Origin of the sequence: Clavibacter tessellarius, assembly GCF_001618005.1 — a bacterium.
GTDB lineage: Bacteria > Actinomycetota > Actinomycetes > Actinomycetales > Microbacteriaceae > Clavibacter > Clavibacter tessellarius_A.
In genome coordinates this window covers 113510-167298 of sequence record NZ_LQXA01000019.1, presented here as the reverse complement: position 1 = coordinate 167298, position 53789 = coordinate 113510, and the positions used below count along the sequence as shown (strand labels likewise).

The following is a 53789-nucleotide window of genomic DNA, read 5'->3' as shown; positions in this document are numbered from 1 at the left end:
CGCTCCCGTGCGGATCTCGACGCCCTCGGCACGGGCCACCCGTTCGATGGCGTCGATCACGGTGATGAGGCCGCCCTGCGGGTAGAGCACGCCGTCCTCGAGGTCGAGGTGGCTCATCAGGTGGTACATGCTCGGCGCGAGCTTGGGCGAGGAGCCGAGGAAGACGGCCGGGTAGCCGAGGATCTGGCGGAGACGGCGGTCCTTCACATAGCGGGCCACGTGCGTCTCGAGCGGCGTGAGCAGGAGCTTCCCGAGCGTGCCGGTGCGGGTGACGATGTCGCGCTTCAGCAGCGGGCGGTAGTCGGCGAAGGTCGTGTAGAGGAAGCGCTTCTTCGCCATCTCGTAGACCTCCTTCGCGGAGTCGAGGTAGCGGGCCATCGCGGGGCGGGATCCGGGCTCGACGCTCTCGAACAGGTCGAGGTTGGCCTCGCGGGAGTCGCGGATGTCGATGGGATCCGGGTCGCCCTCGAAGAGCACGCGGTAGCCGGGGAGGCGCACCAGGTCGAGCTGCTCGGCCGCGCTCGTGCCCATCAGCTTGAAGAAGTGGTCGAACACCTCGGGCATGAGGTACCAGCTGGGGCCGAGGTCGAAGCGGAAGCCGTCGCGCTCCCAGGAGCCGGCGCGGCCGCCGACCTCGTCGCGGCCCTCGACGAGGGTGACGCGGTAGCCGTCGCGGGCGAGGAGCGCGGCGGAGGCGAGGCCGGCGATCCCGCCGCCGATCACGATGGCGGTGGGTGCGGTCATGGCGCTCTCCTGCTGCTCGGGGTCGGACGGGGCGGGGCGGTGGTCGTGGTCGTCGTGGTCGTCGGTCTCCGCGCGGGACGCGGGCGTGGAGCGCGCGCCGTGGACGCGGGGGGCGCGCGAGCGGCGGACGAGGCGGCCGTCGACGCCCGAGGGCTCGGCGCCCGTGGCGGCGGCGAGCGCGATGCGGGCCTTCACGGGATCCGGCACCCGCACGCGCGTGCGCGCCAGCTCGGCCGCCGGGGTGTCGCGGAGCCGCACGGCGAGCTCGGCGAACAGGCCCTGCGCGAGCGCGACGGCGCGGCGGCTGGAGGCGGGGAGGTCGGGGATCACGGCGCCGGACATGCGGAGGTCGTGGTCGATGTCGTCGAGGATGCGCTCCTTGTCGGCCTCCGAGAAGGACGCGACGTCGACGCCCGGGAAGTAGCTGCGGCCGAGCGCGTCGTGGTCGGCGGCGAGGTCGCGCAGGAAGTTGACCTTCTGGAACGCGGCGCCCAGGCGCTTGGCGCCCTCCTCGAACCGGATCCGCTCGGGCCGCGTGGTGGCGTGGCCCATGAGGAACGCGCGGAGGCACATGAGGCCGACGACCTCCGCGGATCCGTAGACGTACTCCGTGAAGGAGGCGGGCGTGTGCTCCATGCGCCGCAGGTCCATGCGCATGGAGGCGAAGAACGGCGCGGTGAGCTCGGCGCCGAAGCCGGCGCGGCGGGCCGTGATGGCGAACGCGTGCACGACGAGGTTCGTGCTGTAGCCGCGCAGCATCGCGTCCTCGGTCTCCTGCTCGAGGGCGTCGAGCAGGTCCTCGACGTGCGCGGGATCCACGCCGGCACCGGCCGCCGCGCCGTCGACGATCTCGTCGGCGATGCGCACGAGCGCGTACACGTTCTCGATGTGCTGGCGCACGTCCGCGCCGAGGAGGCGCGAGGCGAGGCCGAAGGAGGTGGAGTAGCTGCGGATCACGACGGAGGCCGTGTCCTGCGCCACCCGGTCGTACTTGTCGAGGCCCGTGGGCGCCTCGGGGGCGGCGGGCCGGCGGCCGGGCAGGCGACGCGTCATCGGATGCGCCCGAGCACGGACTCGGCGACGGGCGCGAGCTCCCGGCGGAGCGCCTCCGGCACGACCGGGTCCTCGAGGCGCGCGCACGCGGCCGTCGCGAGGTCGCGCGCCACGCCCTCGGCGAACGCGCGGGCGCCGGAGCTCTCCAGCACCGAGCGCACGAGGGCCGCCTCGCCGCGGGAGAGGTCGTCCTTGCCGATGAGCGCGCTGATCTCCCGCCACTCCGAGGAGCGGACGGCGTGGGCGATGAGCACGGTGCGCTTGCCCTCGCGGAGGTCGCCGAGGTTCGTCTTGCCGGTCTCCTCCTCATCGCCGAAGACGCCGAGCACGTCGTCGACCACCTGGTAGGCGATGCCGATGTCCCGGCCGAAGTCGCCGAGCGCGGCCACGACCTCGGGGCGCGCGCCCGCGAGCACGGCGCCGGCCTGCAGCGGCGCCTCGAACGAGTAGACGGCGGTCTTGAGGCGCTCCATGCGGAGGATCTCCTCGACGCTCGGCACGTCCGCCGTGAGCGAGAACTCGACGTCGATGAGCTCGCCCGCGGCGGACGCGAACACGGCGTCGTCGAGGATCTCGAGCAGGTGCGACCGGGTGAGGTCGCGCACGCCGCTCGCGTCGATGAGGCGGTACGCGTTGACGAGCGCGAGGTCGCCCGCGATGACGGCGGCCGACATGCCGCGGTGCTCGGCGAGCGGCTGGGGCAGGCCCTGCGTGGTGGCGATGTCGCGGTAGGCACCGGAGACGTTGGGGCCGCCGCGCCGGGTGAAGTCGCGGTCGATGACGTCGTCGTGCACGATGAGCGCGGTGTGGAGCATCTCGAACGCGGCGCCGACGTGGGCCGCGGCCTGCACGTCCTGGCCGCCGAGGCCGTCGTACGCGGCCATGACCATGCGGGGACGGAAGCGCTTGCCGCCGGCCGTGTTGGACTCCAGCGTGCGCCACAGCTTCACGTACTCGTCGCCCATGGCCTCGGCGCGGACGAGGGAGCGGGCGAAGAACGCATCCAGCACGTTGTTCACGTGGGCCTGCCTCGATGTGGAGACGGCAGCGAGGTTGGTGGCGTCCACGGATGAAACCTAACATCGAGGCGGTAACGGAAAGCAGGGAGCGCATGTCACAGCACACCGAGCTCGTCGTCCTCCTGGACGACGACGGCGAGACCATCGGGACGGCGCCGAAGGCGACGGTCCACACCCGCGACACCGCGCTGCACCTCGCGTTCTCGTGCCACGTGTTCGATGCGGAGGGCAGGATCCTCGTCACGCGCCGCGCGATCGGCAAGCTCACCTGGCCCGGCGTCTGGACGAACTCGTTCTGCGGGCACCCCGCACCGGGCGAGGACATGCTCGAGGCCGTGCACCGCCGCGCCGAGCAGGAGCTCGGGCTCACCCTCGCCTCGGTCGAGCTCGTGCTGCCCGACTTCCGCTACCGCGCGACCGACGCCGCGGGCATCGTCGAGAACGAGATCTGCCCGGTGTTCCGCGCCGTGGCGGCCACGCCGGTGGATCCGCGACCCGAGGAGGTCGGCGAGTACCGGTGGGCGGATCCGGAGGAGCTGATCCCCGCGGTCGCCCACACGCCGTGGGCCTTCAGCCCGTGGCTCACGCTGCAGCTGCCGCTGCTGTACCCGGAGCACCCGGCGCACGCCGGCTCGCCGGATGCGGCGGCCGTGCCCGCGGTCTGATCCGACGCTCCACCGACGAGGGGCCCGGCCGCTTCGCGCGGCCGGGCCCCTCGTCGCGCACCCGGCGGGCGGGCGGGCGGGATCACCCCCAGAACGCGCGGACCTCGTCGGCGACGCGCTCGGCCTGGCGTCGGCCCGCCTCGGCGGAGACCTTGCGGGTCGAGAGCAGGAGCGAGTTCTCGCCGAACGCGGCCGTGCTCTCCGCGTCGGCCTGGATCACGAGCACCTCGGCCCGGCCGCGCAGCTGCTGCACGACGGTGGAGAGCGTCGGGCCCATGCCGGAGGCGGGCGCCTCGGGGCCGCACGCGATGACGAGGATCCGCTCGTGCTCGGCGACGACGTCGGCGTTCGTGCCGGAGCGCATGCCGCCGTCCATGTAGGGGCGGCCGTCGATGGTGACGGGCGGGAACACGCCGGGGACGGCGCAGCTCGCGGCGGACGCGCGCACGAGGTCGGCGCCGGAGTCCTTGTCGAAGACGGTGAAGCGGCCGGTGCCGGCGTCGACCGCGGTGATGCGGAGGTCCTTCTCGGGCCAGTCGCGGATGGGGAGGAGCTGGCCGATGCGCTCGACGCTCGCCGCGTCGTCGACCTCGGGGTCGTACTCCTCGAGCGCGAACTCGCCGATCCTCTGCCGGGTCGGGATCTCGCCTGCCGTGCTCACGACGCCCTCGCCGATCACCTCGATCGTGCGGGAGAGGTCGCGGCTGCCCATCGGCTCGACCATGCCGGCCACGTCGACGAAGTGCTCGTCGTAGGCGGCGTCGATGGCGCTGGCGCGCAGGTTGATCGCGACGACGGATCCGGCCGACGTGCCGACGACCGCGTCGGCCGCGCCGAGGTCGACGCCCGCGGCGATGAGGCCCGAGAGGAGCCCGGTCTCCCACGCGATGCCGGCGACGCCACCGCCGCCGAGGACCAGCCCCCGCGTGGTGCCCTGCTGCTCCGATGCCTGCGCTCTGCTCACGGTCGCTCCTGTCCAGGCCCGCCCGGTGCGGGTCCCCGACCATCATCCACGAGCGCGGCGACCGCGAGGCGGACGGCAGCTGGACGCCGGCTCCGACAGGGGTCCGGAGCCGTGAGACGGTGGACGCATGAGACTCGCCGAGGCGCTGATGGAACGGTCCGACCTGCAGAGGCGCGTCGAGTCGCTGCGGAGCAGGATCCAGGCGAGCGCCCGGTACCAGGAGGGCGAGGATCCCGCGGAGGACGCGGCCGCGCTGCTCGCGGAGGCCGTCGAGACGGTCGACGTGCTGGCGGCGCTCGTGACGCGGATCAACCTCACCAACACGGCCGCCCGCCTCGACGACGGCACGCCGCTGACGTCCGCGCTCGCCCGGCGGGACGCGCTGCGGACGCGGCACGGGATCCTCACCTCGGCGGCCGACGCCGCCTCCGGCCGCGCGGGCGGGGGCATGGCCGCCGGCTACGCGCCGCGGCAGATGCGGAGCGAGCTGCGGCAGATCGCGGCGCTGCCGATCCGCGAGGTGCGCGACCGGGCCGACGACGCGGCGCGCGAGCTGCGGGAGCTCGACGCTCGGATCCAGCGCGCGAACTGGGAGGTGGAGCTGGTCGAGGAGGCAGGCGGGACGGAAGGCTAGGGGCGAGTCGGTAGTCGTCCGGAGCGGGCACACCCCGGCGGATCAGCGGGAATCCTGATCCCCTGTGGCGCGGAGGGCAGCGCACCCGGCGAGAGCCGAGCACACGTCAGCCCCGCACCTCGCACCGGGAACGGTGCACGGGAACAGCTCACCACCACGTGCCGGTCGGACGACGAGGGAGGGTTCGGGGACCTCGCCCCGTGATGCGGGCCCGGTGCGATGCGCGCCGGGCCCGTCGTCGTGCGCGGCTCAGTCGTCGAGGCCGCGGATCTCCGCGGCCGTCGCGACGCACGAGACCGCGGCCGCCTGGCCCGACGCGGACGACTCGACGACGACCCGGTCGTCCACGAGGATCCGGCAGGACAGGTCGCTCGGCTCCGTCCCGCCGACGCCCACGAGCGTCAGCCGCTGGTCGTCGAACGCGCTGCCGCCGGGGAGGACGACCTCGCGGGTGAACGGGAGGGTCTGCCCGTCGGCCTGGTCGATGCCGAAGACATCGCCGACCGCGCTCGTCCACGAGGCCGTGACCGAGGTCGCCGTGCCGGTGATCTCGTAGGTGACCTCGACGTCGTCCGGCGATCCGGTGCCCTGCGGCTCGGGCAGCGGCACCGGGCTCGCCGACGAGCGCGACTCCTCCACCGCGTCGCCGATGACCGACGCGATGCCCACCGTGTAGGCGATCGCGAGGACGATCGACAGGATCAGCGCCGCCAAGCTCACGATGAGGCCGGCGAGCGCGCTGCCCTTGGGGCGGTCGCGGAGCACCAGGCCGATGATCCCGAGCACGATGCCGGCGAACGCGAGGAACCCCGACACGTAGTTGAGGAGCGGGATGACGGCGCCGATGAGCGACACCACGCCCACGATGAGCGCGGCGACGCCGACCCCGTTCGACGTCTTCCGCTCGCGGGGCGCGGTCGGCTCGGGCTCGGGGGCGTAGCGGAAGGTCATGCATCGACCCTGCCAGGGATGCGAACGGATCCGGCCGTCGCGGGGTCACGATCCCGCGACGGCCTTGAGCGCGTGGGCTAGGCCAGCACCTCCGCGACCGGCATGAGCGGCATGTCCAGCGCCGCCGCCACGTGCGAGTTCGTCACGTGCCCGTCGTGCACGTTCAGCCCGAGGGCGAGCGCGGGATCCTCGGCGAGGGCCCGCTTCCACCCCTTCTCGGCGAGCGCGATCACGTACGGCAGCGTCGCATTGGTGAGCGCGCGCGTCGAGGTCTCCGGCACCGCGCCCGGCATGTTGGCGACGCAGTAGTAGACGCTGTCGTGCACCGGGAAGGTCGAGTCGTCGTGCGTGGTGGGGCGCGATCCCTCGAAGCAGCCGCCCTGGTCGATGGCGATGTCGACGAGCACGGAGCCCTTCTTCATCGTGGCGACCATCGCGTCGGTCACGAGCTTCGGCGCCTGCGCGCCGGGGATGAGGACGGAGCCGATCACGAGATCCGCGTCCTTCAGCTGCGCCGCGATCTCGTACGCGGAGGAGACGCGCGTCTGCACCTGCCCGCCGAAGCGGTTCTCGAGCTCGCGGAGGCGCGGGATGGAGAGGTCGATGATCGTGACGTCGGCGCCCATGCCGAGCGCGTTCGCCGCCGCGTGCTCGCCCGCGACGCCGCCGCCGATCACGACGACGCGCGCCTTCGGGGTGCCGGGCACGCCGCCGAGGAGGATGCCGCGCCCGCCGGCCGCGCGCATCAGGTGGTACGCGCCGACCTGGGTGGAGAGCCGGCCGGCGACCTCGCTCATCGGCTGGAGGAGCGGCAGCTGGCGGTTCGGCAGCTGCACGGTCTCGTAGGCGATGGCCGTGGTGCCGGAGGCGACGAGCGCATCCGTGCAGGGCCGCGACGCCGCGAGGTGCAGGTAGGTGAAGAGGGTCTGGCCGGCGCGCATGCGGGGGTACTCCTCCGCGATCGGCTCCTTGACCTTGAGCAGCAGATCCGCCGCGCCCCACACCTCGTCGGCCGTGGCGACGATGGTCGCGCCCGCCTCGACGTAGTCGGCGTCGGTGATGCTGGATCCGAGCCCCGCGCCCTCCTGCACGAGCACCTCGTGGCCGCGGCGCACGAGCTCGTGCACGCCCGCGGGGGTCGCGGCGACCCGGTTCTCGTTGTTCTTGATCTCGGTGGGGATCCCGACCTTCATGCGTGCTCCGTCTCGTCTCCCCGCGAGGTGCGGCCGGCGGCGGCGATGCGGGAGGGCGAGACTCATGGTGCCCATTGTGCGTTTCGAGCGCGTGAAATCCGTAGGATCGTCGGCGGCAGACGTACATCTGGTGCGATCCTGCGGAGCGGGAGGGCGAGCGGATCATGCGGACGAAGGAACTGCGGGCCCCCGAGCCGCTGGATGCGGTCGACCGGAAGCTCGTCGCCCTGCTCCGCGCCGACGCGCGCACCCCGAACAGCCGCCTCGCGGAGCAGGCGGGCATCGCGCCGTCGACGTGCGTGACCCGCGTGCGCGGCCTCGTCGAGCGCGGCGTGATCACGGGCTTCACCGCCACCATCGACGCGGATGCGGTGGGCGTGGGCCTGCAGGCGCTCATCAGCATCGCGATCCGTGCGGGCGCCCGGCACGAGATGGCCGCGTTCGCCGACGAGATGCGCGAGCTGGCGGATGTGGTGCAGCTCTTCTTCCTCGGCGGATCCGAGGACTTCATCCTCCACATCGCCGTCCGCGACAGCGACCACCTCCGCGACTTCGTGCTGAAGCACCTGTCGGCGCACCCGGCGGTGGCGTCGACCCGCACCAGCGTCGTGTTCGACCACCACCACTCGGGGCCGGCGGTGGGGGATCCGGGCGCCTAGCTGTACTCGGCAGCGCGCCGGATCCCCCACCGGGTTCAGCTGCCCGTGCGCACCACGTGCACGTCGAACGTGGCGCCGGCCGGGGCGTCGAACGCGATCCGCGTGGGCTGCGCGATCGGATCCGTCACCGCCGCCGGACGCTGCACCTTGACGGTGCGCTGCGTCACCCCGCCCACGACCACCGCGTAGGTGCCGGATGCGAGACCGGTGACCTCGGCCGCGCCGGAGTGCGCGGCGCCACCGCGGTTGAGCATCGCGAGGCGCAGGTCGGTGCTGTCCGAGCTCACCGTGGCGCGGGCGTACGCGTCGTCCTTCAGGTCCACCGAGAGCTGCTGCGTGACGAGGTGCAGGCGTCGCTGGAGGCCGTCCTCCGGGACGACGGTCTGCGATCCGCCGGCGGACGAGACGTCGGCGCCGTACGCGACGGTGCCGAAGATCGGGTCGTCGGTCACCACGTCGGCGCTCAGGGTCTGCATCGCACCCCAGAGCCCGAGGTCGCTCTCGCCGGTCATGCCGCGCCAGCCGTTGAGGAGCGGCACGTCGGATCCGCCGCCCACGCCCGTGGTGCCGAGGTTGCCGCGCTCGGACTGGTAGGTCCACGCGGAGGCGCCGATGTTCTCCGGGGCGGAGCTGATCTGCCCCGCGTTCACCGTGGCGAGCTCGGCCACCTTCCCGGCGTAGTTGAGCCGCTGCAATTCGGCCCGGCGGGCGGGCGAGACGGCCTGGGCGCCGGTCTCGAGGGCCGCCGTGTGGTTGATGTAGTCGTCCATCGTGTAGCCGGCGAGCGCCGCCGTGTACTGGAACTGCCAGGTGTTCTCGCCCGTGATGGTGGTGGGCACGGAGTTCCAGTACCAGACGGGCATGCGGCCGCGGTCGGCCTCGGTCTTCGACACGATGTCGCGCATGATCTTGAGCGCCTTCGTGCGATCCGCGTCGACGTTGGTGCGCGCGAGCATGTACACGGCCTCCTCGCCCGTGTTGTCGTAGGTGTACTCGGATCCGTACGGGTACTTCGCCGCGGAGACGTTGGCGTACTTCGTCGCCATCTTCTTCACGATGTCGTCGGCCTGCGCGCCCATGCCCTCGGCCCGGAGGTCGTCGATGAGGCGGGGCGTCGACTGCTCGCCCATGAGCCCGGTCGAGTAGTTGTAGAACACGTCCTTGTTGTCGTACAGCTCCTTGAAGACGCCATACGCCGCCTGGAGGTACCACTCGGCGGGGTGCTGGTACGCGACCGCCGACGGGTTCTTCTTCACGACCTCGTACATCGAGAGGAACGTGTTGTAGATGTGCGGGTACGCGTAGCCGCGCCCGATGGGGGTGTCGTTCTGGGCGCCCGGCTTCCCCTGCTCGAAGAAGTCGTGGATCACGTAGCTGGGCGCCGCGGTGGCCGAGGTGTTGCCCATGAGGTGCTCCCAGACCGCCTTCTGGAGGTACATGTCGAGCGCCTCGATCTGGTGCGCGTCGGGCCGGACGACCTGCTTCTCGGCGAGGAACTCCGCGTGCGGATATCCCCAGTCGTCGCCGAGGCCCCAGTAGCCGTCGTAGACGTTCCGGCGGCCCTCCGCGGGGTTCGCCGGGGTGGGGACGCTGCCGTCCTTGGCGTTCATCATCCAGTCGTCGAAGGTGTAGTCCCGGATGTCGGAGGCGGCGATGCCGTCCTTCGGCGTCCACTGCATCTTGTCGACCATGAACTGCGCGTGCATGTCGAGCAGGTGCGCGATGTCGTCGATCACCGAGAACTGGAGCACCGAGGTGCGCGCGGCTCCCGTCTGGTCGGTGTACGCCACCGTGACGTCGTTCGCGCCGAGCTGCGTGCGGTCGAACGCCATGTCGTAGATGCGGTAGTCGCCGTTGCCGCGTGAGAACGTGACCGTCGGATCCGTGGGGCTCGCACCGTGCAGGTCGTTGCGGTTGTGCGCCGTCACCGAGGTGATGGTGCCCTTCACGCGGAACGCCATCTCGGCCTTCCGGTCGACGGGCACGATGTAGCCGGGCACCACTGAGGTGTCGAGGAGGCCCTGGTCGTACATCGACTGCTTCAGCGCGTGATCGTCGGCGACCTTGCCGAGGTGGTACGTGTAGCTCTTCGACACACCGGGGGCGAGGGCGAGGCTGGTCGAGCCGAGGTAGCCGCGGTTCGTCTTCTGGATCGCCATGGAGTGCGCGTAGTAGACGTTGAGGCCCTTCACCATCGAGCCCTCCTTGTCCTCGTTCCAGGCCCACGGGGTGTCGCCCACCTCCTGGGTGCGCCAGCGGTCCTGGTACTCGAGGCCGGATCCGGTGGCGGTGTCCGGGGTCAGCGCGACGAACGGGCCCTGGCCGCTGGGGCGCTCGAGGGTGATGTAGGAGCCGTTCTTGCCCACGTAGGAGTGGGTGAGGACGCGGCGTTCGTAGATCCGGTCGCCGCCCTTCCACAGCTCGTTGCCGGGGACGGGCATGCCCCAGTCGCCGATGACGAGGCGCTGGCTGCCCGAGTTGGTGACGTCCTGCTTCCACGTGAGGGAGCCGTCGGCCGCGATCGAGTACGTCTCGCGCACGGTGAAGCCGGAGATGCCGCGCGGGTCCTTCGAGTCGGCGTAGGTGACCGTGACGCTCGTGGGCGTGGCCGTGACCGTGCGGGCGTCTTGCGACCGGGTGGTCCAGGCCGTCTTCCACGCGGTGGATCCGACGCCGTCCTTCGTGATCGCGCCGTCGCCCGTGGCGTAGGAGAACATCAGGTTGCCGAGCCACTGGCGGTTGCCCACGTCGGGATCCGCGGCCTGGTCGGGCGCGGTCGTGGGGTTCATGAGGTACTCGGTGTCGTGCAGGTCGCCGGCCACCTTCAGCGACTGGAGCGAGCCGTCGGAGGCGAAGCCGGCCCGGATCTTGCTCGACTTCAGCGTGTACGGGTACACGGTCGCGGCCTCGGCCTCCTCCGCGTTGGCGGAATGCGTGACCGCGACCGATCCGGTGGCGAGGACGGTGCCGACGACGAGCGTCGCCAGCCACCTCCTCCGGGTCCTGCTGCTGCTGCGTGGGCGTGACGACATGGCCTTCTCCTTCGTGGGACGGAGCCGGGCGCACGAGTGTGCGCCCGGCGGCGTGCGGACGAAGCGCCCCAGGTGGATCGCTGGCTGGTGCGTGGTGCGTGGGATGTGGTGCGGAGGGGCGCCCCTGCCGGTGTCGCGACGGGGGGATCGCAACCGGTGGCTGAGGATGGCATGCGGCCGGGGCGGGGTCGGCGGGTTCTCCACGGGGGGTGGTGTGCGCGGGCACGCCGAGTCCCGGTGCCGCGCGGGAGTCACCGCGCGACGAGTGGTCGGGCTACTCCCCCGACTGCCCCGCGTCCGTCACCGTCACGTCGGTGTGCACGAAGTTGAGGTGCGAGCGGGAGGCCGTGGGGCCGCGCTGGCCTTGGTAGCGGGAGGCGTACTCGCCGGATCCGTAGGGCTTCTCGGCGGGCGACGACAGGCGGAAGAAGCAGAGCTGGCCGATCTTCATCCCGGGCCAGAGCTTGATGGGCAGCGTCGCGACGTTCGACAGCTCCAGCGTGACGTGGCCGGAGAACCCGGGGTCGATGAAGCCGGCGGTGGAGTGCGTGAGGAGGCCGAGGCGGCCGAGCGAGCTCTTGCCCTCGAGGCGCGCGGCGACGTCGTCGGGCAGCGTGACCAGCTCGAACGTGGACCCCAGGACGAACTCGCCCGGGTGCAGGATGAACGGCTCCCCCGGCTTCGACTCGATGAGGCGCGTCAGCTCGGGCTGGTCCTCGGCGGGGTCGATGTAGGGGTACTTGTGGTTGTCGAACAGCCGGAAGAAGCGGTCGATGCGCACGTCGATGCTCGCGGGCTGCAGCATCCCGGGGTCGTAGGGGTCGAGGGCCACTCGTCCGGCGTCGAGCTCGGCGGTGATGTCACGGTCGGAGAGGAGCACGGCAGGAGCCTACCGGCGCGGGGTGGCGCCCGGCCGGACTCTTGCTAGGCTGTGGTCTCGACCCGGCTGATGGCCGGTCGCGCGAGTGTAGTTCAATGGTAGAACTTCAGCTTCCCAAGCTGATAGCGCGGGTTCGATTCCCGTCACTCGCTCCACACCAATATCAATATCAATTCGAGTTTTGATTGCCAAACTCAACCACTCAAGGCGCTTGGGCGACACCGTCAAGAGCTGGAGTTTGAAGAGATCCCAGAAACACTCTTTTGCAGTGTGCCTACATCTTTGAGCAAGCGAACAAGGTGCTCGTCAGTCATATCCAGTATGGGCTCGTACATAAACGAGTTTACATGAATATTCTCGGGCGTCATCAGCACCACTTCGTCAACAGTTCGAATTGCGTCACGATCGTCGGGGAAATTTTTCCTGTAATGCGCAAAGAGGTGGCCTGTCTGATTGGCACGTAAGCCATCAACAAACGACTGATCCGCAATTTTATCGACCATATACTTTTCTGCAGCAACACGAATCGCGATTGACAAAGTGATCTTATTCGCTAGATCCATGGTCACTGCGTCAGCGACGCATTTCTGCGCTTCCTCGCCAATCATCTCAGTTACGCTTTCATCCGGCCTCGGCCAGCAGCCAGTGGTTGAAAATAAGTCATTAAAGATAGTGTCGATATCAGCCTGGGTGACTGTGGCGGTTTCGGCTTTCCAGTGCAAGAGAGACGTCAACTTGACGTATCCAGGATCATCCTCGCCGCGTGTATACTCGAGTAGATTACGCACAAACGGAATTGCGGCAGATCGTTTGGTTGCATCCGTAAAGAAGTTTGGCTTAAAGTCCTTGATAAAAGGATTTTTAATTCCGGCTGCCCTTACTAGCTCCATCCCCGCTGGTGCCCTTTGTCCCATGAGGCACTGGCTGTAAGGTACAAAACGACTTTCAAGCGTGCGGAAGAAGTCGAAGTTATGCGTAAGGACCACAAGGCGAAAATTTGGCACCTCGGCGATATCCTTCAGGTACTGAATGATGGCATACTTGTTTTTATAGTCAAATGAGTCGGCAATATCATCAACGATAAATACGGTGTCACCCGGCACCCCCTTGCGGCGCTCGACCTCAAATAAAACATTAAGAATGTAAAGTGCCTTCTTCTCGCCCGTACTCAGGACGCCCAAGAGGTCTCCGCGGTCCACGGAAGTTCGGTCACCACCGTCCGCAAATTCAAAACCGAGCTTAGCGACCGGCTCAAGTCCAAGAACTACATTTGTGCGGTTCTCCGCAATTAAGGTGAACGGAACGAAGAAGCGACGATTGAATATTTCGATAACATCTTCCCACTGCCCCCTTTGCGCTCCGGCTTCCGCCTCAATTTCTGCTTTTCGCGATTCTGCCTTTCGAAAGCGAGATACTGCTTCCAGATAAAGGGGCTCGTTAGCCTTCAAATAAGACTTCCAGACACGCTCCTTAAAGCGCTCAACATTATCAAGCTCCAGAAGAAGCTCTTGATGGTCCGACACGAGGTCAAAAAAGCGCCGCGACTCGATATTTTTAGTGAGCTTGCTTTCGATCGCGGTGAATGTTTTGCGAAGTTGCGGGTCGTCGCTAATAGCCTCTTTCTCGGAAGCAATCAACTCCGCCAGCTGGGCCTGCGTCGACAGCGCGGTTCCATCAGCTCCGTCATTCAGAATGACGGAGTGCTTTGCTTCAAAGAAGCCGTTTCCACCCAGGCTTTTCGCGATAGTCTCGGCGTTGTAATAGCTGAAGGTTTTTCGGGAAAAATACGAGGACGAATCTAAAAGCTCATTAAAACGAGTGACATAATTGGCAAGGGATGAGGCAAAGTCTTTTGTTGCCAGAAGTGCAACAACTTTGTCGTCAAATAAAACGTCATACGGCAACCACGCGTAAGGAGACTCTTCGTCTTTAACTTCATCTTCGACACGAAGGAGGGCTTTGAAAAAGCTCTCGCGGTCACGCGTGAATGCCATCGAGAGCTCCGAAGACACGTCTTTTTTTGTTTGAGCTTGCGCCTTGAGTGCCGCAATTAGCTCCGCCTTCGACTCAATAATCTTACTCTGAATCGCCGCGTACTCCGAGCGGAGGACCTTGTCCACAAGGAGCGTTGAAGTATACTCCGTGGGCCCAATTTCCTCGTCATAAGAGACGATCACAACCACTTGGTCCGCCGTGAGGGCGGTATCATCTTCGTCAGTGATGGTCCTGGAGCTTTCGCGCTCTGGGAATACGTGATCCGTCGACTCCTCCCGTCGAGACAAATCGCTAAAGGCGCGGGCGAATGAAGTCTTCATCATTCCGTTAGGCGCGTAAATCGCAGTTGCTCTTGCATCCTTGAAGCTAAGATCTGCCTTCAAGTGACGAATACCGTGGCAATTCGTAAAGTCTATTTTTAGCTTTTTCATAAGTTATCGACCCCCGTGCTGGCACTTCGCGGAAAAGGTAAAAAGTGAGGTTGAACGTAGTCTGATTCGAAGATAACGAACGCGACGTCACGCGAACGGCGGCCTGGCTTCAGATACATTTCTCAATTGCTGGTTTACGCTTGAAACAGCGTCGTCGAGCCACCCGTCGTCGATCCAGAAACGATTTCCCGTCGGAGCCTGATTAGCGGTCTCCGCCCTACTAAGACGCTGCGACCCTGACGGATGCGTTGCCGGCCGCGCATGCAGAACATCATTGCGAATGGTGGCCACCTTAAATAGCGCCCTATATGCGGCAACCAAGTATGTTTTTGTTGGCCCGGCAGCGACTTCAGAAAGCGCAGCCTTTATCTCTATCGCGATCTGGGACGTCGTCCTGGACTCCAGCGCGGTCAGCGACAGCTGATCCGGTAAGTCGGAGGCAAGGCGGCCAAGGTCCCCCAACACCATCCACTCCACACTCGAAACCGTGTACGCAAGGGCACCTATGCGGGCGAGATATTCGGGTTCTGGGAGGAAAGCTACCGGGTGTTCCATATGACGAGTATGGCCTCGAGGCTTGAAGTAAGGACAAGCAGTTCTCAGCTGTGGCACCCCCAATAAGGGTGGCACCCGGCTTTATTGAACCTAGAGCGGCCGGGTGCACGAGAGTGAGCTGACGACCGACTCCACTCTTCTCTACCGACCAGCAAGGGCACACTATTAGCCCACGGACACAGTAAGGTGAGCAGCGCGTGTGGGAGGGTCTTCGGGGCTCGAGCGGCGGTCTTGATGAGTACGGCGATACTTTTTTTGCGGCCCACCAGTCCCGTCGTACTATCGCGAGGCTGAGATGTTACCGAGGGGTGGTCACTCTTGCGACGGGAGCTTGATTTGGCCCGGGCTTAGGCGTCGTACTACGGCCCTAAGCTCTGGTTCAGGCGGTGTTGGCTCCTCCCCACGATTACTGACGGAGCCCAAACGAGGTCGAGGACCAGATGCCCACAGGGCCTAAGCATAAGAAGTTCACCGAGCGCGATGATGATCCTGGATCGGTGTACGCTGAGGATTGTCGTTGCACTATTGGCGAGGACCATGACTCCGGGTCAGACGGCCCGTCGAGTAACATGCTGAGCGAGTCCGACGCCGAGGATATTTGGTTGTCGAGCGGCATGGACGAGGATTACGATTTTCGGTAGTCGATATACGGCGGGTCACCTCTCCGCCGGGGCGGAAGACGATAGGTCAGAAAGCTAGCGAATCTCACTGTTACCCTCCGGCAGCAACGACTCCGCCGTCGCCGCGTCGCCATCCCGGATCAAGTGCCCCATCTACTCGTCAGTGTGTAGCGCATGCGGCCGCGGCGGCCGCGGCATCAGGCCCTGGTGCGTGCGACCGCTCAGGACCTCCGTGGTCACCTCGCGGAGGGCGCAGAACACGTCGTGACCGCTGGCCTCGGGGATCAGGTGGTGGAACTCGATGTCGGCGGCGAGGAAGTCGACGAGGGCGCCGGCCTCGCAGGGGCGGCGGAGAGCGACCGCGAGATCGGCGATGCGCGTGCGCGTGCGCTGAGCAGTAGTCGCGTTAGGCGCGGCCAGTGACGCCGCGACCGGCTCGTCCGCGCGGCGCAGCTAGGTGAGGGAGCGGAACTGGTCCGAGCGGGCCGGGCCGGTGAGGCGCCAGCGGATGATGCGCGGGTCGGAGACGTTCCAACGGTCCGGGCCCTGCACCACGATGCCCGCGCGGCGCTTCGGCACGAGGAGCGCCATCGCCTCGAGGACGCGGACGCGGCTACGGGTGTTGTGTAGACGGAACGCGAGCGGCCCCGCCGCCGCCCGCCCCACGCAGGCACCGACGCCCACCTCCCCGGCCGGGCGCCGCCTCCCGCGACGCGATCCACGGATCCGCCCAGCCGAACGGAGACCCATGACCATCGAAGACTGGACGCAGACCCTCACCGCGGGGCCGCTCCTCCTGATCGCCGCGGGCGCCATCGCGGTCCTGCTGATCCTGATCATCACGCTGCGCATCCACGCGTTCGTCGCGCTGATCCTCGTGAGCCTCGTCACCGCGTTCGCCACCGGGATCCCGACCTCGCAGATCGTGACCGTGCTCGTCGGCAGCTTCGGATCCACGCTCGGCGCCGTCGCGCTGCTCGTGGGGCTCGGGGCGATGCTCGGGCGCCTGGTCGAGACCAGCGGCGGGGCGAAGGCGCTGGCCGACACCCTGATCCGCGTCTTCGGCGAGAAGCGCGCCCCCTTCGCGCTCGGCGTCGCGTCGCTGCTGTTCGGGTTCCCGATCTTCTTCGACGCCGGCCTCGTCGTGATGCTGCCCATCGTGTTCTCGGTGGCCCGGCGCCTCGGCGGCGGCGTGCTCCGCTACGGCCTCCCCGCGGCCGGCGCCTTCTCGGTGATGCACGTCTTCGTGCCGCCGCACCCCGGCCCCGTCGCGGCGAGCGAGTTCTTCGGCGCGAACGTCGGCATCGTGATCCTCGTGGGCCTCCTCGCCGCGATCCCCACCTGGTACGTCACCGCGTACCTGTTCGGCCTGTGGGTGGGGAAGAGGTTCGTGCTGCCGATCCCGACCCTGCTCGGCGAGGCCGACGCGCACGCCGAGTCGAACCCGCCGAAGTTCGGCACCGTCGTCGCCGTGCTGCTGCTCCCGCTGATCCTGATCTTCCTCAACACCGGCCTCAACGCCGCCTCCACCGGCGGGATCCTCCCCGAGGGCACGAGCGACCAGACCTGGTACCAGGTGCTCCGCACGCTCGGCGAGACGCCCGTCGCGCTCCTCATCTCGCTGCTGTTCGCGGCGTTCGTGCTCGGCCGGCGCCGCGGGATCGACAAGAGCGCCCTCGAGAAGACGCTCGAGTCGGCGCTCGGCCCGGTCTGCTCGGTGATCCTGATCACCGGCGCGGGCGGCATGTTCGGCGGTGTCCTCCGCACCAGCGGCATCGGCAACGCCCTCGCCGACGTGCTCGGCGACCTCGGCATCCCGATCATCCTGGCCGGCTTCCTCATCGCCGCGATCCTCCGCATCGCGCAAGGGTCGGCGACGGTCGCGCTCACCACGGCCGCGGGCCTCGTCTCCCCGGCGATCCTCGCGGGCGACTTCAACGCCTTCCAGGTCGCGGCGCTCGTCGTGGCGGTGGCCGGCGGATCCGTGGTCGCGAGCCACGTGAACGACTCCGGATTCTGGCTCGTCGGCCGCTTCTTCGAGATGGACGTGAAGACGACCCTCAAGACGTGGACGGTGATGGAGACGGCCATCGGCGCGATGGGCTTCGCGATCGCGGCGGCGGTGTTCGGGGTGGCGTCGGTCGTGTAGGCGACGACCCCGCCTTCCAGTAGGAGGCCAAGAAGGCTGGTCACATACCACGGCGCTCCGCCCTTCGCTGGGTATGCCGTCAAAGCCTGTGGAAAAAGAGCCGTCCGGTCGCTACCGTCTTAAGAGCTGATCAGCACGACCGTCCGACTCCGATCCGAGAGGACCCAGGAAGATGAAGCGCAAGAATCAGATATCGGCCCTCCTGCTCAGCGGTGCGGTGGGAGTGGCCGTCGCATTCGGCGGGACGAGTCCCGCCGTGGCAGCCGCATCATCGGCTCCTGCCGAATCGACCGGGCAGAGCGCGCCCTCGGAGGCCCAGCTGCGGGACTTCGAGCAGGGCCTGGCCCTCGTGGAGCAGATCCCCGATGACGTCCTCGTCCAGGGCGACGCTGCAACGCAGCAGTGGCTGGCCGCGAACGCGCCCGCGAACACCGCACCGGAGGGCATGGTGAGCACGCAGGCCAGCGTCCTCGGCTGCGGCGCGGCGATCGCGACCGTGATCGCGTCCACGGCCTTCCCCGCCGCCAAGATCCTCAAGGTCAAGGCCCTGATCAAGTCGCTCGGGGGAGTCACAGAGGCCGCGAAGATCATGTGGGGCGCGAGCTTCTCCTACGAGAAGGTGCAGGCCCTCGGGGGTGCTGCGGCCGCCCTCGCCGGTGAGCTCATCGGCGTCACCCAGATCAAGGAGCAGTGCTTCTCATGAACCGCTGGCTCCGGGCCCTCGCGCCGATCCTCCTGACCCTCCTCGCGGTCGTGACCTTCCTCACGATCGATCACGTCCTCGGGATGCTCCTCATCGTGGTCGCCCTGGCCGTCGCGTTCCTCTCCGGCCGGGCCGTGCTCGGGCGGGTGCCGGCGCGGCCGGCTGGTGACATCGACGCCCGAGCGGTGCGCGCGTACCGCGAGGACCACCCCGGCACCTCCATCGGGGATGCGGTGACCGCGGTGGGCCGAGACCGCCGCTGACGTCGCGCGGCGCGGGCGGGCGTGGCGCCTCCCGCCCGCGCCGGGTCGCCCCGGGACTGGTCCGGCTAGGTGCGGCCCTCGCCACCGGCGCCGCTCCGGATCCACGCGTCGCCGTCGCCGACGCGGTCGAACAGGATCCGCGTGTGCCGCCGGTCGGGCGAGCCCTGCCAGAACTCCACGTGCGCGGGGCGGATGCGCCACAGCACCCAGTCGCCCGGATCCACGTCCGCGCGGGCCGCGGCCGAGCGCGCGGCCAGGTCGGCGGCGCTCTCCTCGGCGGTGGCCTCCGCGACGGATCCGCGCACCCGCACCGCCCGCACGATCGGCTGCCACCAGAACGCGAGCGCCGCCACCGGGTTCGCCGCGAGCTGCGCGCCCTTGGCGGAGGAGCGCGTGCCCGCGAACGCCCAGCCGCGCGGGCCGACGTCCTTGAGGATCAGCGTGCGGGCGTCGGGCAGGCCGTCCGCGTCGACCGTCGCGAGCGTCGCCGCGTGCGGCTCGGGGACGCCCGCGTCGACGGCCGCGGTGATCCACGTGCGGAAGAGGTCGTCGGGGTCGTCCGGGAGCGCAGCGAGGTCGAGCGACGGCGCGGATCCGGTGAGCGAGGGCTGCGCGCGCAGCCAGCGGGCGAGGTCGTCGGTGGGCATGGGGCCATCCTCGCGGGCGGTCGCCCGGTACAGAACGTCGAGCCGACGGGGAGCGCCTCACTGAGGATCTCGTGGGCGTCCTCCGTGACGTTCATGGCGACGCGGGCGGGGTCGGCCCGGCACCCCGCCATAGACGCCCCGCGCGGACGCCGTGTCCGCATCCGCGGGGAGCACGGTCAGGCAGTCGATCGGGAGCGCGGCTCGGGCGGCCGGGCGGCGGGAGTGGCGGACGACGAGCGTCAGAGATCCGGGCCGAACTCCACGTACCCCGTGCCTCGGTCGTAGCGATAGCCGATCGGGAAGCGCACCGTCATCGCGCCGTTCGGGAAGCGGTCGGTCACCTCCTCCGCGAACGCGTACGCCTCCTGTCGCGTCGCGAAGACCCCGAGGATCGTGTTGTCGGGAGTCTCGTCGTGCTGGACGACCCACACCTCCGATGCCATGCCACCACCGTAGGGCGCGGCCGGGCATCCTCATCGTCGCGTCCCCGGCTGACACCTGGGGCACCACCACGCCCGCCGCCCGCGCTCGCTCGTGCCGCCCGGATCGTCCACGCCGACCACCGTCGTGCCGCAGCGCAGGCACGGCCGGCCCGCGCGGCCGGCCACCCAGTGCGTGCGGCCGCGGCGGGGATCACCCGTCGTGATCTGGTACGCCGCCGGCACCGTCGCCGAGTGGCGCAGCGAGCGAGCGGCGAGGTCGACGAGTGGCGGCAGGTCGACGTCGCGGACGCGCGTCGCGGGGTGCACGCCGCGCAGGAAGCCGACCTCGTTGACCCAGAGGTTGCCGAGGCCGGCCATCGGGCGCTGGTCGAGGAGGGCCGCGCGGATCGCGTCGTCCGGCCGGGCGGCGAGGCGGGCGACGGCGAGCGCCGGATCCCAGTCGTCACGCAGCGGGTCCGGCCCGAGATGGCCGATGGCCGCGCGCTCGTCGCGGGTGGGGATCAGCTCGACCACGGGCAGGTCGATGCCCCAGAGGGTGCGGCCGTCATCGAGGCGGAGGCGCACGCGCACCTGGTGCCGGATCCGCTCGGGGACGCGCTTGCCCGGCCCGGTGACCGTCCACGAGCCCTGCATGCGCAGGTGCGTGTGCAGGGTGGACGCGTCGTCCAGCCGCATGAGCAGGTGCTTGCCGTGCGTGTCGAACCCGGTGATGCGCCGCCCGCCGAGCCGCGCTCCCGCCCGTGCGCCGGACCGCAGCTCCCCGTCCGCGACGATCGCGCCCGCGACCTGCGCGCGGAGGCGCGCGGCGAGGACGAAGACGGAGTCACCCTCGGGCATGGGTCGACGGTAGCGGGGGCCGCCGACACGGGATCAGGCGGGCTGGGCAGGCGGGTCGGACGAGACGGGCGCGTCCGCACGCGGGAGGTCGCCGACGGTCGCGGCGTACCGCGACATGCGGCGGTGCTGCACGATCGCGAACGGCAGCGTGCCGGCGAACACGACGAGGCTGATGAGGAAGAGGACGAACAACCAGCCGTCGATGTCGCCGCGGATGAGGGTGGGGACGAAGATCCCGACTAGCAGCATGAGCGACTGCGCCAGCTGGAACGGCTGCAGCGTGCGGCTGAAGACGGCGAGCCGCGCGGCGCGCCACTCGAGCTCGGGCTCGAGCTCCTCGCCCTTGCCTAGGGCACGCTGCGCCACCGCCTTCCGGTGCTCCTTCGCCAGGCCCCCGGTGATGGCGGATCCCGAGAGCTGCGCGCCGATCGAGACGAACAGGCACGTGAGCGCCGGCGCGAGCAGCGAGAACTGGAGCACGAGCGCGATGACCGTGGCCGCATCCTGCCGCTCGAACCGGCCGAGCAGCAGCGTGCCGCCGACGGTCACGACGAGCGCGACCACGAACACCAGGCCGATGAGGCGCCACTTGCGTCGCGCCGTGTCGGCGGTCCAGTCGAGGTCGATCGAGAGGGTCGGGCTGTCGTCGGCCAGGCGCGCGCCGAGCCGGCGGACGGCGGCGGCCTGGGCACGCAGCACGAGGATCCAGCTGGCGGCGGCCGTCGCGACGGCGGCCACGACGAACCCGATGACGACGAGCGGGGAGACGCCGCCGACCAGCGACGCGACCGCGTGCACGACCACGGCGAGCGCGGTGATGCCGACCCACACGATCACCCGCACCGGGCGCCGGCGCGTCCCGACGGTGCGCTAGGGGTCCCGCCACGACTGCAGCTCCAGCAGGCCGAGGGCCGGGGCGAACGCGAGCGCGAGCAGGCCCGCGGTGACCTGCGGGAGGATCGCGGCCGCATCCGCGTCGGCGACGACGGCCACCTGGTACAGCCCGAAGCCGTAGAGCGTGCCGAGGCCGAGGATCAGGGCGACCAGGACGATCAGGAGTGCGATGCGGGAGCCGAGGCCGCCGGCGCGCGCCGTGTCGGTCGGGGTGGATCCGGGGGCCGTGCCGCGCGAGCTCATGCGCCGACCGTATCGGTCGCCGACGCTCGCTCCGATCCCTTCAGCTCGCGCGTGGACGCGGCGTAGCGGCTGCGGCGCCGGTGCGGTCCGGCCGGTGTCGAGGGGTGGTCGGATCCGTGCCGCGTGCGCTCCCCGATCGACGCCATGGACCCACGGGCGCTCCGACGGCTCCCCGGCACGGGGCAGACCGACCGCGGACGCCGCCTGCCGGATCAGCCGAGCGGCACGCCCGTCGGCGCCGACCAGCGGTCGGCCTCCACCGCTCCCGGCCGCGGGGATGCGGCCAGCGCGATCACGGCATCGCCGGCCGAGTGCACCAGCACGCTGCCGTAGGCGACCCCGAGGACGGCCGCGAGGAGCGCGCCGACGAACGCGAGGGCGATGGCGACGGACGTCAGCACGGAGGTGGCACCGGGCGGCGTCATGGACGCCGCGCCGAACACGCAAGCGGACGCGCCCATCACGATGAGCACGAGGCCCGCGGCGCTGAACGCCTCGCCGATGCGGCAGGCCCGGGCGATCCGCGCGGCCCGCCACTCGTGGTCCGGCGCGAGCGCCGCGCCCGCGCCGCGGATACGTCGGAGGACGGCCGTCCGCGTCGGCCTGTCGAGGTCGAGGAGGAGGGGACGCAGGGCCCGTCCGGCCGGACGCACCACGAGCATGCTCGCGATGCCGGCGACGATGCCCGCCGCGCCGATGCTCAGCGCCATGACGCCGTCGGCCAGCGGCGACGACGGGTCGACGGGCGGCGCCTGCACGGCGGCCCCGACCACCATCGTGAGGAACGCCAGCCCGCCGATCCCGGCGACGCGCAGGAGCACGGCGCGGCGGTCCCACGGCACGTCGGCCGGGAACGGGACACCGTCGAGGAGGCCGTCGCGGAGCTCGGCCGCGTCGGCCCCCGCCCGTCCGCCGAGGATCCGGCTGGCGGCACCGACCCCGACCGCGCCCGCCAGCGCGCCCGCGACGTGCACGAGGGGCAGGCCGATCTCGAGCGACTCGACCACCGCCGGGATCGCCGCGAGACCCGCGAGGCCCGCGACCAGCGCCGGGGCGCGGAGGCCGAGGACGGTGGTCGCGGGAGGGGCGCCGAGGGCGCGCCGGATGGCGTCCCCGCGCGCCGCGCGGCCAACCAGGGCCGGGAGCAGCACGAGCGCCGCCGACGCCGCGATCCAGGCCGGGGCGTCGTGCGCGGCGGACGGGTCCGCGAGGACGACGACGAGTCCGCGCACGAGGAGCACGACGGTGCCGAGGAGCAGGGTCCAGAAGGCGGTCGCCGCCACGGCGGTCCCGGACCTCCCGGTCGACGCGGGCGGGGCGGGGAGGGGCGAGGGCACCCGCTGAAGGTAGCGGTCGCGCGCGTCGCCGCGCGCGGAGCCTCCCGGGCCCGCCCCTCCCCACGTGAACGCCCGCTGGATCCTCCCCCGCTCCCCCGCGCGCCCACCCCCGCGGCGCCCGCGACGGGCCACACTCGATCCACGCAGCCGCGCCCCACGCGCGGCGCACGCACCGATCCCGACCCCGCCAGCCGCGCATCCGCCGCGAAGGAGCACCATGAAGATCACCGGCCGCACCGTCCTCATCACCGGAAGCACCTCGGGCATCGGCCTCGGGCTCGCCGAGCGCCTCCACGCCGCGGGCAACCGCGTGGTCGTCGCGGGGCGGCGCGCGGAGCTGCTCGACGAGATCACCGCCCGGCACGAGGGCATGGCGTCGGTCGTGCTCGACGTGGCCGACCCCGCGTCCATCACCGCCGCCCGCGACGAGCTCGCGCGCAGCCACCCCGACCTCGACGTGGTGATCACCATGGCCGGCATCATGCAGCCGGAGGACCTCCGCGACCCCGCGCACCAGGCCACCGCCGAGGCCATCGTCACCACGAACCTCCTCGGCACCATCCGCACGGTCGACGCGTTCCTGCCGGGCCTCCTCGCCAGCGACGAGGCCACGCTCATGACCGTCTCCTCCGGCCTCGCGTTCGTGCCCCTGGCCGTCACACCCACCTACAGCGCCACGAAGGCGGCGGTGCACTCGTACACGCAGAGCCTGCGCGCGCAGCTGGCCGGATCATCGGTCGAGGTCGTCGAGCTCGTGCCGCCCAAGGTGCAGACCGCGCTCATGCCCGGGCAGGCGGAGGCGGCCGACGCGATGCCGCTCGAGGACTTCCTCGACGAGGTCATGGGCATCCTGCAGGCCCGCCCGGAGGACGAGGAGATCCTCGTGCAGGACGTGCACGGCCTCCGCTTCGCCGAGCGTGACGGCCGTCACGACGAGATGCTCGCGCTGCTCAGCGGACGGTAGGCGCCTCAGCTGCTCTGCCGCACCACCAGCGTCGTCGGCACGAGGGTCAGCGGATCCACGTCCTCGCCCGCCACCAGCCGCACCAGCACCTCGGCCATGGTCCGCCCGAACTCCTGGCTGGGCTGGCGCACGGTGGTGAGCGGCGGCACGGCCGACTCCGCGAGGTAGTCGTCGTCGAAGCCCACGACGCCCACGTCCTCCGGCACCCGCAGGCCGTGCTCCCGCAGGGCCGTGTAGACGCCTGCGGCCATGCGGTCGCTCGCGGCGAACACCCCGTCGATCGGCTCGCCGCGCGCGAGCAGCGCGCGCATCGCGTCGGCACCGGACGCGGGCGAGAAGTCGCCGACCGCGACGCGCGTCGGATCCAGGCCCGCCGCCGCCATCGCCTGCCGGAAGCCGCGCAGCCGGTCGATGCCCGCGGGCATGTCCTGCCGGCCGGCCACCGTGGCGATCCGCGTGCGGCCGCGCGCGATCAGGTGCTCGGTCGCGACGCGCGCCGCCCCCACGTTGTCGACGTCGACGGTGGGCGCGTCGCGGTCGTCCTCACGCAGCGGGCGGCCGGCGAACACGACCGGCAGCCGGTCGCGCAGGCCGCTGAAGGTCGCGTCCCCGGAGTGGTGCGAGACGACGAGCACCCCGTCGACGTTGCCGCCGAGCAGGAAGCGCCGCGTCTTCTCCGCCTGCGCGGGCGAGGAGATGAGGAGCGTGAGGGTGTGCTCGGTGGCGGCGAGGTGGGTCATGGCGCCCTGGATCAGGGATGCGAAGAACGGATCCGCGAACACGCGCGCGGTCTGCTCCGGCATCACGAGCGCGAGGGCGTTCGTGCGGCGTCCCGCGAGCGAGCGCGCCGCCCGGTTGGGCACGTAGTCGAGCTGCGCGATGGCGGCCTGGACGGCGGCGACGGCACCGGGCGCGACCTTGCCCGATCCGTTCACCACCCGCGAGACCGTGGCCCGGCTGACCCCGGCGAGCGCGCCGACCATCTCGAGCGTGGGCTGCTGCTGCTCGTCGTCGGCGGCCACGGTCCCCCTCAGGTGCTGCTCGGATCAGGCGCGGCGTGGATCAGGTCGAGTGTACGGCCGCGGTCCCCGGCCTAGGCTCGTCGCATGTCGACGTCGATGCCGCCCTCGCCAGCGCCCTCCCCCGACGGCGACGGCGACGGCGACGGCGACCGCGACCGCACCGGCACCGGCACCGGCACCGGCACCGGCACCGGCACCGGCCACGACGCCGCCCACGACGCCGCCCGCCCCACCCGCTGGGCCGTCGTCGGTGCCGCCGGCATCGCCCGCTCGGTCGTGCCCGACATGCTGCTCGTGCCCGGGATCGAGGTCGTCGCCGTGCACTCGCGCACCCGCGCGAGCGCCGAGGAGCTGGCGGCGGCGTGCGGCATCGCGCGGATCCACGACACCCTCGAGGCGCTCCTCGCCGACCCCGAGGTGGACGCCGTCTACGTCGCCACCCCGCACACCCTCCACCGGTCGCAGGCCGAGGCTGCGCTCCGCGCCGGCAAGCACGTCGTCTGCGAGAAGCCCCTCACCACGACGGCCGCCGACACCCGCGCGCTCGTCGACCTCGCGCGCGCCGAGGGCCGGCTCCTCCTCGAGGCGCTGTGGATGGCGTTCTCCCCCGGCTACCTCGCCGTGCGCGCGGCGCTGGACGCGGGCCGCATCGGCGATCCCCGCGCCATCGCCGTGTCCTTCGGCTTCGTCACCGAGGAGGGCGCGGGCCGCCTCTGGGATCCCGGGGTCGGCGGCGGCACGCTGCTCGACATGGGCGTGTACCCGCTCGCCTTCGCGCACGGCCTGTTCGGCGCGCCCTCCTCGGTGTCCGCGATCGGCACCGTGCTCCCGCGCGGCGTCGACACCGAGGTCGCGATCCTGCTCGGCTGGCCCGACGGCCGCCAGGCCACGCTCGCCTGCTCGCTCGTCGCGGCACTGCCCCTGGGCGCGACCGTCAGCGGCACGGCCGGCCGCATCGAGGTGGATCCGCTCTTCCTCGCCTCCTCGGGCCTCGTGATCGTGCCCGCCGACGGCGACGCCGAGCGGCAGGAGCACGACATCGAGGGCCGCGGCTACGTGCCCATGTTCCGCGCCGCGCAGGAGGCGATCCGCGCGGGCAGCGTCGAGTGCGCCGAGATGCCGCACGCCGAGTCGGTGGCCCTCGCCGAGCTGACGGACCGGATCCTCGCGGACATCGGCGCGCGCTGACGGCACCGGGTCCACCGGCGGCGACCATCCGCGCAGGCACCCGTCCGAGGAGACGCCCGAGGAGGCCGGTTAGGGTCCCGGGAGAGGCACGCGCCTCTCACCCCGCGGCACGTCGACGGAGACGACCCGACCCGAACGACCCCGAAGGAGAACACCATGACGCACGTCCTCGTGCTCGTCGGGAGCCTGCGCACCGGCTCCACCAACCAGCAGATCGCCGAGGCGGCCCAGCGTCACGCCCCCGACGACGTCACGCTCGACATCCACACCGGCCTCGACCGGCTCCCCTTCTACAACGAGGACGTCGACGTCGAGGGATCCGTCCCCGACGAGGCCGTCCGCTTCCGCGACGCGATCGCCGCCGCGGACGCGCTCCTCGTGGTCACGCCCGAGTACAACGGCACGATGCCCGCGGTGCTCAAGAACGCGATCGACTGGGCCTCGCGCCCGTTCGGCGCCTCCGCCCTCGCGGGGAAGCCGACCGCGGTCATCGGCAGCGCGTTCGGCCAGTTCGGCGGCGTCTGGGCGCAGGACGAGGCCCGCAAGGCGCTCGGCATCGCCGGCGCGCGCGTGCTCGAGGACGTCCGGATGGCCGTCCCCGAGTCGGTGATCCGGTTCGCCGAGCGCCACCCGGCGGACGACGCCGAGGTCGTGGAGCAGCTCCGCGAGGTGCTCGACGCCGTGCGCTCCTCGGCGACCGCCGCCTGACACCACCGCGACGGGGCCGAACGCCCCGCGCACGACGACGGCCGCGCCCCTCGGGGACGCGGCCGTCGTCGTCGAAGCGCCGGAGGCTACGGCTTGAGCACCACCTTGATGCAGCCGTCCTCCTTCTTCTGGAAGATCTCGTACATGTGCGCGGCCTCGCTGAGCGGCACGGAGTGCGTGACGAGGTCCATGACGCCGAGCGGGTCGGACGGGTCCTCGACGAGGGGCAGCAGGTCCTGGATCCAGTACTGGACGTTGCACTGGCCCATGCGGATCGCGATCTGCTTGTCGAAGAGCGACTTCATGGGCAGCGGGTCGGCCTCGCCGCCGTAGACGCCGGAGATCGAGACGGTGCCGCCGCGGCGCACCGCGTCGAACGCCGTGTGCAGGGCCGCGAGGCGGTCGACGCTCGCGACGTCCATGACCTTCTTCGCGATGCCGTCGGGCAGGAGGCCGGCGGCCTTCTGGGCGAAGGACGCGGCGGGGCTGCCGTGCGCCTCCATGCCGACGGCCTCGACCATCGCGTCGGGCCCGCGGCCGTCCACCATCTCGCGCAGCTTGTCGGCCACGTCGTCGGTGAGGTCGAGGGTCTCGACGCCGTGGCGCTCGGCCATGGCGCGGCGCTCGGGGACGGGATCCACCGCGATCACGCGGTAGCCGAGGTGCTTGCCGATGCGCGCCGCGAACTGGCCGACCGGGCCGAGGCCCATGACGCCGAGCGTGCCGCCCTCGGGCACGTTCGCGTACTGCACGCCCTGCCAGGCGGTGGGGAGGATGTCGCTGAGGAAGAGGTAGCGCTCGTCCGGGAGCTCGCTGTTCACGACGATGGCGTTGGCGTCGGCGAGCGGCATGCGGAGACGCTCGGCCTGGCCGCCGGGGATGGATCCGTACATCTCGCTGAAGCCGTACAGCGCGGCGCCGCTGCCCTGGGCCTTCACCTGCGTGGTCTCGCACTGCGTGAAGAGGCCGCGGTCGCACATGAAGCAGTCGTGGCACGCGATGACGAAGGGGACGACGACGCGGTCGCCGACCTTGAGCTTCGTGACGGCGCTGCCGACCTGCTCGACGACGCCCATGTTCTCGTGCCCGAGCACGTCGTCCTTGTCGAGGAACGGGCCGAAGACCTCGTAGAGGTGGAGGTCGGATCCGCAGATCGCGGTCGACGTGATGCGGATCACCGCGTCGGTGTCCTGCTCGATCACGGGGTCGGCGACGTCCTTGACCTCGACGTCGTGGATGCCCTGCCAGGTGAGTGCCTTCATCGTGCTCCTTCGTGCTCGGGCGCCGGACCCTCGTGGGGCGGCGCTCATCCACACAACGCCCTCCGGGGCCGTCCGCCAAGGGACAGCCAGGCCGCGTCCAGGCAACCGCGACGGCCGGGCGCGGCGCGAAGGCGACGGCGGGCGGCAGCGCGCGGCGGGCGGCGCACGGCGCGCAGCGATCCGCCCCGGCCGTCGGTCGTCCACGACACGACCGCTCCGGGGCGGATCCGGAGACCATCGATCGACGGTCCGGACTGCATAGGAGGACTCTCGACAACCCTCAAGCGCCCGAGCCCGTCAGGCCTCGTGCTGAGAGTGTGCTCCGCAGGTGGGGAAATGCCCAGGGGGTTGACGTGGCTCCCGGCGGATGCACGGGAGAGCGGTCGGGTCAGACGTCCCAGCCGTGCGCGCGCTGCACCGCGCGGAGGGCGTCGGCGGCGTCGTCCTCGCCGAAGGGCAGGCGATCCCAGCGGATGCCGTCCGGCGCGATCCAGCCGAGCTCGCCGAGGGCGGCGGCGAGGTCCTCGATGTAGAGCGCGACCGCGTCGTCGGCGCCGCGGATCGTGTCGCCCGTGATGGACCAGCCGAAGTACCCGGCGACGAAGCGCGCCTGCTCGGTGGAGCTGCGGATCGGCCCGCGGGGGCGGGAGGGGAGGGCCTCGCTCGCGGAGGACTGGACCAGATCGCCCATGTCGTCGGCGCTCGTGTCCTGCATGCGTCCCTCTCCCGGGCGACGCGCCCGCGTGACCCGACACCACGATGCCAGGCGGCACGCGCGGACCCCAATGCCCCGCCGGGGGGTTGACACGGGACGGGTGCGCGGACTACCTCCCGATCGGGAGGGTCTTCGCGGGGACCCGGGCGGGCGCGGAGGGGGTCAGCGCGTCTCGTCCCGGGGCTCGTCCTCCGGGGGCTCGCGCATGATGAGGAGGCCGCCCGGGCTGTTGGCCGTGGTCATGAGCGCGTCCACCCACTTGCGGTTGATGGGCGGCACCCGGCTGCCGTGGTACTTGAAGACCAGGGGCAGCGAGTTGTGCATCCAGATGGTGGTGCGCCCGTCCCCGACCTCCACGTCGTCGCGCCAGGAGAAGTAGAAGTTCTCCCCGCGGCGCAGCTTCGCGCCGATGACGAGCTGGAGGTGAGCGAGCAGGCGGTCGTCGAACTCCGCCGTGAGCGTCGAGTCGTACTTGAAGGTGCCCATGATCGATCCCGTTGTCCCCCTCGTGAGCTCTCGTGCCCCGCGCCGACGATAGAGGGGGCCAGAGTGCGGCGCTGAGCTTCGGCCGTGCCCACCCACTATGCCAGCCCTGCCGTCGCGTGAGGCATCGTCCAGGAGGACGATCCGCGTGTGGTAATGAGCCGATCCTGGGGAGGGGACGCGGAGCGCGGATCCGGCGCGCCCGGACCGACCGGCCGACGACCTGTCAAGGGGGTAGGCGGAGGCCCCGGCGTCGGCGAACGCTCGTGGGGAGAAGAGCCGCGGCCGGAACCGGCGCGGTGCCGTCCACCAGGAGAGGTCCTCCATGTTCTTCCACAAGCAGGAGCTGCAGCACAGCGCCACCCCCGACAAGCCCGACCCCATCTACGCGCGCCACCTCCAGGAGGTGCTGGGCGGCCAGTACGGCGAGATCTCCGTCGCCATGCAGTACGGCTTCCAGTCCTGGAACTCGAAGCTCCCCGGCAAGTACCGCGACATGCTCTACGGCATCGGCGCGGAGGAGTTCGGCCACGTCGAGATGCTCGCCATCATGATCGCGAAGCTGCTCGAGACCGCACCGGTCGAGGCGACCGAGGACGCGATGAAGGACCCGACGCTCGCCGCGGTCATCGGCGGCGGCGACATCCAGCACGCCATCGTCGCGGGCGCCGGCGCGCGCCCCGTCGACAGCAACGGCAACCCGTGGCAGGGGTCGTTCATCACCGCGAGCGGCAACCTGCTCGCCGACTTCCACGCCAACGCGAACGCCGAGATGCAGGGCCGCCTCCAGGTGGCGCGGCTCTTCCACATGACCGACGACCACGGCGTGAAGGACCTCCTGTCCTTCCTGCTGGCCCGGGACACCATGCACCAGAACCAGTGGGTCGCGGCGATCGCCGAGCTCCAGGCCGAGGGCACCGAGAACCTGCCCGTGCCGAGCGACTTCCCCGTCGAGCTCGAGGACCGGGACGTCTCGTACCAGTACCTCAACTTCTCGGACGGTCCCGCGGCCTCCGAGGGCTCGTGGGCGTCCGGCCCCGCGCCCGACGGCAAGGGCACCTTCACGTACCACGACGGCCCCACGTCGTCGGTGCCGATGCCCCCGCCGCCCGTCGGCAACCCGCTCCTCCACGGCACCATCCCGCCGAAGGACCCGGGTCTGCTGAAGAAGGCGGCGAGCGCCGTGAAGGATGCCGTCACCCCCGAGTGATGAGCGACGCGCGCCCGTGCGGCCGATCCCGCGAGGGGTCGGCCGCACGGTCGCGTGCCTGGGCCCGCGTCCACCCGGACGCGGGCCGACCCCGCGAGAGGACCGCATGATCCGCACCGGCACGCCGCCGCACCCCGCCTCCCCCGTGCTCGCGCGCGACGTGGCGCCGGGCGTCCACCTGCTCTCCCACGCGCACGTGAACCTGTGCCTGATCGAGGACGACGACGGCGTCACCCTCGTCGACACGGCGTTCCCGGACACCTGGCCGCACCTGCTCCGCGCCCTCCGCGCGATCGGCCGGACGCCCGACGACGTGCGGGCCGTGGTGCTCACGCACGGGCACTTCGACCACGTCGGATCCGCCGCGCGGGCCGCCCGCGAGCTCGGCGTGCCGGTGCACGTGCACCCGGGCGACGCGCGCATCGCCCGGCACCCGTACTCCTACCGACGTGAGCGCACGCCGTTCGCCTACCCGCTCCGGTACGGCCGGGCGATCCCCGTGGTCGCCGCCATGGCCGCCGCTGGCGCGCTGCGCGTCGAGGGCGTGGACGCCGTGGCCGACCTCGCGGCCGGCCCGCTCGACGTGCCCGGCCGTCCCGTCGTGATCCCGACCCCCGGCCACACCGACGGCCACGTCGCGCTGCACCTGCCCGACCGGGACGCGCTGATCACGGGCGACGCGCTCGTGACGCTCGACCCGTACACGGGACGCACCGGCTGCCGCATCGTCGCGGGCGCCGCCACGGCGGACAGCGGGCGGGCGCTCCGGTCGCTCGCGGCGCTCGAGGAGACGGGCGCGCGCATCGTGCTGCCGGGGCACGGCGCGCCCTGGCGGAACGGGATCCGCGCCGCCGTCTCGGCCGCGCGCTCGGCGGGGCCGGCGTGACGGGCCTCACCGAGCTGTGGCTCGTGCGCCACGGCGAGAGCACGGCCAACGTCGCCGCGAGCCGGGCCGACCGCGACGGCGCCGAGGTCATCCACGTCGACCACCGGGATCCGGACGTCCCCCTCTCGGACACCGGGAAGGCGCAGGCGCGCGCTCTCGGCCGCTGGTTCGCGAGCCGCTCGGACGTGCCGACGGCCGTCTGGTCGTCGCACTACCTGCGGGCCCGGACGACCGCGGCGGTCGCGCTGGCCGAGGCGGGGATCGCCGCGGAGGTGCGCGCGGACGAGCGTCTGCGCGACCGGGAGCTCGGCATCCTCGACCTCCTCACCTCCCGCGGCGTCGCCGCCCGCCATCCCGGCGAGGACGCCCGACGGCGCTGGCTGGGCAAGCTCTCCTACCGGCCGCCGGGCGGCGAGTCGTGGGCGGACGTCGCGCTCCGCGTGCGCTCGTTCCTGCAGGATCCCGAGGTCGAGGCCGCCGACGGCCGCGCCCTGATCACGACGCACGACGCCGTGGTGATGCTCTTCCTCTACGTCGGCCTCGGCCTCTCCGAGGCCGAGCTGCTCGCCTTCCAGTCGCAGCACACCGTGGCGAACGCGTCCGTCACGGTGCTCGAGCGGTCCGCCCCGCGCGGCCCGTGGACCCTCCGGACCTTCTCGGCCACGGAGCACCTCGACGGGCACGGCGCCCCCGTCACCCAGCACGGAGGGGAACCCGATGTCCGAGGACGATGACGCCGACGCCCGCGCCGACGCACCCGCGGAGGTGGTGACGCCGGCGGCGCTCCGCGACTGGGCGCTGCCCGCGGCGACCGGATCCAAGTACGGGCGCGGTCAGGTCGTGGTCGTCGGCGGCGCCCTCCGCTCCCCCGGCGCGGCCATGATCGCCGGGCTCGCGGCCCTGCGCGTCGGCGCCGGTCGGCTCACGCTCGCGGTGGGCGCGTCCGTGGCGACCGAGGTCGCCGTCGCGGTGCCGGAGAGCGGCGTCGTGCCGCTCGAGGAGACGGACGCCGGGCACGTGCGGGGCGCGGGGATCCGCGCGGCCGAGGACGACGTCGCGTCCGCCGACGCCGTGCTGCTCGGCCCCGGGCTCGACGACGCGGACGAGGCCGAGCGGATGGTGCGCCTCCTCGCGACGCTCGTGCCCGACGACGCCGTCGTGGTGCTCGACGCCTACGCGCTCGGCGTGCTGCCCGCGTGCCGCGAGTCGGCCGCCCGCCTCGCCGGGCGTCTCGTGCTCACGCCCAACTCCTCCGAGGCCGAGCGGCTGCTCGGGCGCGACGCGGGCGACGACGCCGTGGCGGACGCGCGGGAGATCGCCCGGGAGTACGGCGCGGTCGTGTCGATGGGTGGCGTGGTCGCGGCGTCGGACGGACGGGCGTGGACGGTCGGCGCGGGCGGCAGCGGCCTCGGCACGTCCGGATCCGGCGACGTGCTCGGCGGCGCGGTCGCGGGCCTCTGCGCCCGGGGCGCGGACCCCGCCCAGGCCGCGGTCTGGGCGACCCACGCGCACGCCGCGGCGGGCGACCGGCTGGCCGTGCAGGTCGGCCCCCTCGGCTACCTCGCGAGCGAGCTGCTCCTCGAGCTGCCGCGCGTGCTCGTGGAGCTGGAGGCCTGAGCCGGCCCCTCCCCAGACGGACGCGGGCGGGCGTCGCCTGGGGATCCCCGCCGGGCCCGGTCGCCGCGCGCGGACGGTCGTAGGGTCGGAGCATGACTGATTCCACGTACACCGCACAGCTGGTCGGCCCCGAGGGCACCGAGGAGACCGAGGTCGAGTTCCTCAACGGCGAGCCCGTCAAGAGCTTCACGCGCGCCACCTCGCTCAGCGAGGAGGAGGTCGTCTGGGAGCTCGACAGCGATGAGGACGGCTACGTCTACCGGCCCGCGGGCATCCCGGGCGCCGACTACTCCTGAGCCGCCGCGCGGGCCGTCACGCGCGACCCCGGCCGTAGGATCGAGGTCCCGCACGACGTGAGGAAACCCGCATGAGCACCAGCCCGTCCACGCCCCCGGCCGACACCGCCGCGATCGCCCGCATCATCGACCACACGCTCCTCAAGCCCGAGGCCACGCGCGACGAGGTCGCCGCCCTCGTCGCCGAGGCCGTGGAGCTCGGCACCTACTCGGTGTGCGTCTCCCCGTCGATGCTGCCGCTCGCGCTGCCCGCGGGATCCGACCTGAAGGTCGCCGTGGTCTGCGGCTTCCCGAGCGGGAAGCACCACAGCGAGGTCAAGGCCGCCGAGGCCGCCCTCTCGGTCCGCCAGGGCGCGGACGAGGTCGACATGGTCATCGACGTGGGCGCCGCCCGCGAGGGCCGCTTCGCCGACGTCGAGGCCGACATCCGCGCCGTCCGCGAGGCCGTGCCCGCGCCGGCCGTGCTCAAGGTCATCATCGAGTCCGCCGCCCTCGACGACGACCAGATCGTCGCCGTCTGCCGGGCAGCCGTGGCCGCCGGAGCCGACTTCGTCAAGACCTCCACGGGCTTCCACCCCACCGGCGGCGCCACCGTGCACGCGGTCGAGCTCATGAGCCGCACCGTCGACGGCGAGGCCGGCGTGAAGGCGTCCGGCGGCATCCGCACGTACGAGACCGCCGTGCAGATGATCGAGGCCGGCGCGACCCGCCTGGGCGTCTCCGGCAGCGCCGTCGTGCTGGCGGGCCCGGTGCAGACGCCCGAGAACGGCGCGCTCGGATCGAGCGGCTACTGATGCCCGCGGACCGCCGCGCGCACCTGGCCGACCTCGGCCGCTACATCCAGGCCTCCCCCTCCTCCTTCCACGCGGTCGCGGAGGCCGCCCGCCGCCTCGACGCCGCGGGCTTCACAGCACTCGACGAGCGCGACGCGTGGCCCACCGGCCCCGGTCGCCGCTACATCGTCCGCGACGGCGCGCTCCTCGCCTGGATCCAGCCCGCGGGCGCGCACGCCACCACGCCCTTCCGCGTGCTCGGCGCGCACACCGACTCCCCCGGCTTCGCGCTCAAGCCGAAGCCCACCGTCGGATCGGACGGCTGGGTGCAGGCGGGCGTCGAGGTCTACGGCGGCCCGCTCCTCAACTCCTGGCTCGACCGCGACCTCGAGCTGGCCGGTCGTCTCGTCGCACGCGACGGCCGTCAGCACCTCGTCCGCACCGGCCCGCTGCTGCGCTTCCCGCAGCTCGCCGTGCACCTCGACCGCGGCGTGAACACCGAGGGGCTCCGACTGGATCCGCAGCGCCACATGACGCCGATCCTCGGCACGGGCTCCCCCGCCGACGCCGACGTGCTCGGCCACCTCGCGCGGCTCGCGGGGGTCGCCGCCGACGACGTGCTCGGCTACGACGTGCGCGTCGCCGACACGCAGGCGCCCGGATCCCTCGGCCTCGACGGCGAGCTGTTCGCCGCGGGCCGCATGGACAACCTCAGCTCGGTGCACGCCGGCCTCGCCGCCCTGCTCGAGCTCGCGGCCACGGTCGACGACGACGCGGAGGCGCCCATCGCGGTGCTCGCCGCCTTCGACCACGAGGAGGTCGGATCCGCGACCCCGTCGGGCGCCGCCGGCCCGATCCTCGAGGACGTGCTCGGTCGCATCTCGGCCGGCCTCGGCGCCGCATCGGAGGAGCGCCGCCGCGCGTTCGCCGCGTCCTGGTGCCTCTCGGCCGACGCCGGCCACGCCGTGCACCCCAACTACCCCGACCGCCACGACCCGGCCAACCGGCCGGTGCCGAACGGCGGCCCGCTGCTGAAGATCAACGCGAACCAGCGCTACGCGACCGACGGCGTCGGGGCCCGCGAGTGGGCGCTGGCCTGCGAGCGCGCGGGCGTGCCCACCCAGGAGTTCGTCTCCAGCAACGCGGTGCCGTGCGGCTCCACCATCGGGCCCATCACGGCGACGCGCCTCGGCATCCGCACGGTCGACGTCGGCATCCCCCTGCTCTCGATGCACTCGGCCCGCGAGCTGTGCGGCGCCGACGACCCGGGGCACCTCGCCGCCGCGGCCGCCGCGTTCCTCCGCCCGGCTGGCTGACCGGCAGGACCGGCAGGCGCCCGGCGGGCGCCCGGCAGCCGACGCCGCCCGCACGTGGAGAGGGCCCGACGCGATGCGCGTCGGGCCCTCTCCACGTTCACGGCGGATCAGCCCCCGTACGAGGCCAGCAGCGCCCGCATCTTCGTGAGCTGCCCCTCCTGCGACGAGCGCATCGCACCCGCGATGTCGAGCGCGGCGGTCGACGTGCCGACCTGCGCCTCCCCGTCGGCCATCGCGATCGCCGCCTCGTGCTGGGCGATCATGCCCTGCAGGAAGAGGCGCCCGGCGTCCATGCCGCGTGCGGACCGCACGGCCTGCTGCTGCGCGTCGGATGCGGCGGCACCCGCCTCCGCGGACTCCGCGTCGGTGCCGGTGCCGGACGCGCTGCCGCTCGCGCCCGCCGTCCCCTCCGCGCCGCCCGCGCCGCCTCCGACACCACCGGCCTCCTCGCGGTCCTCCGTGCCGTTCGAGCCGGACGCGCCGTCTTCCCCCGCCCATCCCTCGGCGAGCCGGGCGAGCTCCCGGGCCTGCGGACCCTGCTGGTCGCGGATCTGCACGGCCAGCTCCTCCGCCCCCGGCGGCAGGTCGGCGGCCTGGAGGGCGGCGACGGCGAGCGCCACCGATCGTGCGGCGTGATCGCCCATGTCCTGCGCGAACGCGAGGTCGGCGCGGTTCCAGCCCTCGGACCCCGTCTCCAGGGGCGCCGCGGCGTCGGCGTCGGCGCTCGGCGACGCCGCGTCCTCGGGCGTGCGCGGCGGTGTCGAGCAGCCGGCGAGGCCGGCGGCGAGGACGAGCGCGGTCGTGGCGGCGGCGAGGCGGTGTCGGTATCCCATGCGACGATCCTCCTCCACGGCGCGGCACCGCGCGTCCCGGAGGATAGGTTCTCCCCATGCCCGAGATCGTCGACCTGCCCCATCCGGGCACGACCCTCGAGTTCGGCGAGCCGGGCAGCCCCGTCGTCGTGCTCGTGCACGACGACCACGGCCGCCTCCCCTGGCTCGACCAGTACGCGCTCGCCCTGGCCCGCTCCGGCTTCCACGTGCTCGTGCCCGACCTGTACGACGGCCGCGCCACCCTCGACGACGGGCTGGCCGCCGGCCTCGCCGCGGAGCTCGACGTGGGCTTCGCGCTCGGCACCATCCGCGACGGCATCGACTCGGCGCGCGCCCGCGGATCCGCCCGCGTCGGCCTCGTCGGCTTCGCGCCCGGCGGCTGGCTCGCCCTCCTCGAGGCGCAGGACGGCGGGGCGGACGCGGTCGTCGCCTACTGCGCGAGCCTCGGTCCCGAGGAGCACGGCGTCATCCCCTGCGCGGTGCTGCTGCACCTGGCCGAGCACGACGAGTGGATCGACGACCAGCGCCCCGAGGCGTTCATCGGCCGGCTGCGTGAGCACGGCACCCCGATCACGGCGCACACCTACGCCGGCACCACCCCCGCGTTCCCCAACGCGAGCCTCCGCGACCGCCTGGATCCGGACGCCGCGGCGCTCGCCTACCGGCGCACGGAGGGCTTCCTGGCCGACCACCTGGGAAACCGGTCCTGATCCAGTACCGCGATCGCACCAAACCGGTCGAGTACGCGGTACGAATGTAAGGAGCCTGGGAATGTCCCGGCTCTTCCCTACCAGTGGAGGCAACATCATGACCTCGTCCCCGAACCGCCTGCTCGGCACCGCCTTCGGTGCCGTCTACGTCCTCGTCGGCCTTCTCGGCTTCCTGTTCCCGCCGAACAGCGGGGGCTTCTTCTCGTCCGACGGCGGCCTGCTGCTCGGCATCTTCATGGTGAACCCGTTCCACAACGTGGCCCACCTCCTCATCGGCGCGGCCCTCCTCATCGGCGGCCTCTCCAGCGTCGCGGCGGCCAAGGCCGTCAACTCGACCATCGGATTCGCGTACCTCGCGCTCGGCGTCGTCGGCTTCTTCCTCGTGAACACCGACTTCAACGTGCTCGCGCTCAACACCGCCGACCACTTCCTGCACCTCGGCAGCGCCGTCGTGCTGCTGATCGTGGGCCTCGGCGCCGAGAAGGGCGTCCGCAACCGCGCCGCCCGCGCCGCCTAGGCAGCACCGCACTACCGCCGCGCGCCGCTGCACCGGGCGCGTCACGCATCACCGCACGTCAGCACGACAGCACGACAGCACGACAGCACGACAGCACCACAGCACCACAGCACCACAGCACCACAGCACCACAGCACGACAGCACGCAGCACCGCACCACCGCGGCGCCCGGGACGACGAAGGGACCAGCACGTGTCACTGCTCATCCGCCACTGGCTGGCCCTCGCCGCCCTGGGCGCCGCGCTCATCCACCTGGCCGTCGGCGCGGGATCCTCGCCGGCGTCCATGGTGGCCCTCCTCGTCATCGGCGCCGCCGAGCTGGCCTGGGCCGTCGCGGTCCTCCGCTCGGACCGCCTGCCCGCCGCATCCTGGGCCGTCGTCGGCGCGCTCGTGCCGGTCGCCGGCTGGGCGCTCCTCGTCTCGGCCGCCGTGGTCCTCGCGGCCCCGGGCATCACGAGCGGCATCCCCGCGATCCCCATGCTCGCCGCGACCCTCCTCGACCTGGCGATCGCCGCCATCGTCGGCCGGCACCTCCGCTCCCGCGCGGAGTCGGAGGCCGAGGCCACCTGCACCGCCGTCGAGTCGCGGCTCCCCGCCGACATCGCGCTCGTCGGATCCGGCGCCTCGCACCCGACCGCGGCGCACCCGGCGTCCGCCGTCGTCCTCTCCGCCGCGACGCCCGCGGCCGACTCCGCTTCCGCTCCCGCTCCCGCCGAGCCGGAACCGACCGGCCGCCGCTACCTCGTGGGCGTCCTCGCCGGCGCCTTCCTCGTCGCCGGCATCGTCACCCCCGCGCTCTCGCTCACCGACGCGGGCGAGCACGCCGTCCCGCACGGCCAGCACGGCTCCGTCGACCTCACGGGCATCCAGGGCGAGCACTCGGGCCACTGATCCCGGCTCCCCGCCGCGCAGCCGCGCGAGCGACGGCTGAGGCGACGCCGCTACGGCGCCGGCGCCACCGCGGGCGTCACGCGGATCCGCGTCGCCTCGCTCATGAACCGCCGCACGTTCTCGTCGACGATGATGTCGCCCGGCCGCAGCGGCCGCGTGAGGTACAGGCCGCCGATGTCGGTGATCCGGCTGAGCGCCACATAGGTCTGCCCGGGGCTGAACACGCGCGCGCCGAGGTCGACGATGGCGCGGTCGTAGGTCTTGCCCTGCGACTTGTGGATCGTGACCGCCCACGCGAGCCGCAGCGGGAACTGCGTGAAGTCGGCCACGACGTCGCGCCGCAGCTGCTTGGTGGTGGGCGAGTACGAGTACTTGTGCTTCTCCCACGTGACCGGCTCGACCTCGTGCACGACGCCGTCGAGCTCGACGTACACGTTCGTGTCGATGCGCGTGACGACCCCGACGGATCCGTTCACCCAGCGCTGGTCGACGTCGTTGCGGAGGAACATCACCTGCGCGCCGATCTTGAGGTCGAGCTTCTCGTCGGCCGGGTAGGTGCGGCCGCCGAAGTCGCCCGTGACGTCGGCGGTGGCGGTGAGCGAGCGGCCGGGCAGGCGCTTGAGCGCCTCGGCGTTGATCCGGTTGACGGTGTCGTTGCGCGTGGCGAGCGTGATGGCGCCGTCGGTGGGCGCCGGGCGCGCGCCCGCGGCGTTCAGCACGCCCGCGATCTCCGCCGTGACCCGCCCGTGGCGCACGGCGTTGAGCATCTCCTTGAACGCCTCCTCGTGCTGCCGGTGGATCTCGGTGAGCTCGTAGATGCGGAGCTGCGCCTCCTCCCACACCTTCGCGTCGAAGAACCACATGGAGCGGTAGCGGTCGGCGAAGTAGGCGCGCTCGTCGCCGTCGCCGGGCACGGGCGCCAGCTGGTACGGATCCCCGAACAGCACGACCTGCACGCCGCCGAACGGCACGTCCTTCTTGTGGCGCGCCTGGCGGAGGCTGCGGTCGATGGCGTCGACGAGGTCGGCGTTGACCATGGAGACCTCGTCGATGACGAGCGTGTCGATGGTGTTGAGGAGCTTCCGCAGCTCGCCGGTCTGCTCGATCTCCTCGTCGGCGATGACGCCGATGGGCAGCTTGAACAGCGAGTGGATGGTCTGCCCGCCCACGTTCAGCGCGGCGACCCCGGTGGGCGCGCAGATCACGATCTGCTTCTCGGTGTTCCACGACAGGTGCGTGAGGAGGGTCGACTTGCCGGTGCCGGCGCGACCCGTGACGAAGATGTGGTCGCGCGTGCCCTCGATGGCCTGGAAGACGGCGGCCTGCTCCGGGGAGAGGGGGACCGTGCTCACGCGGGGCTCCTGGCGGTTCGGGGTGGATGCGGCGCGCATCGAGGGCGGCGGCGCGGCGCGGATGCGCACTCGAATCTACCCCGGGCCCGCCCCGGCCGGTCGCGGATCCCCCGCCCGTAGGATGATCCGCATGCCGAGCCCCGCCGTCGACGCGCGCGGCGAGCTGCGTCGGGCCGTCGTCCTCTGGTCGGTGCTCGCGGCCCTGCTCCTCGGGGCGTTCGCCGGCACGGTCGCGACGCTCAACCACACCGTCTTCAGCGCCCACGGGTTCGTGCGCTCCTACCTCGACGCGCTCGCCCGCGAGGACAGCCGCGACGCCCTCGCCACCCCCGGAGTCGTCCTGCCCGACGACGGGAGCCGCGCGCTCCTCGACGACCGCGCCCTGCCCGGCCTCGCCGACGTCGAGCTCGTCTCCGACGAGCGGGCGCCCGACGGCGCGGAGGGCGAGCGTGTGGTCACGTACGCGTACACGCTGCCCTCGGGACCCGGATCCACCGCCTTCCGCGTGCGGGAGGCGCCTGCGGCGCTCGGCCTCTTCGGCCGGTGGGAGTTCGCGACGAGCCCGGTCGCGGCCGTCGACCTCGAGCTCCGGCACGCCGCCACCTTCACCGCGAACGGGCTCGCCGTCTCCGCGACGGCGGGCGGCGACGCGGCCGCGGGCGCCGGATCCACGTACCTCGTGCTCGCGCCGAGCACCCTTGCCCTCGACCACTCGTCGTCGTTCCTCGAGGCGCAGGAGACCGACGTGGCGGTCACGGACCCCGGCAGCGTCGTGCCCGCCCGCGTCGACGCCGAGCCGACGCAGGAGCTCGTGGACTCCGTGCAGGGCGAGGTCGAGTCGTACCTCACCGCGTGCACCACGCAGGCCGTGCTCTTCCCGTCCGGCTGCCCGTTCGGGAAGGCGATCCGCGACCGCATCACCGACCCGCCGGTGTGGACGATGACGGCCATGCCCGAGATCACGCTGCGCCCCGCGAGCGACGACCCCGCCGACCTCGACTGGGTCGTGCCGTCCACGGTCGGAACCGCGCACATCCGGGTGCCCGTCCGCTCGCTGTACGACGGCAGCGTCAAGGACCTCGACGAGGACGTGCGGTTCAGCGTGAGCTGGCGCGTGACCCTCGACGGGGACGCGGGCGTGCGGATCCAGGGCCTCTAGCCGCTCACGACCCTCTCGCGCGGGCACGGTGCGCGCCGACTGCGGGAGGAGCAGGATCGGGACCCACAGGTCCCCGCGACCGCGGGGCCCGCCAGCCGAGGAGCGCCCCCATGTCCGCGATCATGAACCCGTACCTGTCCTTCCGCGACCAGGCGGCCGAGGCGCTGCGCTTCTACCAGGGGGTCTTCGGCGGCGAGCTCGCGCTGAGCACGTTCGGCGAGCAGGGCATGAGCCCGGACCCGGCGGAGGCCGACAAGATCATGCACGGCCAGCTGACCTCCGACGCGGGCTTCGTGCTGATGGCCTCGGACACCCCGGCCTCGATGGGCGTGCCGAGCGGATCCGCCATCACGCTCTCGCTCTCGGGCGACGACGCCGAGGTGCTCGGCGGCTGGTGGGACGCGCTGACGGCGGACGGCACGGTCGTGCTGCCGCTCGAGGTGGCGCCGTGGGGCGACCGGTTCGGCATGTGCACCGACCGCTTCGGGATCGACTGGATGGTGTCGATCGCGCCGGCGCCGGCCGCCGGCTGACCGCCGCCCTCGGGCCTCGGGTCCCGGATCTCAGGCCCAGCGGCCCCCGCGCGGCACGATGAGCGGCGTGTGGGACACGGGGTCGTCGATCACGAGGCAGGGCAGCCCGAAGACCTGCTCGACGAGCTCCGCGGTCACGATCTCGTGCGGGGCGCCGGACGCGACGACGCGGCCGTCGCCCATCACGATGAGGTGGTCGGCGTAGCGCGCGGCGTGGTTCAGGTCGTGGAGCACGGCGACGATCGTGCTGCCGCCGCGGTGCAGGTCGGCGAGGAGGTCGAGCAGCTCGATCTGGTGGGCGATGTCGAGGAACGTCGTCGGCTCGTCGAGGAGCAGCACGGGCGTCTGCTGCGCGAGCGCCATCGCGACCCACACCCGCTGGCGCTGGCCGCCGGAGAGCTCGTCGACGTGGCGGTCCGCGAGGTCGGCCACTCCCGTGTCCGCCATCGCCCGCTGCACGGCGTCCTCGTCGGTCGCCGTCCACTGGCGGATGAGGTTCTGGTGCGGGAAGCGGCCGCGCGCCACCAGGTCGGCGACCGTGATGCCGTCGGGCGCGATCGCGCTCTGCGGGAGGAGTCCGATGATCCGCGCCGCCTCCTTCGCCCGGTACGACGCGAGCGGCCGGTCGTCGAGGAGCACGCTGCCGGCCGTCGGCGCGAGCAGGCGCGACAGCGCGCGCAGCAGGGTGGACTTGCCGCACGCGTTCGGGCCGACGATGACCGTGAACGAGCCGTCGGGCACATCGACGTCGAGCGCCTCGGAGATCACGCGGCGGTCGTAGGCGAGCGTGACGCCCTCGGCGCGGAGGCGTGGCGCGGGGATCGGACGCTCGGTGGCAGGATGCTCGGCGGCGGGCGGCGCGGGAGCGGTGACGGCCGGGCGGGCGGATGCGGTGTCGTCCACGACGGGACCTCCCAGGGGATCGGGATCGAGGGCGGCGCGGGGCACGCCGGGCACGTCAGGCACGTCAGGCACGTCGGGCCGCCTCGCGGATCAGGAGCGCGATGAGGTAGACCCCGCCGACCACGACCGTGACGATGCCGACGGGCACCGTCCCCGGCAGCGCGTGCTGGGCGACGGAGTCGGCGGCGAGCAGCAGCAGGCCGCCGGTGAGCGCGGCCGGCACGAGCGGCAGGCCGGCGCTGCGCGTGAGGCGGCGGGCGATCTGCGGCGCGGCGAGCGCGACGAAGGCGATGGGCCCGGCGGCGGCCGTCACGATCGCGGTGAGGGCGACCCCGAGGATCAGGAGCGCCAGGCGCGTCGGCTCGGCCCGCACGCCGTGGGCCCGCGCGGCGTCGTCGCCGAGCTCGAGCTGCCGGAGCGGCGCGGAGAGCAGCAGGATCGCCGGCGCGAGCACGAGGAGCGCGGCGAACGCGGGGAGGGCGCGGTCCCAGCCGACGAGCGCGAGGGATCCGGCGCCCCAGATCGACGCGGCCATCGCCACCTCGGTGCCCGCCTTCAGCAGCAGGAACGTGTTCACCCCGTGCAGCACGGCCGTGACGGCGATGCCCGTGATGATCAGCCGGAAGCCCTGCACGCCGCCACGGTACGCGAGCAGGTAGACGACGAGCGCCGTGCCGAGCCCGCCCGCGAGCGCCCCCACCGCGGTGGGCAGGAACGTCGCGCCGGCCAGCGTCGTGACGAGGAGCGCGCCCGTGTAGGAGCCGGTCGAGAAGCCGATGACGTCGGGCGATCCGAGCGGGTTGCGCGTGAGCGACTGGAAGACGGCGCCCGCGACCCCGAGGGCCGCGCCGAACGCGAGCGCGGCGAGCACGCGCGGCAGGCGCCACTCGGTGACGATGGTGGCGGCGAACGAGCCGTCGGGCAGCACGAGGGCGCGGATCACCTCGGGCACCGTGAGCGGGTAGTCGCCCGTGCCGAGCGCCACGAGCGCGACGGCGACGATGACGACGGCGAGCGCCGCGCCCACGAGCACCTCGCGCCGGCGGAGCCGCGTGCCGACCACGGGCAGGCGGATCGTGCCCGCGGGGCGGGCGCCGGGTCGGATCGCGGCCGGGCGGCGCCCCGCGCGGGCGGGCGCGCTCACAGCCCCGACGCCCTCTGCCGGCGCACGAGCAGGATCAGCACGGGCGCGCCCAGCACGGCCGTCACGATCCCGGCCGGCAGCTCCGCGGGCCGCAGCACGACGCGCCCCACGATGTCCGCGGCGAGCAGCAGCACGGGCGCCAGCACGATCGTGTACGCGAGGATCCAGCGCTGGTCGGGCCCGACGATCCAGCGGGCGATGTGCGGGATCATCAGCCCGACGAACGCGATCGGCCCGGCCATCGCGGTCGCGCCGCCCGCGAGCAGCGTCACCGCGACCACGGCGACCGTCCGCACGACGACCACGTTCGCGCCGAGCGACCGCGCGAGGTCGTCCCCGAGCGCCACCGCGTCGAGGCTCCGGGCGATGACGGCGGCGAGCAGCACGCCGACCGCGAGGAACGGCGCGACCGGCAGCAGGGCGTCCCACCCGCGGTCCTGGAGCGAGCCCGACTCCCATGCGCGCATCGCGCTGAAGCCCTGCGGGTCCGCGAGCAGTAGCCCCGAGGTGATGCCCGCGAGCACCGCGCCGAGGGCGACCCCGGCGAGCGTGAGGCGCACCGGGTCCCCGCCGCCGCGCCCCGCGGATCCCACGACGTACACGATGACGGCGGCCACGAGCGCCCCGCCGAAGGCGAACCAGAGGTAACCGCTCACGGCGGTCACGCCGAGCACGCCCGTCGCGATGGCGACCGCGAAGGCCGACCCGGCGGTCACGCCGAGGATGCCGGGATCCGCCAGCGGGTTGCGCGTGACGGCCTGGATGAGCGCGCCCGCGACCCCGAGCGCGAGGCCCGCGGCGAGGCCGACGAGGGTGCGCGGCACGCGGAGGTCGGTGATCACGACGAGCTCGGCGGGGTCCCGCGGCCGGCCGGCGAGCGCGTCGACGACGGCGCCGAGCGGGATGTCGCGCGACCCGACGGCGATGCTCGCGAGCGACGCCAGCACGAGCACCCCGACCGCCAGCAGGAGGCCCGCCGAGCGCGAGAGGCCGCTCCGCGCCCGGCCCGCGGGGGCGTCGGTGGCGGAGGCGCGCGCGAGGACCCGGAGCGACATGGCCCGGACAGCCTACCTCGCCCTTAGGTTAGGCTCCCCTTGCCTGATGGGATCCGCACCGGCCCGTCATCGACACCCGAGAGGCCCCGCACCATGAGGTTCCCCACCACCGGCTCCGCCACCGTCGCGCTCGCCGTCGCGACGCTCGCCCTGACCGGCTGCTCGAGCGCCTCCGACCCGGCCGCGAGCGCCCCGCCCGCCTCCGGATCCGCGACCGGCACCTTCCCCACCACCGTCGACACGAAGTTCGGCGAGGTCACCGTGCCCAGCGAGCCGAAGCGCGTCGTCGCCCTCGGCTGGGGCGATGCGGAGACCGCGCTCGCGCTCGGCGTGCAGCCCGTTGGCGCGTCCGACTGGCTCGGCTTCGGCGCCGACGCGGACGGCGTCGGCCCGTGGGCGCAGGGGCTGTACACGCAGAAGCCGCAGATCATCGAGACGCTCGAGCCCTCCTACGAGGCCATCGCGGCGCTCAAGCCCGACCTGATCCTCGACACCAAGGGCTCGGGCGACCAGGCCCGCCACGACCGCCTCGCGCAGATCGCGCCCACCATCGGCGTGCCCGAGGGCGCCGACAGCTACCTCACCGACATGGAGGACCAGGTCGACATGGTCGCCGAGGCCCTCGGCCGCGAGGACCAGGGCGACGCCCTCCTCGACGCGGTCGACCAGCGCTTCGACGCCGTCGCCGCCGCGCATCCGGACTGGAAGGGCAAGACCGTCACGGCCGCCACCAAGACCAGCGAGGGCTGGGGCGCCTACGTGGAGGGCAGCGAGCGCGTCGCGTTCCTCGAGAAGCTCGGCTTCGCGCAGAGCCCGAAGATCGCGGCGATCCCCGCCAACGCCGGCGGCTTCTCGGTCGACATCTCCTCCGAGCAGCTCGACCTGCTCGACGCCGACGCCATCGTGGCGTTCCCGATCTTCATCGACAAGGCCGTCATCACCGACGACCCGCTGTGGCAGGCGGTCCCCGCGGTCGCGGCCGGCCACTCCATCGTGCTCGACGGCGACGTGTCGTCGGCGTACTCGATCGGCACCACGCTGTCCACCGGCTACGCGCTCGACCGGCTCGTGCCGCTGCTGGAGACCGCCACGTCCTGATCCGGATCCGCACCACCGGGGCCCGCCGCGCATCGCACGGCGGGCCTCGTCGCATCCGGCGGACGGCGGTCCGCTCGCTACGCCTCGAGCATCGCCGTGAGCGCCCGGCGGTAGTCCTCGAACGCCCGCCGCCCCACCGTGGTGAGCGCGAGGTACGTCACCGGCTGCCGGCCCTCGTGCGTCTTCCGCACCTCCACGTAGCCGGGGTCCTCGAGCTTCCGGAGGTGCGTCGACAAGTTGCCGGCCGTCATGTCGAGGATCTCCTGCAGCCGGGGGAAGGACAGCGCCTCCCCCGCGTCCAGCGTCGCGAGCGACGCCACGATCCGCAGCCGCGCCTGCGCGTGGATGACGGGATCGAGGTCAGCCAAGCCGGGCTCGCAGCGATCGGCGGGCGCGCGCTCCGCGGACGGCGACGGCGATCCCCGTGACGAGGTACGCGCCACCGCCCACGACGGCCATCACCAGGTAGTTGCCGGGGTAGCCCGCGAAGGGCGCGGCGAGCGCGGCCACCACGAGGATCGAGCCCAGGAGCAGGGACGTGCGCGAGTGGAAGAGCGCCGCGGTCGACAGCAGCATCATGCCGGCGACGAACGAGAACCCCGACGCGTAGAAGATCGAGAGCAGCCGGCTCGGGGCGTCGTTGAGCGCGAGCCCGATGCCGAGCACGTAGACCGAGACCATGGCCACCGACCAGCTGATCCCGTAGACCCGGCCCTGCCAGCGCGCCTCGCCCGTGGTCTCCATGCCCACCGATCCGCGGATCCCGAGCACGATGCTCACGACCACGCCCACGCCGATGAGCCCGGCGAAGATCCCGACGGCCACCGGCAGCGGCAGGCTCACCGCGTCCGACCCGTCGATGAGCCACAGGGCCGTGTAGCCGAGGATCCACGCGACGCCCCAGACCACCTCCATGATCCAGACGAACGAGGTCTGCGCGTCGACCGCCACCCGCCGCTGGTCCTCCATGAGCGCGTGCATCGTCCGCGGGTCGGGCGCGGGCCCGTCGTCGTCGACCTCGTCCGTGCGCATCGTCGTGTCCATCTCCACCTCTCCGCTGGCGACCCTCGCCCGCCGGGCTCCCGCCCTCGGTACTTTGTAACGCAAAGTGCTTTGCCGTGTCAATGGTTCCCACCGATGCGGCGGTCCGCGCGTCGTCCGTCATCATCGAGGGGTCCGCGTCTCCACCCGCGCGCGACGGGAGGAGACCCATGAGCACCCGCACCGCCGCCGTCCCTGCGTCCGCCGCCGTCCCCGCGGCCGCCGGCGTCGCCTGGATCGCGGCCGCCGTCGTCTACGTCGGCACCGAGGCGATCGCCGCGTCCGCCTTCCCCGGTTACAGCTACTCCGCCAACTACATCAGCGACCTCGGCGTCCCCGAGGTCGCCGAGTTCCAGGGCCGCGCCATCGACTCGCCGCTCTCCGCGGTGATGAACGCCGGCTTCATCCTCCAGGGCGTCCTCTACCTGCTGGCCGCCGTGGTCGCGACCCGCGCCCTCCGCGCCGGCCCGCGCCGCGCGTTCCTCGCCCTCGCGGTCGTGCACGCCGTCGGGATCACGGTGGTCGGCCTCATCCACGGCAGCGCCTCGAGCGCGGCCAGCGGCATCGGCTGGATGCACGTGGTCGGCGCCGGCATGGCCATCGTCGCGGGCAACGCGGCCTCGATCGTGGCGGGCCTCGGCTCGGGCCGCGCCGGGGCCGGGGCCGGGGCCGGGGCCGCCCGCGCGTACCGCATCGCGAGCGTCGCGCTCGGCGTCGTCGGCCTCGTCGCGCTCGCCGTCCTCCAGACCCTCGGCGGCTCCGGCATCGACGGCGTCTGGGAGCGCGGATCCGTCTACACGGTCACCGCGTGGGAGCTGATCACCGGCATCGCCGTCCTCGTCGCCGCGCGACGCGCGCGCACCCGCTGACGCCGACGGACGGCCCGGACGGCCCGGACGGCCCAGCGCGGAGGCCCCGGATCAGCGCCGCTCGGCCGCCTGCAGCGCCTCGAGGTTCCGGTTGTACGCCTCGAGCTCGGCGTCGCCGTCGCGGTCGGCCTTGCGGTCGTACCGCACGGAGTCCCGCTTGTCGCTCTTGCTCCACATGATCGCCGTGACGATCGCGAGGATCACCGTCGGGATCTCGCCGATGCTCCACGCGATGCCGCCGCCCGCCTGCTGGTCGGCCAGCGCGGTCTCGCCCCACGGCCGGCCCATCGCGCCGAACCAGTCCGCGAGGAGCAGCCCGGTGCCGGTCATGAGCGACAGGCCGAAGAAGGCGTGGAACGCCATGGTCGCCAGAAGGAGCAGCAGCCGCATCGGGTACGCGAGGCGCACCGGCATCGGGTCGACCCCGATGAGGTTCTGCGTGAACAGGTACCCGACGATGAGGAAGTGCACGATCATCCACTGGTGCCCGATGTGGTCGGTCGTGGCCCAGCTGAACAGCGGCGAGTAGTAGAAGACGAGGAGAGAGCCGGCGAAGAGCACGGCCGCCACGATCGGGTGGCCCACGAAGCCCGCGAACTTGGAGTGCACGGCCATCAGGATCCATTCGCGGCCGCCGCGGCTGCCGTCCTGCCGCTTGCGGATGGCCCGCATCGCGAGCGTGACGGGGGCGCCCGGCACGAGCAGCAGCGGGATGACCATGGCGAGCACCATGTGCGCCAGCATGTGCGAGCTGAAGAGGTACTTCTGGTAGACGTTCACGCCGCCGTTGGTGATGTAGAAGAGGCCCACCATGCCGGCCACCCAGAGGATGGAGCGGTGCAGGGGCCAGGCGTCGCCGCGCTTCCGGAGGCGGTGCACGCCGGCCAGGTAGAAGAAGATCCCGAAGGCGCACAAGAGGATCCAGAGCAGGTCGAAGTTCCACTCGGTGAGGTAGCGCATGGGCGTGAGCTCGGGCGGCAGCGGCTCTCCGGTGAGGATCTGCGCGGGCGTCGGATCCGGCAGCTGCGTCGCGACGACCTGGCTCACGGGCGGCGACGTGCGGGCGAGGGCGGCGGCCACGCCGGAGGCGACGCCCATGAACGCGAGCTCGGCGGTGACGAGCCACCAGAAGGGGCTGCGCGCGGAGGCGCCGCGCTCCTCGAGCCGCCCGATGAGCACCCGCCGATATGCGGCACCGAACAGGCCGAGCGCGAGGAGCGCCGCGACCTTGATGAGCACGAGCAGCCCGTACGCCGTGAGCAGCCGGTCGAGGGAGCCCACGCGGATCTCCGCGCTCACGTAGCCGGACGCCGCGACCACCACGAAGCACACGAGCGCGACCGCCGAGTAGCGGCGCAGCACCGGCACGAGCCGGTCGCCGTCGAGCTTCGACCGCAGCAGCACCAAGGTGAGCAGGCCGCCGAGCCACACGGCGGCGAAGACGAGGTGGAGGCCGAGCGCGTTGACCGCGGCGTCGTGCCCCTCGGTGCCGCCCGCGTGGCCCTGCTGCGCCATGGGGACAAGGCCGCCGACCGCGAGCACGAGCACGAGGGCGATGGCGGTGTGGTTGCGCACCGCGAAGCACAGGACGGTGACGGTCGCGGCGATCAACGTGGTCGCGAGCCATGCCTGGCCCACGGAGATCTGCGTCAGGACGAGCCCGAGGCTCGACCCGAACTCCGCGCTGAAGGAGAAGGGCGTGCCCGAGACGCTGAGGAAGGTGAAGAAGGCGGTGATCGCGGAAGCGACCGTCCAGAGGGCGGCGCCGGCGGCGGCGATGTCGAGCGCGCGGCCGTACTCCGGGCGCTTCCGCGAGAGGGCGAACGCCGCCAGCAGCAGCGCGCCGATGGCCGTCGCCGCCGTGATGTTGACCATCATCTTCGCGGCGGGCAGCCCGTATCTGACGACCGGCCCGGCGTCCTTGAGCAGCTGCGGTGCAGCTCCCCCGCCGATGGCGAGCGCGACCAGCAGGGAGAGGAACGCGACGATGAGGAGGGCGGCGGGCCCCGCGACGCGGAGGAGTCTGGGCATGAGGGGATCAGCCTAACTCGCCCGTCCTGACGGGCGGCTGGCGGCCCCGAGCGCTCCCGCGCCCGGCCGGGAATGCGACAGCGGGGGCGCCGACCGGAGTCGGCGCCCCCGCTGGGCGTGTGGTGAGGAGGACTACTTGACGGCGGCCTTGAGCTTGCTGCCGGCGGAGACCTTGACGCCCTTGGACGCCTTGATCTCGAGGGGCTCGCCCGTCTGCGGGTTGCGGCCCGTGCGCGCGGCGCGAGCCGTCTGCTCGAACGCGACCCAGCCCGGGATCGTGACCTTGACGCCGTCGGCGACGTTGGTCGCGACGGTGGAGAAGAGCGCGTCCAGCACGCCGTTGACGGCGGCCTGGCTCTGACCCGACTCCGCGGCGACGGCGGCAACGAGCTCGGTGCGGTTGAGTGACTTGTCAGCCATGGGTGTCCTCCTCGGACCTGGTGCCGTTCTACTCGAGCGGCCGTGTGGTGGATGGTGTCTGTCTACGTCAGCGGACCGTTCGACCCGACAGGGCCATCAGCGGTCCGTTCGGCCGTACGGCCGCTTGGAACCTACCAGCTGGACTTCGTGATGCCCGGAAGCTCGCCGCGGTGGGCCATGTCCCGGAAGCGGACGCGGGAGATGCCGAACTTCGACAGGTTGCCGCGGGGGCGACCGTCGATGCCGTCGCGCTGGCGGACGCGGACGGGCGAGGCGTCGCGCGGGAGGCGCTGGATGCCGGCGCGGGCCGCCTCGCGGCTCTCGTCGGTGCCGTTCGGGTCCACGAGGGCCTTCTTCAGCTCGAGGCGCTTCGCGGCGTACCGCTCGACGATGACCTTGCGCTGCTCATTGCGGGCGATCTTGCTCTTCTTGGCCATGGTTAGCGCTCCTCGCGGAAGTCGACGTGCTTGCGGACGACCGGGTCGTACTTCTTCAGCACGAGGCGGTCGGGGGTGTTGCGGCGGTTCTTGCGGGTCACGTACGTGAACCCGGTGCCTGCCGTCGAGCGGAGCTTGATGATCGGACGGACGTCCTGCTGCTTGGCCATTAGATCTTCACCCCACGACCCAGGAGGTCCTTGACGACGGACTCGATGCCGCGCGCATCGATGACCTTGATGCCCTTCGCGGAGAGCGTGAGCTTGACGTTGCGACGCAGCGAGGGGACGTAGTACGTCTTCTTCTGCACGTTCGGGTCGAAGCGGCGCTTGGTGCGCCGGTTCGAGTGCGAGATGTTGTGTCCGAAGCCGGGGACGGCGCCGGTCACCTGGCAGGTTGCTGCCATGGTTTCCTCCGTAGTTACCGTAGGGCGAGACCGCCCTACCCAAGATTTCTTGTCGGCACGCCGGATCCCGGATCTCGATGAGGAGGGGGATCGGCGCACGTGCGAGCGGATGAGCCGCTCGGCCAAGGGTCGAGGCTACGCGACGACACGCCCGGACGCAAGCCGGGAGCCCGGGATCATGCGGATGCGGGGGCCTCGGCGGTGCCGTCTGCGGGCGCCTCCGCGGCCTGGGCCTCCGCCGCGCGGCGCGTGCACTCCGCGCAGAGCCCGAAGACGTCGACCACGTGGCTCGGCGCCGTGAACCCGTTCTGCGCGGCGACGTCGTGCGCCCACGACTCGACCGCGTCCGCCGCGATCTCCACGGTCTTGCCGCAGACGCGGCAGATGAGGTGGTGGTGATGGCCGCCCGTGGCGCACGTGCGGTAGAGCGCCTCGCCGTCGGGTGACTGCAGCGAGTCGGCGTCGCCCTCCGCGGCGAGGTCGCCGAGCGCGCGGTACACGGTGGCGAGGCCGATGGGCGATCCCGCGTCGTGCAGGCGCGCGTGGAGCCGCTGCGCGCTCACGAAGTCGGACGATGCGTCCAGCGCCTGGCGCACGGCCTCCCGCTGCCACGTGTTCCGCTTCATGCCCGTGCCCTCCCGGCGGGCGATCCTCCCCGCGCAGACAGGGTACGCGCACCGCCCGACCTCCCGGTGCGCCCGCGGAGGGCGTCGACGCTGCGGCAGACCAGGTAGATCGCGAACGAGATGGTGGTGACGTACGGGCTGATGGGGATGCTGCTGCCGAGCGCGAGGAGGATCCCGCCCACGATGCTGGTCAGCGCGAACAGCACGCTGAGCGAGACGACCACCCGCGGCGTGGATGAGACGCGCATCGCGGCCGCCGCCGGCGTGACCAGCAGCGAGAGCACGAGGAGCGCGCCGACGATCTGGATGGACACCGCGGTGCCGAGCCCGAGCAGCACCATGAACACGATCGAGAGCAGGCGCACGGGGATGCCGCGCGCGGCCGCCACGTCCGGGTCGACGCTCGCGAACATCAGCGGGCGCCACACGACGGCGAGGCCGAGGATCACGACGGCGCTGATCGCGACGAGGTAGCCGAGCTGCGGGCTGTCGACCGAGACGATCTGGCCCGTGAGCAGGCCGAACTTGTTGCTGGCCCGGCCGTCGTAGAGCGCGAGGAACAGGATCCCGAGGCCGAGCCCGAACGGCATGATCACGGCGATGATCGAGTTGCGGTCCTTCGCCCGCGTGCCGAGCACGCCGATGGCGATGGCCGCGATGAGCGAGCCGACCAGCGATCCGGCGACGACGTTCACGCCGAGCAGCAGGGCGGCCGCGGCGCCGGCGAACGAGAGCTCGCTCACGCCGTGCACCGCGAACGCGAGGTCGCGGGTCATCACGAACACGCCGATGAGGCCGCCCACGACACCGAGCACGGCGCCCGCGATGATGCTGTTCCGCAGCAGCGCGACGAGCGCGCCGTAGTCGGAGAAGTCGAACAGGCGCGACCAGAGATCGCCCGTGTCGGCGAGGAGGTGGATCACGCGGCCCTCCCGTCGGCGGCGGAGCCGTCCGCGGAGCCGGAGCCCGCGGCGTCGGCCGAGGAGGCGTGCACGCCGTGCGACCCGTGGTCGCCGTGCTCGTCGTGCTCCTGGTCGTCGTGCGAGTGGTGGTCGTGCGGGTCGTCGGGCGAGCCGACCACCACGATGCGCCCGCGCACGCGCACCACGTCGACGGGGGTGCCGTAGAGCGAGCTGAGCACCTCGGAGTCGAGCACCTCGTCGGGCGTGCCGATGCGGAAGCGCCCGCCCACCAGGTAGAGGACGCGGTCGACCATGTCGAGCACGGGGTTGACGTCGTGCGTCACGAAGACGACCGCCGCGTCGGTCTCGCGCCGGTGACGGTCGATGAGCTCGCTGACGACGCGCTGGTGCGCGAGGTCGAGGCTGAGGAGCGGCTCGTCGCAGAGGAGGAGCCGCGGATCCGACGCGAGGGCCTGCGCCACGCGCAGCCGCTGCTGCTCGCCGCCGGACAGCGCCGCGACGGGCGCGTCCGCGTACGCCGTGGCGCCCACGGCCTCGAGCAACTCGTCCACCCGGGCGCGCTCGGCCCGACGGCTGAGGGGCAGCCCCCACCGATGCCCCGTGACGCCGAAGCCCACGAGATCGCGCGCCCGCACGGGGGTGGACGCCGTGATGAGCTTCTGCTGCGGGATGTAGCCGATGCGACGCGCACCGCGGCGCACCGGCTCGTCGAGGAAGCACATCTCCCCCGTCGTGAGGCGCTGGGCGCCCAGGACGGACTTCAGGAAGCTGGTCTTGCCGGATCCGTTCGGGCCCAGCACCGCGACGAACTCGCCGGGTGCCACGTCGAGGTCGAGCCCGCTCCAGAGGGTGCGCGCGCCGAACGACAGCGTCGCGTCCCGGAGGCTCAGGACGGGAGCGCCGGTCACGATCCCTTGATGGCGGAGGCCACGGCGTCGACGTTGGCGGTCATCCACTCAACGTACCCGCTGCCCGCGGGCAGGTCGGCGGGCAGCGTCTCGGTGACCGGCACGACGGGCACGCCGGCGGCCGTCGCCGCGGCGACGACCTGGTCGGTCGTGGCGCCCGTGGTCTGCGCGTTGTAGACGAGGGCGGCGACCTTCTTCTCCGAGAACAGCGCGAGCGTCTCCTTCAGCACGTCGGCGGGGACGTCGGTGCCCTCCTCGACGGCCTCGCTGAACTCGTCCGGCGTGCGGTTCTCGAGGCCCATGGCGCTCGTCATGTACAGCGGCACGGGCTCCGTGATCGCGACGCCCTTGCCGGTGCCGGCGGGCTTCGCGGCGGCCTCGGCGTCGGCGATGCCGTCGAGCTTCGCGGTGAACGCCTTCTCGTTGGCCTCGAAGGTGGACGCGCCGGACGCGTCGGCCTTCGAGAACGCCTGCTCGATCTCCTCGGCGAGCTTCTTCATCGTGGGCACGTCGTACCAGACGTGCTCGTTGAACTCGCCCTCCGCCGGCTTCTGGTCGTAGCCGGAGAGGTCGGCCGCGTTG

59 protein-coding genes and 1 tRNA gene (2 of these 60 running past the window's edge) are annotated in these 53789 nt (G+C 72.1%); 24 read left to right on the top strand and 36 right to left on the bottom strand.

The features are described from left to right. A protein-coding gene (gene crtI, locus AWH51_RS04980) for a phytoene desaturase family protein (RefSeq protein ID WP_063070993.1) crosses the window boundary here: on the bottom strand, window positions 1-1797 show its 5' portion. It extends 855 nt beyond the left edge of the window; the window shows 1797 of its 2652 coding nt (coding positions 1-1797); it begins with the start codon at window positions 1795-1797; the stop codon falls past the left edge of the window. Next, the gene (locus AWH51_RS04975) at window positions 1794-2864 is read right to left on the bottom strand and encodes a polyprenyl synthetase family protein (RefSeq protein WP_254654476.1); all 1071 of its coding nucleotides are present in this window, start codon (window positions 2862-2864) and stop codon (window positions 1794-1796) included. Before AWH51_RS04975 ends, crtI begins: the two co-directional genes overlap by 4 nt. Before the next feature lie 44 nt (window positions 2865-2908). On the opposite strand from AWH51_RS04975, the gene idi reads away from it, so the two are divergent. Then, window positions 2909-3481 (top strand): isopentenyl-diphosphate Delta-isomerase, encoded by a 573-nt coding sequence (gene idi, locus AWH51_RS04970; protein ID WP_063070992.1) that lies wholly within the window; start codon window positions 2909-2911, stop codon window positions 3479-3481. Between the two features lie 82 nt (window positions 3482-3563). On the opposite strand, the gene AWH51_RS04965 is transcribed toward idi, so the two are convergent. Then, window positions 3564-4445, bottom strand: coding sequence for a patatin-like phospholipase family protein (locus AWH51_RS04965; protein WP_063070991.1), 882 nt, complete (start codon window positions 4443-4445; stop codon window positions 3564-3566). A 127-nt stretch (window positions 4446-4572) separates the two neighbouring features. Here AWH51_RS04965 and AWH51_RS04960 point away from each other — a divergent pair, with 127 nt between their 5' ends. Next, window positions 4573-5079 carry a DIP1984 family protein gene (locus AWH51_RS04960; RefSeq protein ID WP_063070990.1) on the top strand — a complete coding sequence of 169 codons (507 nt, stop codon included), beginning with the start codon at window positions 4573-4575 and terminating at the stop codon, window positions 5077-5079. 249 nt (window positions 5080-5328) lie between these two features. Here AWH51_RS04960 and AWH51_RS04955 read toward each other — a convergent pair whose 3' ends face one another. Together AWH51_RS04955 and ald are read right to left on the bottom strand one after the other, a co-directional pair. After that, window positions 5329-6030, bottom strand: a complete 702-nt coding sequence (locus AWH51_RS04955) for a hypothetical protein (RefSeq protein WP_063070989.1) — start codon at window positions 6028-6030, stop codon at window positions 5329-5331. 77 nt (window positions 6031-6107) lie between these two features. Next, entirely contained in the window at window positions 6108-7223 is a 1116-nt protein-coding gene (gene ald, locus AWH51_RS04950) for an alanine dehydrogenase (RefSeq protein ID WP_063070988.1), read from the bottom strand. 164 nt (window positions 7224-7387) lie between these two features. Between ald and AWH51_RS04945 the strand changes: the two genes are divergently transcribed. Next, a complete protein-coding gene (locus AWH51_RS04945; protein ID WP_081234865.1) occupies window positions 7388-7882 on the top strand; it encodes an Lrp/AsnC family transcriptional regulator in 495 nt (164 codons plus the stop codon). 35 nt (window positions 7883-7917) lie between these two features. Here AWH51_RS04945 and AWH51_RS04940 read toward each other — a convergent pair whose 3' ends face one another. Both AWH51_RS04940 and dcd read right to left on the bottom strand, forming a co-directional pair. Continuing rightward, window positions 7918-10914, bottom strand: a complete 2997-nt coding sequence (locus tag AWH51_RS04940) for a DUF5695 domain-containing protein (protein WP_063070987.1) — start codon at window positions 10912-10914, stop codon at window positions 7918-7920. A gap of 274 nt (window positions 10915-11188) precedes the next feature. Continuing rightward, window positions 11189-11794, bottom strand: coding sequence for a dCTP deaminase (dcd, locus tag AWH51_RS04935; RefSeq protein ID WP_043583745.1), 606 nt, complete (start codon window positions 11792-11794; stop codon window positions 11189-11191). Window positions 11795-11875: 81 nt separating this feature from the next. Between dcd and AWH51_RS04930 the strand changes: the two genes are divergently transcribed. Then, window positions 11876-11949, top strand: a tRNA-Gly gene (locus tag AWH51_RS04930). 69 nt (window positions 11950-12018) lie between these two features. Here the strand turns inward: AWH51_RS04930 and AWH51_RS15650 are convergent. The 3 genes from AWH51_RS15650 to AWH51_RS16560 form a co-directional block, all read right to left on the bottom strand. Next, window positions 12019-14220, bottom strand: coding sequence for a phage infection protein (locus tag AWH51_RS15650; RefSeq protein ID WP_081234863.1), 2202 nt, complete (start codon window positions 14218-14220; stop codon window positions 12019-12021). 1328 nt (window positions 14221-15548) lie between these two features. Further along, entirely contained in the window at window positions 15549-15815 is a 267-nt protein-coding gene (locus AWH51_RS16440; protein ID WP_254654483.1) for an FCD domain-containing protein, read from the bottom strand. 33 nt (window positions 15816-15848) lie between these two features. Then, a complete protein-coding gene (locus AWH51_RS16560; RefSeq protein ID WP_302621239.1) occupies window positions 15849-15974 on the bottom strand; it encodes a hypothetical protein in 126 nt (41 codons plus the stop codon). A 169-nt stretch (window positions 15975-16143) separates the two neighbouring features. Between AWH51_RS16560 and AWH51_RS04920 the strand changes: the two genes are divergently transcribed. From AWH51_RS04920 to AWH51_RS04910, 3 genes are all read left to right on the top strand, one after another. After that, window positions 16144-17544, top strand: a complete 1401-nt coding sequence (locus tag AWH51_RS04920) for a GntP family permease (RefSeq protein WP_063070986.1) — start codon at window positions 16144-16146, stop codon at window positions 17542-17544. 256 nt (window positions 17545-17800) lie between these two features. After that, the gene (locus AWH51_RS04915) at window positions 17801-18247 is read left to right on the top strand and encodes a hypothetical protein (protein WP_131798103.1); all 447 of its coding nucleotides are present in this window, start codon (window positions 17801-17803) and stop codon (window positions 18245-18247) included. Beyond that, window positions 18244-18510 (top strand): hypothetical protein, encoded by a 267-nt coding sequence (locus tag AWH51_RS04910; protein ID WP_063070984.1) that lies wholly within the window; start codon window positions 18244-18246, stop codon window positions 18508-18510. Before AWH51_RS04915 ends, AWH51_RS04910 begins: the two co-directional genes overlap by 4 nt. Window positions 18511-18575: 65 nt before the next feature. Here AWH51_RS04910 and AWH51_RS04905 read toward each other — a convergent pair whose 3' ends face one another. From AWH51_RS04905 to AWH51_RS04880, 6 genes are all read right to left on the bottom strand, one after another. Continuing rightward, window positions 18576-19157, bottom strand: coding sequence for a pyridoxine/pyridoxamine 5'-phosphate oxidase (locus AWH51_RS04905; RefSeq protein WP_063070983.1), 582 nt, complete (start codon window positions 19155-19157; stop codon window positions 18576-18578). A gap of 239 nt (window positions 19158-19396) precedes the next feature. Then, complete coding sequence (locus AWH51_RS04900) at window positions 19397-19600, bottom strand: hypothetical protein (protein ID WP_063070982.1); 204 nt, start codon at window positions 19598-19600, stop codon at window positions 19397-19399. 30 nt (window positions 19601-19630) lie between these two features. Then, window positions 19631-20437, bottom strand: a complete 807-nt coding sequence (locus AWH51_RS04895) for a DNA-formamidopyrimidine glycosylase family protein (protein WP_063070981.1) — start codon at window positions 20435-20437, stop codon at window positions 19631-19633. A 33-nt stretch (window positions 20438-20470) separates the two neighbouring features. Then, window positions 20471-21268: a hypothetical protein gene (locus AWH51_RS04890; protein ID WP_131798102.1), complete on the bottom strand. Its 798-nt coding sequence runs from the start codon at window positions 21266-21268 to the stop codon at window positions 20471-20473. Window positions 21269-21307: 39 nt separating this feature from the next. Further along, entirely contained in the window at window positions 21308-21574 is a 267-nt protein-coding gene (locus AWH51_RS04885; protein ID WP_063070979.1) for a hypothetical protein, read from the bottom strand. A 212-nt stretch (window positions 21575-21786) separates the two neighbouring features. After that, window positions 21787-22911: a hypothetical protein gene (locus tag AWH51_RS04880; protein ID WP_131798101.1), complete on the bottom strand. Its 1125-nt coding sequence runs from the start codon at window positions 22909-22911 to the stop codon at window positions 21787-21789. Window positions 22912-23128: 217 nt separating this feature from the next. Here AWH51_RS04880 and AWH51_RS04875 point away from each other — a divergent pair, with 217 nt between their 5' ends. Next, window positions 23129-23875, top strand: coding sequence for an SDR family oxidoreductase (locus AWH51_RS04875; RefSeq protein ID WP_063070977.1), 747 nt, complete (start codon window positions 23129-23131; stop codon window positions 23873-23875). 5 nt (window positions 23876-23880) lie between these two features. Here AWH51_RS04875 and AWH51_RS04870 read toward each other — a convergent pair whose 3' ends face one another. Next, complete coding sequence (locus tag AWH51_RS04870) at window positions 23881-24858, bottom strand: LacI family DNA-binding transcriptional regulator (protein ID WP_063071041.1); 978 nt, start codon at window positions 24856-24858, stop codon at window positions 23881-23883. 123 nt (window positions 24859-24981) lie between these two features. Between AWH51_RS04870 and AWH51_RS04865 the strand changes: the two genes are divergently transcribed. Next, the gene (locus AWH51_RS04865; RefSeq protein WP_254654475.1) at window positions 24982-26085 is read left to right on the top strand and encodes a Gfo/Idh/MocA family protein; all 1104 of its coding nucleotides are present in this window, start codon (window positions 24982-24984) and stop codon (window positions 26083-26085) included. 156 nt (window positions 26086-26241) lie between these two features. After that, entirely contained in the window at window positions 26242-26793 is a 552-nt protein-coding gene (locus AWH51_RS04860; protein ID WP_063070976.1) for an NAD(P)H-dependent oxidoreductase, read from the top strand. Window positions 26794-26879: 86 nt separating this feature from the next. Here AWH51_RS04860 and AWH51_RS04855 read toward each other — a convergent pair whose 3' ends face one another. The 3 genes from AWH51_RS04855 to AWH51_RS04845 all read right to left on the bottom strand — a co-directional run bounded on the left by AWH51_RS04855 (window position 26880) and on the right by AWH51_RS04845 (window position 29256). Beyond that, window positions 26880-28055, bottom strand: a complete 1176-nt coding sequence (locus tag AWH51_RS04855; protein WP_063070975.1) for a zinc-dependent alcohol dehydrogenase — start codon at window positions 28053-28055, stop codon at window positions 26880-26882. Between the two features lie 388 nt (window positions 28056-28443). After that, entirely contained in the window at window positions 28444-28770 is a 327-nt protein-coding gene (locus AWH51_RS04850) for a hypothetical protein (protein ID WP_063070974.1), read from the bottom strand. Between the two features lie 162 nt (window positions 28771-28932). Beyond that, on the bottom strand, window positions 28933-29256 hold the full coding sequence (locus AWH51_RS04845) for a hypothetical protein (protein WP_063070973.1): 324 nt from the start codon (window positions 29254-29256) through the stop codon (window positions 28933-28935). Window positions 29257-29578: 322 nt separating this feature from the next. Here AWH51_RS04845 and AWH51_RS04840 point away from each other — a divergent pair, with 322 nt between their 5' ends. The 7 genes from AWH51_RS04840 to AWH51_RS04810 all read left to right on the top strand — a co-directional run bounded on the left by AWH51_RS04840 (window position 29579) and on the right by AWH51_RS04810 (window position 35351). Then, window positions 29579-30463 carry a manganese catalase family protein gene (locus AWH51_RS04840; protein WP_063070972.1) on the top strand — a complete coding sequence of 295 codons (885 nt, stop codon included), beginning with the start codon at window positions 29579-29581 and terminating at the stop codon, window positions 30461-30463. A gap of 106 nt (window positions 30464-30569) precedes the next feature. Further along, window positions 30570-31349, top strand: a complete 780-nt coding sequence (locus AWH51_RS04835) for an MBL fold metallo-hydrolase (protein ID WP_063070971.1) — start codon at window positions 30570-30572, stop codon at window positions 31347-31349. Further along, window positions 31346-32083, top strand: coding sequence for a histidine phosphatase family protein (locus AWH51_RS04830; RefSeq protein WP_063070970.1), 738 nt, complete (start codon window positions 31346-31348; stop codon window positions 32081-32083). Before AWH51_RS04835 ends, AWH51_RS04830 begins: the two co-directional genes overlap by 4 nt. Further along, complete coding sequence (locus tag AWH51_RS04825; RefSeq protein WP_063070969.1) at window positions 32067-32966, top strand: NAD(P)H-hydrate dehydratase; 900 nt, start codon at window positions 32067-32069, stop codon at window positions 32964-32966. The genes AWH51_RS04830 and AWH51_RS04825 overlap by 17 nt, the downstream gene beginning before the upstream one ends. Window positions 32967-33058: 92 nt before the next feature. Further along, entirely contained in the window at window positions 33059-33262 is a 204-nt protein-coding gene (locus tag AWH51_RS04820) for a hypothetical protein (protein WP_063070968.1), read from the top strand. Window positions 33263-33333: 71 nt separating this feature from the next. Continuing rightward, complete coding sequence (gene deoC, locus AWH51_RS04815) at window positions 33334-34056, top strand: deoxyribose-phosphate aldolase (protein WP_063070967.1); 723 nt, start codon at window positions 33334-33336, stop codon at window positions 34054-34056. Then, entirely contained in the window at window positions 34056-35351 is a 1296-nt protein-coding gene (locus AWH51_RS04810) for a M18 family aminopeptidase (RefSeq protein ID WP_063070966.1), read from the top strand. Before deoC ends, AWH51_RS04810 begins: the two co-directional genes overlap by 1 nt. 107 nt (window positions 35352-35458) lie before the next feature. Here AWH51_RS04810 and AWH51_RS04805 read toward each other — a convergent pair whose 3' ends face one another. After that, on the bottom strand, window positions 35459-36184 hold the full coding sequence (locus tag AWH51_RS04805) for a DUF305 domain-containing protein (RefSeq protein WP_063070965.1): 726 nt from the start codon (window positions 36182-36184) through the stop codon (window positions 35459-35461). A gap of 56 nt (window positions 36185-36240) precedes the next feature. On the opposite strand from AWH51_RS04805, the gene AWH51_RS04800 reads away from it, so the two are divergent. The 3 genes from AWH51_RS04800 to AWH51_RS04790 all read left to right on the top strand — a co-directional run bounded on the left by AWH51_RS04800 (window position 36241) and on the right by AWH51_RS04790 (window position 38302). Further along, a complete protein-coding gene (locus tag AWH51_RS04800) occupies window positions 36241-36894 on the top strand; it encodes a dienelactone hydrolase family protein (protein ID WP_063070964.1) in 654 nt (217 codons plus the stop codon). 97 nt (window positions 36895-36991) lie between these two features. Then, the gene (locus AWH51_RS04795) at window positions 36992-37411 is read left to right on the top strand and encodes a DUF4383 domain-containing protein (protein WP_063070963.1); all 420 of its coding nucleotides are present in this window, start codon (window positions 36992-36994) and stop codon (window positions 37409-37411) included. A 192-nt stretch (window positions 37412-37603) separates the two neighbouring features. Continuing rightward, a complete protein-coding gene (locus AWH51_RS04790) occupies window positions 37604-38302 on the top strand; it encodes a hypothetical protein (protein WP_063070962.1) in 699 nt (232 codons plus the stop codon). A gap of 50 nt (window positions 38303-38352) precedes the next feature. Here the strand turns inward: AWH51_RS04790 and AWH51_RS04785 are convergent, their stop codons facing one another. Next, window positions 38353-39654 (bottom strand): ATP-dependent DNA helicase, encoded by a 1302-nt coding sequence (locus AWH51_RS04785; protein ID WP_081234874.1) that lies wholly within the window; start codon window positions 39652-39654, stop codon window positions 38353-38355. Window positions 39655-39784: 130 nt separating this feature from the next. On the opposite strand from AWH51_RS04785, the gene AWH51_RS04780 reads away from it, so the two are divergent. Together AWH51_RS04780 and AWH51_RS04775 are read left to right on the top strand one after the other, a co-directional pair. Beyond that, on the top strand, window positions 39785-40813 hold the full coding sequence (locus AWH51_RS04780; protein WP_063071039.1) for a hypothetical protein: 1029 nt from the start codon (window positions 39785-39787) through the stop codon (window positions 40811-40813). A gap of 110 nt (window positions 40814-40923) precedes the next feature. Further along, on the top strand, window positions 40924-41346 hold the full coding sequence (locus AWH51_RS04775; protein ID WP_063070961.1) for a VOC family protein: 423 nt from the start codon (window positions 40924-40926) through the stop codon (window positions 41344-41346). 30 nt (window positions 41347-41376) lie between these two features. Here the strand turns inward: AWH51_RS04775 and AWH51_RS04770 are convergent, their stop codons facing one another. From AWH51_RS04770 to AWH51_RS04760, 3 genes are all read right to left on the bottom strand, one after another. Further along, window positions 41377-42249: an ABC transporter ATP-binding protein gene (locus tag AWH51_RS04770; RefSeq protein WP_270980969.1), complete on the bottom strand. Its 873-nt coding sequence runs from the start codon at window positions 42247-42249 to the stop codon at window positions 41377-41379. Between the two features lie 64 nt (window positions 42250-42313). Further along, window positions 42314-43393 carry a FecCD family ABC transporter permease gene (locus AWH51_RS04765; RefSeq protein WP_063070960.1) on the bottom strand — a complete coding sequence of 360 codons (1080 nt, stop codon included), beginning with the start codon at window positions 43391-43393 and terminating at the stop codon, window positions 42314-42316. Beyond that, a complete protein-coding gene (locus AWH51_RS04760; protein WP_063070959.1) occupies window positions 43390-44448 on the bottom strand; it encodes a FecCD family ABC transporter permease in 1059 nt (352 codons plus the stop codon). The genes AWH51_RS04765 and AWH51_RS04760 overlap by 4 nt, the downstream gene beginning before the upstream one ends. A 93-nt stretch (window positions 44449-44541) precedes the next feature. On the opposite strand from AWH51_RS04760, the gene AWH51_RS04755 reads away from it, so the two are divergent. Beyond that, a complete protein-coding gene (locus AWH51_RS04755; RefSeq protein ID WP_063070958.1) occupies window positions 44542-45546 on the top strand; it encodes an iron-siderophore ABC transporter substrate-binding protein in 1005 nt (334 codons plus the stop codon). Between the two features lie 77 nt (window positions 45547-45623). On the opposite strand, the gene AWH51_RS04750 is transcribed toward AWH51_RS04755, so the two are convergent. After that, window positions 45624-45914 carry a transcriptional regulator gene (locus tag AWH51_RS04750; RefSeq protein WP_063070957.1) on the bottom strand — a complete coding sequence of 97 codons (291 nt, stop codon included), beginning with the start codon at window positions 45912-45914 and terminating at the stop codon, window positions 45624-45626. Further along, on the bottom strand, window positions 45907-46590 hold the full coding sequence (locus AWH51_RS04745; RefSeq protein ID WP_063070956.1) for a hypothetical protein: 684 nt from the start codon (window positions 46588-46590) through the stop codon (window positions 45907-45909). The genes AWH51_RS04750 and AWH51_RS04745 overlap by 8 nt, the downstream gene beginning before the upstream one ends. Before the next feature lie 167 nt (window positions 46591-46757). Here AWH51_RS04745 and AWH51_RS04740 point away from each other — a divergent pair, with 167 nt between their 5' ends. Then, on the top strand, window positions 46758-47456 hold the full coding sequence (locus AWH51_RS04740; protein WP_063070955.1) for a DUF998 domain-containing protein: 699 nt from the start codon (window positions 46758-46760) through the stop codon (window positions 47454-47456). Window positions 47457-47507: 51 nt separating this feature from the next. On the opposite strand, the gene AWH51_RS04735 is transcribed toward AWH51_RS04740, so the two are convergent. From AWH51_RS04735 to AWH51_RS04695, 9 genes are all read right to left on the bottom strand, one after another. Next, window positions 47508-49487, bottom strand: a complete 1980-nt coding sequence (locus tag AWH51_RS04735) for a cytochrome c oxidase assembly protein (protein ID WP_063070954.1) — start codon at window positions 49485-49487, stop codon at window positions 47508-47510. Window positions 49488-49619: 132 nt separating this feature from the next. Further along, window positions 49620-49907, bottom strand: coding sequence for an HU family DNA-binding protein (locus AWH51_RS04730; protein WP_012039622.1), 288 nt, complete (start codon window positions 49905-49907; stop codon window positions 49620-49622). Between the two features lie 131 nt (window positions 49908-50038). Next, a complete protein-coding gene (rpsN, locus tag AWH51_RS04725) occupies window positions 50039-50344 on the bottom strand; it encodes a 30S ribosomal protein S14 (protein WP_015491493.1) in 306 nt (101 codons plus the stop codon). A gap of 2 nt (window positions 50345-50346) precedes the next feature. Further along, entirely contained in the window at window positions 50347-50514 is a 168-nt protein-coding gene (gene rpmG, locus AWH51_RS04720; protein ID WP_063070953.1) for a 50S ribosomal protein L33, read from the bottom strand. After that, on the bottom strand, window positions 50514-50750 hold the full coding sequence (gene rpmB / locus AWH51_RS04715; protein WP_063070952.1) for a 50S ribosomal protein L28: 237 nt from the start codon (window positions 50748-50750) through the stop codon (window positions 50514-50516). The genes rpmG and rpmB overlap by 1 nt, the downstream gene beginning before the upstream one ends. Before the next feature lie 176 nt (window positions 50751-50926). Next, complete coding sequence (locus tag AWH51_RS04710; RefSeq protein ID WP_063070951.1) at window positions 50927-51376, bottom strand: Fur family transcriptional regulator; 450 nt, start codon at window positions 51374-51376, stop codon at window positions 50927-50929. Further along, window positions 51373-52299 (bottom strand): metal ABC transporter permease, encoded by a 927-nt coding sequence (locus AWH51_RS04705; RefSeq protein ID WP_063070950.1) that lies wholly within the window; start codon window positions 52297-52299, stop codon window positions 51373-51375. Before AWH51_RS04705 ends, AWH51_RS04710 begins: the two co-directional genes overlap by 4 nt. Continuing rightward, window positions 52296-53207, bottom strand: coding sequence for a metal ABC transporter ATP-binding protein (locus AWH51_RS04700; RefSeq protein ID WP_063070949.1), 912 nt, complete (start codon window positions 53205-53207; stop codon window positions 52296-52298). Before AWH51_RS04700 ends, AWH51_RS04705 begins: the two co-directional genes overlap by 4 nt. Next, on the bottom strand, window positions 53204-53789 hold the 3' portion of the coding sequence (locus AWH51_RS04695; protein WP_063070948.1) for a metal ABC transporter solute-binding protein, Zn/Mn family. The gene runs 365 nt beyond the window's last position; only the last 586 of its 951 coding nucleotides appear in the window; its start codon lies off the right edge, out of view — the gene reads right to left on this strand; the stop codon is at window positions 53204-53206. The genes AWH51_RS04700 and AWH51_RS04695 overlap by 4 nt, the downstream gene beginning before the upstream one ends.

What these genes read in the sequence shown, in the direction of transcription:
- AWH51_RS04710 (WP_063070951.1), bottom strand. Translation starts at nt 51,376, where the DNA reads ATGAAGCGGAACACGTGGCAGCGGGAGGCCGTGCGCCAGGCGCTGGAC.
- AWH51_RS04795 (WP_063070963.1), top strand. Translation starts at nt 36,992, where the DNA reads ATGACCTCGTCCCCGAACCGCCTGCTCGGCACCGCCTTCGGTGCCGTC.
- AWH51_RS04820 (WP_063070968.1), top strand. Translation starts at nt 33,059, where the DNA reads ATGACTGATTCCACGTACACCGCACAGCTGGTCGGCCCCGAGGGCACC.
- AWH51_RS04735 (WP_063070954.1), bottom strand. Translation starts at nt 49,487, where the DNA reads ATGCCCAGACTCCTCCGCGTCGCGGGGCCCGCCGCCCTCCTCATCGTC.
- AWH51_RS04810 (WP_063070966.1), top strand. Translation starts at nt 34,056, where the DNA reads ATGCCCGCGGACCGCCGCGCGCACCTGGCCGACCTCGGCCGCTACATC.
- AWH51_RS04800 (WP_063070964.1), top strand. Translation starts at nt 36,241, where the DNA reads ATGCCCGAGATCGTCGACCTGCCCCATCCGGGCACGACCCTCGAGTTC.
- ald (WP_063070988.1), bottom strand. Translation starts at nt 7,223, where the DNA reads ATGAAGGTCGGGATCCCCACCGAGATCAAGAACAACGAGAACCGGGTC.
- AWH51_RS04825 (WP_063070969.1), top strand. Translation starts at nt 32,067, where the DNA reads ATGTCCGAGGACGATGACGCCGACGCCCGCGCCGACGCACCCGCGGAG.
- AWH51_RS04775 (WP_063070961.1), top strand. Translation starts at nt 40,924, where the DNA reads ATGTCCGCGATCATGAACCCGTACCTGTCCTTCCGCGACCAGGCGGCC.
- AWH51_RS04905 (WP_063070983.1), bottom strand. Translation starts at nt 19,157, where the DNA reads ATGCCCACCGACGACCTCGCCCGCTGGCTGCGCGCGCAGCCCTCGCTC.
- deoC (WP_063070967.1), top strand. Translation starts at nt 33,334, where the DNA reads ATGAGCACCAGCCCGTCCACGCCCCCGGCCGACACCGCCGCGATCGCC.
- AWH51_RS04835 (WP_063070971.1), top strand. Translation starts at nt 30,570, where the DNA reads ATGATCCGCACCGGCACGCCGCCGCACCCCGCCTCCCCCGTGCTCGCG.
- AWH51_RS04855 (WP_063070975.1), bottom strand. Translation starts at nt 28,055, where the DNA reads ATGAAGGCACTCACCTGGCAGGGCATCCACGACGTCGAGGTCAAGGAC.
- AWH51_RS04945 (WP_081234865.1), top strand. Translation starts at nt 7,388, where the DNA reads ATGCGGACGAAGGAACTGCGGGCCCCCGAGCCGCTGGATGCGGTCGAC.
- AWH51_RS04920 (WP_063070986.1), top strand. Translation starts at nt 16,144, where the DNA reads ATGACCATCGAAGACTGGACGCAGACCCTCACCGCGGGGCCGCTCCTC.
- AWH51_RS04780 (WP_063071039.1), top strand. Translation starts at nt 39,785, where the DNA reads ATGCCGAGCCCCGCCGTCGACGCGCGCGGCGAGCTGCGTCGGGCCGTC.
- AWH51_RS04730 (WP_012039622.1), bottom strand. Translation starts at nt 49,907, where the DNA reads ATGGCTGACAAGTCACTCAACCGCACCGAGCTCGTTGCCGCCGTCGCC.
- rpsN (WP_015491493.1), bottom strand. Translation starts at nt 50,344, where the DNA reads ATGGCCAAGAAGAGCAAGATCGCCCGCAATGAGCAGCGCAAGGTCATC.
- AWH51_RS04960 (WP_063070990.1), top strand. Translation starts at nt 4,573, where the DNA reads ATGAGACTCGCCGAGGCGCTGATGGAACGGTCCGACCTGCAGAGGCGC.
- AWH51_RS04955 (WP_063070989.1), bottom strand. Translation starts at nt 6,030, where the DNA reads ATGACCTTCCGCTACGCCCCCGAGCCCGAGCCGACCGCGCCCCGCGAG.
- AWH51_RS04850 (WP_063070974.1), bottom strand. Translation starts at nt 28,770, where the DNA reads ATGCAGGACACGAGCGCCGACGACATGGGCGATCTGGTCCAGTCCTCC.
- AWH51_RS04885 (WP_063070979.1), bottom strand. Translation starts at nt 21,574, where the DNA reads ATGAGCTCGCGCGGCACGGCCCCCGGATCCACCCCGACCGACACGGCG.
- AWH51_RS04805 (WP_063070965.1), bottom strand. Translation starts at nt 36,184, where the DNA reads ATGGGATACCGACACCGCCTCGCCGCCGCCACGACCGCGCTCGTCCTC.
- idi (WP_063070992.1), top strand. Translation starts at nt 2,909, where the DNA reads ATGTCACAGCACACCGAGCTCGTCGTCCTCCTGGACGACGACGGCGAG.
- AWH51_RS04910 (WP_063070984.1), top strand. Translation starts at nt 18,244, where the DNA reads ATGAACCGCTGGCTCCGGGCCCTCGCGCCGATCCTCCTGACCCTCCTC.
- AWH51_RS04940 (WP_063070987.1), bottom strand. Translation starts at nt 10,914, where the DNA reads ATGTCGTCACGCCCACGCAGCAGCAGCAGGACCCGGAGGAGGTGGCTG.
- AWH51_RS04845 (WP_063070973.1), bottom strand. Translation starts at nt 29,256, where the DNA reads ATGGGCACCTTCAAGTACGACTCGACGCTCACGGCGGAGTTCGACGAC.
- AWH51_RS04870 (WP_063071041.1), bottom strand. Translation starts at nt 24,858, where the DNA reads ATGGTCGGCGCGCTCGCCGGGGTCAGCCGGGCCACGGTCTCGCGGGTG.
- AWH51_RS04740 (WP_063070955.1), top strand. Translation starts at nt 46,758, where the DNA reads ATGAGCACCCGCACCGCCGCCGTCCCTGCGTCCGCCGCCGTCCCCGCG.
- rpmG (WP_063070953.1), bottom strand. Translation starts at nt 50,514, where the DNA reads ATGGCCAAGCAGCAGGACGTCCGTCCGATCATCAAGCTCCGCTCGACG.
- AWH51_RS04745 (WP_063070956.1), bottom strand. Translation starts at nt 46,590, where the DNA reads ATGGACACGACGATGCGCACGGACGAGGTCGACGACGACGGGCCCGCG.
- AWH51_RS04840 (WP_063070972.1), top strand. Translation starts at nt 29,579, where the DNA reads ATGTTCTTCCACAAGCAGGAGCTGCAGCACAGCGCCACCCCCGACAAG.
- AWH51_RS04895 (WP_063070981.1), bottom strand. Translation starts at nt 20,437, where the DNA reads ATGCCCGAGGGTGACTCCGTCTTCGTCCTCGCCGCGCGCCTCCGCGCG.
- AWH51_RS04760 (WP_063070959.1), bottom strand. Translation starts at nt 44,448, where the DNA reads ATGTCGCTCCGGGTCCTCGCGCGCGCCTCCGCCACCGACGCCCCCGCG.
- AWH51_RS04755 (WP_063070958.1), top strand. Translation starts at nt 44,542, where the DNA reads ATGAGGTTCCCCACCACCGGCTCCGCCACCGTCGCGCTCGCCGTCGCG.
- AWH51_RS04875 (WP_063070977.1), top strand. Translation starts at nt 23,129, where the DNA reads ATGAAGATCACCGGCCGCACCGTCCTCATCACCGGAAGCACCTCGGGC.
- AWH51_RS04865 (WP_254654475.1), top strand. Translation starts at nt 24,982, where the DNA reads ATGTCGACGTCGATGCCGCCCTCGCCAGCGCCCTCCCCCGACGGCGAC.
- rpmB (WP_063070952.1), bottom strand. Translation starts at nt 50,750, where the DNA reads ATGGCAGCAACCTGCCAGGTGACCGGCGCCGTCCCCGGCTTCGGACAC.
- AWH51_RS04900 (WP_063070982.1), bottom strand. Translation starts at nt 19,600, where the DNA reads ATGGCATCGGAGGTGTGGGTCGTCCAGCACGACGAGACTCCCGACAAC.
- AWH51_RS15650 (WP_081234863.1), bottom strand. Translation starts at nt 14,220, where the DNA reads ATGAAAAAGCTAAAAATAGACTTTACGAATTGCCACGGTATTCGTCAC.
- AWH51_RS04860 (WP_063070976.1), top strand. Translation starts at nt 26,242, where the DNA reads ATGACGCACGTCCTCGTGCTCGTCGGGAGCCTGCGCACCGGCTCCACC.